The sequence below is a fragment of the Streptomyces thermospinosisporus genome, from assembly GCF_039526425.1.
Taxonomy (GTDB): Bacteria; Actinomycetota; Actinomycetes; order Streptomycetales; family Streptomycetaceae; genus Streptomyces; species Streptomyces thermocarboxydovorans.
Window position 1 is genome coordinate 24,703 of record NZ_BAAAIZ010000042.1, and the last position, 51,325, is coordinate 76,027.

The following is a 51,325-nucleotide window of genomic DNA, read 5'->3' on the forward strand; positions in this document are numbered from 1 at the left end:
GCGGGTGCGCCGTGAGACGCCCAGTACTCCTCGACCGGGTCGAGGATCCGCCAGGACTCTTCCACCTCCTGGTGACGAGGGAACAGGTTGGCGTCCCCCAGGAGGACGTCGAGGATGAGCCGTTCGTAGGCCTCGGGGCTGGTCTCGGTGAACGACTCGCCGTAGGCGAAGTCCATCGTCACGTCCCGGATCTCCATGGAGGTGCCCGGCACCTTGGAGCCGAACCGCACCGTCATGCCCTCGTCCGGCTGGACGCGGATCACCAGGGCGTTCTGCCCGAGTTCCTCGGTGGCCGTGGTGTCGAACGGGGAGTGCGGCGCCCGTTGCAGGACGACCGCGATCTCGGTGACCCGGCGGCCCAGCCGCTTGCCGGTGCGCAGATAGAAGGGGACGCCCGCCCAGCGGCGGTTGTCGATGCCCAGCTTGAGCGCGGCGTAGGTGTCGGTCTTGGAGCCCGGGTCGATGCCGTCCTCCTCCAGATAGCCGCGCACCTTGGTGCCGCCCTGCCAGCCGCCGGCGTACTGGCCGCGCACGGTGCAGCGGCCCAGGTCCTCCGGCAGCCGCACCGCCCGGAGCACCTTCAGCTTCTCGGTGAGCAGCGAGCCGGCGTCGAATGCGGCCGGTTCCTCCATTGCGGTGAGGGCGAGCAGCTGGAGGAGGTGGTTCTGGATGACGTCGCGGGCGGCGCCGATGCCGTCGTAGTAGCCGGCCCGGCCGCCGATGCCGATGTCCTCGGCCATGGTGATCTGGACATGATCGACGAAGGAGCGGTTCCAGATCGGCTCGAACATCTGGTTGGCGAAGCGCAGTGCCAGGATGTTCTGGACGGTCTCCTTGCCCAGGTAGTGGTCGATGCGGAAGACCTGCTCCGGGGCGAACACCTCGTGCACGATCGCGTTGAGCTCCTCGGCCGACTTCAGGTCGTGGCCGAACGGCTTCTCGATGACCGCGCGCCGCCAGGAGCCCTCGGCGCTGTCGGTCAGCCCGTGCTTCTTCAGCTGCTGGACGACCTTCGGGAAGAACCTCGGCGGCACCGAGAGATAGAAGGCGTAGTTGCCTCCGGTGCCCTGCGTGCGGTCCAACTCCTCCATGGAGGAGCGCAGTTGCTTGAACGCCGAGTCGTCGTCGAAGTCGCCCGGGATGAAGCGCATGCCCTCGGAGAGCTGATGCCAGACCTCCTCGCGGAAGGGGGTGCGGGCGTTCTCCTTGACCGCGTCGTGCACCTCGTTGGCGAAGTCCTGGTCCTCCCAGTCCCGGCGGGCGAAGCCCACCAGCGCGAAGCCCGGCGGCAGCAGACCCCGGTTGGCCAGGTCGTAGACCGCGGGCATCAGCTTCCGGCGGGAGAGGTCGCCGGTCACCCCGAAGATGACGAGCCCGGACGGGCCCGCGATCCGGGGCAGCCGGCGGTCCGCCGGGTTCCGCAGCGGATTCGACCATCCGGCCGCCGGGGGTGCGGGCGGCGCGCCGCCGTCCCGGCCCGGCTCCTGGGTCGTCTCGTCGGTCATCGGGTGTCAACTCCCCTGTCGTCCAGCGACTTCGTCACCGCCTGGAGCCTGAAGGCACCGCTTGTCCCTTCCCGGCACGATCAGCTCCTCCCATACAGGGTGTCCCGGTATGCCGGATCCTTCACTTCCGGGTTGATCGCCGGACCCTGGCGGGAGTCACTTGTGGCCCGTATGTCTCATATGTTCAGACTCTAGCGCCCGACCGCACCCAGAACCCGCCGGGACCGCGCGTGACCTGCGGCGATGCTCCGTCCGGGCGGCGCGGACCGCTGGCTCGGACCCGCCGGCGCGGGTGAGGGACCGGGTGTGCAGGCAGCCGGGTGTGCATGACAAAGGGGCTCCACCTCGTGGGTGGAGCCCCCTGCCGTCTCCGCCGGGCCGGACGGACGGCCGGCCGGGTCAGTGACCGAAGGTGAACCAGTTGACGTTGACGAAGTCCGCCGGCTGGCCGCTGGTGAAGGTCAGGTACACGTCGTGGGTACCGGTGACGGGGCTGATGTTCGCCGGGATGGTCCGCCAGGACTGCCAGCCGCCCGTGTTGGCCACCGCGAAGCTGCCGATGGGCGCGTTGCCGCGGCTGTCCAGGCGCACCTCGACCAGCCCGCTGACGCCGCTCCCCGCGCCGCTGGCGACCCGCGCCGAGAACTGCCGGGCCGGGGTCGAGCCGAACTTCATGCCCTTGAACTGCAGCCAGTCGCCGTTGGCCAGCGCGCCCACGTTCTGTCCGCCGCCGGAGTCCGAGGTCGTCTCCGTCATCACACCCGACTGGGCGTCGTAGGACTCGGCCTGGATGGTGCCGTAGGCGTCACGGTTGCCGGTGGGCGGGTCGGTGGTGCCGCCACCGCCGGTGGTCAGCACCTGCACATAGTCGACCAGCATGGAGTGGCCGGGCTGGGTGTTCGCGTCCGGGCCGCCGCCGAAGGCGTCGGGGAAGCCGCCGCCCATCGCCACGTTGAGGATGATGTAGAAGCCGTGGTCCGTGGCGTTCGACCAGGTGGTGGCGTCCACCTGGTTCTCCCGGACGGTGTGGAAGCTGTTGCCGTCGAGGTAGAAGCGGATCTCCTCCACACTCGTCGAGCGGTCCCACTCCATCCGGTAGGTGTGGAAGCCGGCCTGACAGGTCGTGCCCTGACAGGTGGTCGAACCGCCGATGCCGCTGGTCTCGTTGCACGGACCGCCCGGCGAGGTGCCGCAGTGCATCGTGGCGAACACGGTGTTCATGCCCTGCGTGTTCTCCATGATGTCCAGCTCGCCGACGGCCGGCCAGTTCCAGTAGTTGCCGCGGTAGGGGGCGCCCAGCATCCAGAACGCCGGCCAGTAGCCCCTGGCCGCCGCGCCGGTGACGTTCGGCACCTGGATGCGGCCCTCGACGCGCATCTTGCCGCCGGCCGGGGGCTGGAAGTCGGTGCGGTTGGTCTCGATGCGGCCCGAGGTCCAGTTGCCGGCGCCGTCGCGGCGGGGGGTGATGCGGAGGTTGCCGTTGCCGTCGAGGGAGACGTTCTCCGTGCTGGAGGTCATCGTCTCGATCTCGCCGGTGCCCCAGTTGGCGGGACCGCCCGGGTAGCCCTTGCCGGTCGCGTACTGCCAGCGGGAGGTGTCCACGCCGCTGCCGGCGGGGCCGTCGAAGTCGTCGGCGAAGACCTGGTTCCAGCCCGACGGGGGAGGCGGCGCGGAGGCGCTGGCGGACGGGGTGGCGTCGGCCGCGGCGGCCGCCGCCAGGCCGAGCGTGCTGACGACGGCGACAAGCGCCCGTCGCACGGACCGGGGTCTGCTGCGAGAGGTGCGGGGGGTGCCGGAGGTGTCACTCATGTGGGGGATGCCTCTCGGGTGGGATGGCCGAATGAGGGGGGTGCCTCGCGGGTGCACTCGCGGCGCGCGGCCGTCCCGGTCGGCCACGCCGTTCTGAGAGCGCTCTCACGGTGTCGTCAATGTGCTCCGTGGTCTCTCGGTCGTCAAGAGGTGTAACCCGGAAACTCCTTGCGGGTCCGGCGAGTTCACCCCGTGAACGCCGCGAATGGGGCAACCCGCCGGATGGGTGCGCCTGTTTCACCGGGTGGTCACCTGCTCGGTGAGCTTGCCTTTGCGGGGTGAGAATGCGGTCGGACCGGGGCGGTCCAGCGCACCAGCCTTCAGGTCGGCCTCGCCGACCCTCTGCCCGAGCACCTCGCCGACGTCCGCGAAGACCTGCTCGCCGCCAACCGCGACGCGGAACAACTGATCAACGCCCTCTTGCTGCCGGCCCGCAGCGACCGCGGCCTGGAGCGGACCGAGCGCGTCGATCTCACCGCCACCGCCCGGCTCGTGACCGCCGAACTCGCCCCGCAGGCGGCGGCGAACGATGTACACGTCGACCTGACCGCCGACGCCCCCCTGGTCGTCGAGGGTGACCCCGTGCCGCTGCGTCACCTGCTGACGAACCTGATCCGCAACGCCATCCAGTACAACCACCCCGGCGGCCACGTCCGCGTACGACTCGACGCCTCCACGATGACGGTGACCAACACCGGCCCTCACATGCCGGCCGAACGGATACCCGACCTGTTCGAACCCTTCCGCCGCCTCGACGGAGACCGCACCGCCACCACCGGTCATGGCCTGGGGCTGTCCATCGCCGCCTCCATCGCCGCGGCCCACCACGCCACCCTGACGGCACACCCCGGCACCGAGGGCGGACTCTCTCTCACCCTGCACTTCCCCTGAGCGCCGGCAGGCGTTCCAGGGATGTCCGGCGTCCGGCCCACTCGCGCGGGGTGCCCCGGCCCGTACCGCCCGCCGGGGAGGCGGCGGCGCGTTAGGGTGCAGGCCAGTGGCGTGAACAGGGCCGGGAGGGTGCGGACGTGCGGCTGGTGATCCTGGGCGGTGGCGGCTTCCGCGTACCACTCGTGTACGGGGCCCTGCTCGACGACCGTGCCGAGGGCAGGGTCACCGAGGTCGTGCTGCACGACGTGGACGCCGGGCGGCTCTCCGCGGTGCGCCGGGTGCTCGCCGAGCAGGCCGCCGGCCGGCCCGACGCCCCCGGCGTCACTGCCACCACCGATCTCGACGAGGCGCTGCGCGGCGCCGACTTCGTCTTCTCCGCGATCCGCGTCGGCGGCCTGGAGGGCCGGGCGCTGGACGAGCGGATCGCGCTGGCCGAGGGGGTCCTCGGCCAGGAGACGGTCGGCGCGGGCGGCATCGCCTACGGTCTGCGCACCGTCCCGGTCGCCGTCGACATCGCCCGGCGGGTGGCCCGGCTCGCCCCCGACGCCTGGGTCATCAACTTCACCAACCCGGCGGGCCTGGTCACCGAGGCCATGTCCCGCCACCTCGGCGACCGGGTCATCGGCATCTGCGACTCGCCCGTCGGCCTCGGCCGCCGTATCGCCCGCGTGCTGGGCGCCGACCCGCGGCAGGCATGGATCGACTACGCCGGCCTCAACCACCTCGGCTGGGTCCGCGCCCTGCGCGTCGGCGGACGCGACCTGCTGCCGCGCCTGCTCGCCGACCGGGAGCTGCTCGGCTCCTTCGAGGAGGGGCGGCTGTTCGGTGCCGAGTGGCTCCAGTCCCTCGGCGCGATCCCCAACGAATACCTGCACTACTACTACTTCAACCGGGAGACCGTCGCCGCCTACCGGAGCGCCGAGCGCACCAGGGGAGCCTTCCTCCAGGACCAGCAGTCCCGCTTCTACGCCGAGATGGCCGACCCGCACGCCCCGGCCCTGGAGCTGTGGAACCGTACCCGCGCCGAGCGCGAGGCCACCTACATGGCCGAGAACCGGGAGGCGGCGGGCGCCGGCGACCGCGACGAGGACGACCTGTCCGGCGGCTACGAGAAGGTGGCCCTCGCCCTGATGCGGGCGATCGCCCGTGACGAGCGCACCACCCTCATCCTGAACGTCCGCAACCGCGGCACCCTCTCCGTCCTGGACGCCGACGCCGTGGTGGAGGTGCCGTGCCTGGTCGACGCGAGCGGCGCGCACCCGGTCACCGTCGACCAGTTGGCGGACGACGCGGCCGGACTGGTGTGCGCGGTCAAGGCGGTCGAGCGGGAGGTGCTGGCCGCCGCCGAGTCGGGCTCCCGCAGCACGGCCGTGAAGGCCTTCGCACTGCATCCCCTCGTCGACTCGGTGAACGTGGCCCGCCGCCTCGTGGACGCCTACACGGCCGCACATCCGGGGCTGGCCTACCTGAAGTAGGGGAGCCGTACGGCCGACGGCGAGGTGTCGGATCATCGGCCGCCGCACGCATCGGGCCGGCCGGTCGCCCCCCGTGACAGCGGCCGACCGACCCGAGCCCCCCGTTCCCCCGTGTTCCCCCTGGCGCTTCCCCCGGCGCCTCGCACTCTTTAGAGCCCCAGGCAGGCCGCCTGATACACCCCCGGCGAAAAAATCTCGGAGGAAATTTCCGGGCGTCGGTGAGGGCAGCGGGCGAGCCCGCTCCGGCTCCGGTCCTGGCCCCGGCGGCGTCGGTCCTCGACTCCTTGGGCGCGGGGGTGCGGGCACGGCATCGGGGTCGGCGCGGACGGCAGGTGGTCCTCACCGGGAGCGCCGGTGCGGCTGGGCGACAGACCGCCGGGCCACCGGAGCGTCGCGACGCGCCACCTGACGACCCGTGACCGGTGCGCCGGGCAGCCTGGGGCGGCGGTGACGACCGAAACTACAGGCGCTCGGGCCCCATGCGACCGGACTCCGGAGCGACCGGGAGCGCGCGGCCCCGCCCCCGGAATCCTGAGCGTGCTCCGCCCCTCGGAGTCCCGGGCGCGGCCCGCCCCCGCAATCCCGCAGAGGCCAGGTGGCGAGCCGTGACCGGGACGGGGGCGGGCCTGCCGCGCCCCCCGAATCCGCAGAGGCCGGGTGGCGGCCGTGACCGGAGCGCCGGGCGCCGCACCGGCGCCGGCGACGGCTGATCCGTGGCCCCAGCCGGCGTGCGCCGCTTGCCGGCCGGACACCGCGCCACCCCCGCCGTCCCGGCGCCCGGCAGGCGGACGGCGTGTTGCCGCCCCGCGCGGGGCGACCGGCGCCCCCGAGGCCCGGCGAGGCCGGGTGCCCCAGCGGGAACTACGCCGGGAAGCGCGACGACGACTGGGACGGGACAGCGGGCAACGGGCTCCGCGGCGACGGAGTTGTCGGAGAGGGCGCCGGGGACGTGGCGCTTGCCGGTGCTGCCAACTCGGAGCCGGGCAGGGGCTGGTCTGTGCGCTGGTGGGGGAGGGTGACCGGGCGGAGCGGGCGGGGACCGGCGACCACCGTGTAGTCCTGGCCGAGGAACGGCGGCGTGATCTCGCCGGGGTCGTCGCCGAGCGCCAGCTGTACGGCGGCCCATGGTGCGTTCACCCCGCACAGCGCCAGCTGGTGCAGGCCGCCCGCCGGGCGCGTGTTGACGTCCATCAGCACCGGCCGGTCGCCCAGCATCCGGAACTGGATGTTGGACAGGTAGTGCAGACCGAAGCCCTCCGCGATCCGCCGGGCGGGCTCCAGCCACTGCTCGTGCAGGGTGAAGCCCCGGCGCCGGCCGTTCTTGGTGCGGCCGATCGCCAGCCGGATCCGGTTGTCCTGCCCGGTGAGGCAGTCCACCGACACCTCCGGCTGCTCAAGGCGCGGCATCACCAGCCAGTCCACCGGCTCCTCTGCGCGCCGCACCGCCTCCAGCACCAGGTCCAGGGGCACTTGCGGGCTCGGGAAGCCGTTGAGCTGCGCCATCGAGAACGGCGCACGGGTGATCACGCGGAAGCCCACGCCGCCCGCGCCGGAGGCGGGCTTGAAGCAGGCGCGGTGTCCCTGAACCTCCAACGCGTCCACCGCCGCCAGCAGTTCGTCCGCCGACCGCACCCGCCACCACGGCGGCACGGGCACCCCGAGCGCCTGGACGGCCTCGTAGGCGATCACCTTGTCCTGGAAGGCGGCCACCGCCTCCGGCGGCGGCGCGAGCAGAGCCGTGCCGACGGCCTCGAACTCGGCGCGGTGCGCCACGACCGCCGCCTGGTGCAGCCGGGGCACGAACACGTCGATGCCGCGGCGCGCGCACTGCGCGAGGGCGTACTCCACGTACGCCGCCGGCGACAGGCCCTCGGGCTCGAGTTCGGCGGTGTCGGCGGCGGCCAGCACGGGGGAGTCTGGGTCGCCGTGCGTGGCGTGGATCTCGACCGCGCGATCGCTGGGATTGCGCCGCAGCTGATCCATGAAGAACACGTTCTCCGCGTACGTACGGTTGAGCCAGACGCGTACGCGAGAGACCATGCAGGCCGCCTTTCATGGTGTGCGGGCAGGGCGCGAAGGCCCGTGCTCGGGCAGGGGGAAGGAAGGGTCACCGAACCGCCCCGTGCGAGGGGCAGGCGAGACGGTGGTGGTGTTGGCCAGATCATAGGGCCTCGGCACCGGCCGGCGTGCAACGCGTGTGTCACGGCTGACCCCGAACGCTCTTGTTCCCCGCCCACCGGATGTGATCTCGTGGAAGTGTTCGAGGGGGCCAGGATCGAGCGGTTACGGGGGGGCGACGAGTGGCGGCGACGGCCGGCGGGGGCGGCGGACAGTTGTGGGCCGTCAGCGACCTGCACATCAGCTACCCGGAGAACCGCGAACTCGTGGAGCGGATGCGCCCCGAGTCGGAGGACGACTGGCTGATCGTCGCGGGCGATGTCGCGGAGACCGCCGACCAGATCCACTGGGCGCTGAAGACGCTCGCCGGCCGCTTCGCCCGGGTCGTGTGGGCGCCCGGCAACCACGAGCTGTGGACCCACCCCAGCGACACCCTCACCCTGCGCGGCGTCGCCCGCTACGAGCACCTCGTGGACCTCTGCCGCGACCTGGGCGTGCTCACCCCCGAGGACCCCTACCCGGTGTGGGACGGCCCCGGCGGCCCGGTCGCCGTCGCGCCGCTGTTCCTGCTGTACGACTACTCGTTCCTGCCGGCCGGCTGCCGCACCAAGGAGGAGGGCCTGGCCTACGCGCACGGCACCGGGGTGGTCTGCAGCGACGAGTACCTGCTGCACTCCGACCCGTATCCGAGCCGGGAGGCCTGGTGCCGGGCACGGGTCGCCGCGACCGAGCGCCGGCTCGAGGAGATGCCGGACGACCTGCCGCTGGTGCTGGTCAATCACTACCCGCTGCACCGGCACCCCACCGAGGTCCTGTGGTACCCCGAGTTCGCCATGTGGTGCGGCACCACACTCACCCGGGACTGGCACCGCCGGTTCCCGGTGCACACCATGGTCTACGGCCACCTTCACATTCCCCGGTCCACCCGGCAGGACGGCGTGCGCTTCGAGGAGGTCTCGGTGGGCTACCCCCGGGAGTGGCGCAAGCGGCCGCAGCCGCCGGGCCGGTTGCGCCGGATCGCACCGAGAGAGGACGAGCGCCGGTGATCGAGGAGCTGCTGCCGCAGAGGGTGGTGGTCGTGGAGGCCCACGGGGACGAGGGCACCGACGCCCCGCTGTTCCCGGAGGAAGAGGCGCTGATGACCAAGGCGGTCGCCAAGCGCCGCCGGGAGTTCACCGCCGTGCGGGCCTGCGCCCGCCGCGCCATGGAGAAGCTCGGCGTGCCCGCGCAGCCGGTGCTGCCGGGGGAGCGCGGTGCCCCCGGCTGGCCGGACGGACTGACGGGCAGCATGACCCACTGCACCGGCTACTGCGCCGCGGCCCTGCTCCGCGCCGGTGACCTCGCCTCGGTGGGCATCGATGCGGAGGTCCACGGGCCGCTGCCCGACGGGGTGCTGGACGCGATAGCCCTGTCGGCGGAGGCGGAACGCGTCGGCCGGCTCGCCGCCGAGCGGCCGGAGGTGCACTGGGACCGGCTGCTGTTCAGCGCCAAGGAGTCGGTGTACAAGGCGTGGTTTCCGCTCACCGGCAAGTGGCTGGACTTCAGCGAGGCCGACATCCAGCTGCACGCCGACCCCGCAGATCCTTCCGATCCTGAGGGCCCCGGTGGACGCGCCGGGGGCACCTTCCGTGCGGAGCTGCTCGTCCCCGGTCCGCTGGTGGGCGGGCGCCGCATCGGCGGCTTCGAGGGGCGCTGGGCCGCGGAAGGGGGCCTGATCGCCACGGCGATCGCCGTGCCGGGCGACTGAACCCGCCGGCCCCGGCGGATCGCCGTGCCGGGCGAGTGAACCGCCGCCCTCCGTCCCGTGGTTCACTCGCGCAGCACCTGACGCTCACGTCACCGCTCGGGGCACCAGTCCCGCAGCATCCGGAAGAACTCCTCCTCGTTGCCGGTCAGTCCGGCGCGGGCCAGCGCGGCCTCCGCCTCCTCCAGCACGGACGGCGGCACCACGGGGGGCCGGGCGGTGCCGGGCGGACCGCTGTGCGTGTCGAAGGTGGCGCGCACGGTGTGCAGCAGCCGCAGATAGGCCTGGACGGCGGTGCGCTCGCGGTCGGTCAGTACGGCGGTGGGCATCGCTCGGCTCTCCCCGTTTCTCGGTCGAAGGTCCGCGCCCCGGCAGGGGCCACGCACCTCCAGCTTGCCGCCCACCACTGACAATCGGCCGTCGTCGCAGGTCGGATCGCCCGTCCGGCGCAGCGATCTTCTCCGCCCGGTGCCCCGGTCGATCGCCTCCCTCAACTCTTGGGCCGAGATGCCCCATCAGCTCTTGGGACCGAGATACCCCAGGGACACCTCGATGCGGCCCGCCAGATGGTCGCGCTGCACGGGGCCGCGGAGCGACGAACCCGCGAGCCAGGTACGGCACTTGCTGGCCAGGAGCAGCCCGAAGGTCTCGGCCTCCTTCTCCTCGGCCTGGTCGAAACGGGTCCGCGCGGCGACCTTCTGGACGGTCGCGCGCAGGGCGTCCTCGTCGTAGCTGTCGTTCAGTAAGCGGGTCGCCACCTCGGCGCCCGCGACATGGTGGCCGTGGTGCCCGGCCGTCATGTGCCACAGCTCATGACCCAGGATCACCAACTGGTGGTCCGGGGCGGTGCGTTCCTCGATCACCACCAGGTCCTGGTCCGCCATGTCGAGCCACAGCCCGCTCGCCGTGCCGGCCGGGAACGCGGCCGTGCGGAACAGCACCGGCCGGCCCCGGCGTCTGCTCATCGCCTCGCACAGCGCGGCGTACAGGTCGGTGGGCCGCGCCGGGACCGGAAGCGTCAGTTCCCCGACCAACTCGCCGCACAGGCGGCGCATCTCCCTGCCGATGCCCACAGTTCTCCCCTGGTCAGGACTCGGGCCGCTGGACGCTCTCCAGGAGCATGTCCAGCCACTCCGCGACCTTGTCGCGGTGCTGGTCGGTGGGCAACTGCGCGGCCCGCCAGGCGATTCCGCGCACCCCGTGGTTCTGCAGCAGCCGCTCCAGCGGGTCGCTCTGCGCCTCCGCGGCTGCCTTCTTCTCGCGGTCCGCGAGCTTCTGCAGCAGGTCCTGTTCGGTCTGCTGGAGCGCGCCCGCCAGGGCCTCCGGGTCCTCGGCGGTGAGGAAGCCCGCGTGCACCCGGAAGAACCGCTGGATGGCGTCGCAGTGCTCCATCGTGGGCCGCCGGTCGCCGTTGATCAGCGCGCCCGCCTGCTGCCGCGACATGCCCGCGCCGTCGGCGATCTCCTGCTGGGTGTACTTGCGCCCGTTCGGCTTCAGCCGGGTGCGGCGCAGCAGATCCAGGCGCTGCACGAACCGGGCCTGCACATCGGGTTCGCCCGCCGGCCGTCCGCTCAGCAGCGCCTTGACCACGGGCTCCGGAACGCCGGAGGCGACGGACAGCCGGCCGATGTCGAAGACCTCGGAATGCGGCACGCCGAGCCGGTCGGCGAGGGCGGTGACGCGGGCGACGACCGCGGACAGCACGGCCATCGGCGCGGTGCCCGGATCCTCGAAGCCCCCACCCGTCACCGACAGATCTCCTATGTCTCTCACAGGCTTCTCACAAGCGTTCGCCGCGAACGTCACGGAGACTAGCCCCAGTGTCGAACTGACATCCAGGTCTCGCCACAACTGTGGCCAATTTCAGCCGTCAACCGGCAGGGAATGCCACGATAGTTGACATGCTTCGCGTCCGGACAGCAGGATCGGGGCGCCGCGTCAGGGCCGCACAGGCAAGAGGGGTGACCTCCCGATGGCACATCAGGCAGGAGGGCAGCGGCCGGCACCGCGGCCCGCCCCGCAGACTCCCGAGGCACAGGCCTACCTGGAGGACTACGCCACGGTCCTCGAGGCCGTCTCCTTCCCTTCCCTCGTCGTGGACCACCGCTGGGACGTGCTGCTCACCAACAGCGCTTTCCGGACACTCTTCCGGGAGGTCGGGCCGCATCCCACGGCCATGCCCGACGACAACTTCCTGCGCTTCGTCCTCTTCCACCCGGACGCCGCGACCGTGCTCGGCGACCACGAGTCCAGCTGGTGCCTGCCGATGCTGGCCCACTTCGCGCAGACCGCCGAGCGCTACGGCCACGACCACGAACTCCAGTCCATCCGCCGCGACATCGCCCAGGACCCCATCATGGAGGCCGCCTACCGGCACGGCCTGCCGCACTGGCTGCGCGTCGTCGGCGAGCGGGCCGCCGAACACGACGGCGCCGTACGCCCGTTGCGCCACCCGGACCCCCGCTGGGGAACCACCGAATGCCGCATCGTCGCCGAGACCACCGGCACCCTGAAGGAACTCGGCTGCACCCGGCTCACCCTGGTGCTGCGCGAGGCGCGCCGCGCCCCGGCGAGGCCCCGCAGGTCCCGCCGCGCGGTCTCCCACCTGCGCGTCGTCCCCGCGGCGGACTGAGCACGGGAAGACCGAGCACGAGAAGACCGAACGCGGAAAGACCGAGCACGGGAAGACCGAACGCGGTAAGTCGGAACACGGGAACAGGAACAGGGGTATACGGCCGGCTCCGCGCCGCGTCGTTCCCGCCCTCTTCTGCCGTAGTGTGCTGTGTGACATAGTACTGGCGTGAGCGAGTCGCTGACCTGCGATGTCGTGGTAGTGGGCGCCGGGATGACGGGCGCCGCCTGTGCGCTGTACGCGGCTCGCGCGGGGCTCGACGTGATCGTCGTGGACCGGGGCCAGGTCGCCGGCGGCACCACCGGAGCGGGCGAGGGCAACCTTCTCGTCTCCGACAAGACCCCCGGCCCCGAACTCGACCTGGCGCTGCTGTCGCTGCGACTGTGGGGGGAGCTCGCCGAGGAGCTGGGCAAGGAGATCGAGTACGACCCCAAGGGCGGACTCGTCGTCGCCGAGATGCCGGAGGCGCTGGACTCGCTCGAGCGGCTGGCCGCCGGGCAGCGCGCCGCCGGAGTCCGGGCCGAGCCCGTGACCGCCGACCGCCTCACCGACCTCGAACCGCACCTCGCCCCAGGTCTGGCGGGAGGCGTCCACTACCCCCAGGACGCCCAGGTGATGCCCGCCCTCGCCGCCGCCCACCTGCTGCGCACCTCCGGCGCCCGCCTCCTCACCGGGCACGAGGTCACCCGCGTGCTGCGCGCCCGCGACGGCACCGTGTACGGCGTCCGCACGGACCGGGGTGAACTCCACGCCCCCGCCGTCGTCAACGCGGCCGGCACCTGGGGCGGCGAACTGGCCGCCCGCGCCGGTGTCACCCTGCCCGTGCTGCCCCGGCGCGGCTTCGTCCTCGTCACGGAACCCCTGCCGCCCCGCATCCGGCACAAGGTCTACGCCGCCGGCTATGTGGCCGACGTGGCCAGCGACTCCGCCGCACTGCAGACCTCCCCGGTGGTCGAGGGCACGGCCGCCGGGCCCGTCCTGATCGGCGCCAGCCGGGAACGCGTCGGCTTCGACCGCACCCTCTCCCTCCCGGCGGTACGGGCGCTGGCCGCCGGCGCCACCCGGCTGTTCCCCTTCCTCACCGCCGTCCGGGCGATCCGCACCTACGCCGGCTTCCGCCCGTACCTCCCCGACCACCTCCCCGCCATCGGCCCCGACCCGCGCGCCCCCGGACTGCTGCACGCCTGCGGCCACGAGGGAGCGGGCATCGGTCTTGCGACCGGCACGGGCCACCTGATCGCCCGCGCGCTGACCGGGCACGCGCCCGAGCCCGCGCTCGCGCCCTTCCGCCCCGACCGTTTCCCCGACACCCCTCAACAGGAGGCCCGGCGATGAATCCCCTGGATCTGGCGCGGGCCCGTCCCGGCCCTGCGTTCACCGTCGTCCTCGACGGACGGCACGTCCCGGCGCTGCCCGGGCGGACCGTCGCCGCCGTGCTCTGGGAGGCCGGTGTCACCTCCTGGCGATCGACCCGGGGCGGGGGACGGCCGCGTGGTGTCTTCTGCGGCATCGGCGTCTGCTTCGACTGCCTGGTCACCGTCAACGACCGCCCCAACCAGCGTGCCTGCCTCGTCCCGGCCCGTCCCGGCGACGTCATCCGCACCCAGCGGGGGACCGGGCATGCGGACTGACCTCGCGGTGATCGGCGCCGGACCGGCGGGACTCGCCGGGGCCCTGGCGGCCCATGCGCGAGGCGTGCGTGTCACGCTCGTCGACGCGGCACCGGCACCGGGCGGCCAGTTCTACCGGCAGCCCGCCGCGGACCTGCGCGCCGCGCGCCCGCAGGGGCTGCACCATCAGTGGCGCACCTGGACGCGCCTGCGCGCAGCGCTTGCCGCGAGCACCGTCCGTCTGCTGACGGACCACCACGTGTGGTGCGTGGAGCGGACATCGGACGGCTTCGCCGTCCACGCGCTGCTCGGCCCCGAGCAGGAGCGGTCCGTCGAACTGCACGCCACCGCGCTGCTGCTGGCCACCGGCGGCTACGAGACCGTGCTGCCCTTCCCCGGCTGGACCCTGCCCGGTGTGGTCACGGCGGGCGGGGCGCAGGCCATGCTGAAGGCCGGCCTCGTCGTCCCGGGCCGGACGGCGGTCGTCGCCGGCACCGGTCCGCTGCTGCTGCCGGTGGCGACGGCGCTCGCCGCCGCGGGTGTCTCCGTCGCCGCGGTCGTCGAGTCCACCGATCCCCGGCGCCTTGCGCGGTACGGCAGTTCACTCGCCGGCAAGCTCCCGGAGGCCGCCGGGTACGCCGCCCGGCTGCTGCGGCACCGGGTGCCGTTCCTCGCCCGCCACACCGTGCTCCGCGCCCGCGGCGACGACCGCGTAGACGGAGTCACGGTCGCCGCACTCGACGCACAGGGCCGTGTCAGGCCCCGCACCGAGCGGTTCCTGCCCTGCGACACGCTGGCCGTCAGCCACGGCATGCTGCCGCACACCGACCTCGCCACCACCCTGGGCTGCCGCCTCGAGGGCACCGCCGTGGCCGTGGACGACCAGCAGCGCACCGACGTCCCCGGCGTCTGGGCGGCCGGTGAGGCCACCGGGATCGGCGGCACGCCCCTCGCCCTCGCCGAGGGGCATCTGGCGGGCCGCTCCGTCGCCGCCCAGCTGCACGGCACCCCGTACACACCCGCACCGGCCGCCGTCACGGCACGCGCCCGGCTGCGCAGGGCCGCCGACGCCCTCCGCCGCGCCTGCGCACCGCCCGCCCACTGGACCGACCAGGTCACCGACGACACCGTCGTCTGCCGCTGCGAGGAGGTCACCGCGGGCGAGATCCGCGAGGCCGTCGGGCTGGGCGTCGGGGACCTGCGGAGCGTCAAGCTGCTCACCCGGGCCGGGATGGGCTGGTGCCAGGGCCGGATGTGCTCACCCGCCGTCGCCGGGCTCACCGGCTGCGAACTCACCGCCCCCCGGCGTCCGTTCGCCCAGCCCGTGCCGCTGGGCGTCCTCGCCGCGCAGCACCTCCGGGAACCCCCGCGACCGACGGAACCCACGCCGCCCCCTGCCGAGGAAGGATTTTCATGACTGACCACGACCGCCCCTGGCGCGGCGTCCTCGTTGCCACCGCCCTCCCGCTGAACACCGACCTCTCCGTCGACTACGACCGCTACGCCGAACACTGCGCCTGGCTGGTCGGGAACGGCTGTGACGGCGTCGTACCGAACGGCTCGCTCGGCGAGTACCAGGTGCTCACCGACCAGGAGCGCGCCCGCGTCGTCGAGACGGCCGTGTCCGCCGTCGGCGGGGAGCGGGTGATGCCCGGGGTGGCCGCCTACGGGGCCGCCGAGGCCCGGCGGTGGGCGGAGCAGGCCGGTGAGGCCGGCTGCCGGGCCGTGATGCTGCTGCCGCCCAACGCCTACCGCGCCGACGAGCGTTCCGTCCTCGCCCACTACGCCGAGGTCGCCGGGGCCGGGCTGCCGGTGGTGGCGTACAACAACCCCGTCGACACCAAGGTGGATCTCGTGCCCGAGCTGCTGGCCCGGCTGCACGGCGAGGGACACATCCAGGCGGTGAAGGAGTTCTCCGGGGACGTCCGCCGCGCGTACCGCATCGCCGAGCTCGCGCCCGAGCTCGATCTGCTGGCCGGCGCCGACGACGTCCTGCTGGAACTCGCCGTCGCCGGCGCCAAGGGCTGGGTGGCCGGCTACCCCAACGCGCTGCCGCGCGCCTGCACGGACCTCTACCGGGCGGCCACCAGCGGGGACCTGGACATCGCGCTGCCGCTGTACCGGCAGCTGCATCCGCTGCTGCGCTGGGACTCACGCGTGGAGTTCGTCCAGGCGATCAAGCTGTCCATGGACCTGGCCGGCCGGTACGGCGGTCCCTGCCGCCCGCCGCGCATGCCGCTGCTGCCCGAGCAGGAGGCGGTGGTGCGCGCGGCCACCGAGAAGGCCCTCGCGGCCGGACTGGCGTGAAGGGGGCCGCACCGTGCGCAGCAGACTCGTCCTGCACGCCGTCGACTCGCACACCGAGGGCATGCCCACCCGGGTGATCACCGGCGGCATCGGCAGCGTCCCCGGCGCCACCATGAACGAGCGGCGGCTGTACTTCCGTGAACACCGCGACCAGATCAAGCAGTTGCTGATGAACGAGCCGCGCGGCCACTCCGCGATGAGCGGTGCGGTCCTGCAGCCGCCCACCCGGCCCGACTGCGACTGGGGCGTGATCTACATCGAGGTCTCCGGCTATCTGCCGATGTGCGGGCACGGCACCATCGGCGTGGCGACCGTGCTGGTGGAGACCGGCATGGTCGAGGTCACCGAGCCGGTCACCACGATCCGCCTCGACACGCCCGCCGGGGTCGTGGTGGCCGAGGTGGCCGTCGAGGGCGGCGCGGCCAAGACGGTGACCCTGCGCAATGTGCCGTCCTTCGCCGTCGCCCTCGACCGCGAGGCGACCCTCGCCGACGGCCGCACGGTCACCTACGACCTCGCCTACGGCGGCAACTTCTACGCCATCCTGCCGCTGGACGCCTTCGGCCTGCCCTTCGACCGCTCCCGCAAGGAGGAGATCCTCGCCGCCGGACTGAGCCTGATGGAGGCGATCAACGCCGCCGAGGAGCCCGTCCATCCGGAGGACCCGACCATCCGGGGCTGCCATCACGTCCACCTGTACGCGCCCGGCGCCACCGCCCGTCACTCCCGGCACGCCATGGTGATCCACCCCGGCTGGTTCGACCGCTCCCCGTGCGGCACCGGCACCTGCGCCCGCATGGCCCAGCTGCACGCCCGCGGCGAACTCCCGCTGCACACCGAGTTCGTGAACGAGTCGTTCATCGGCACCCGCTTCACCGGCCGGCTGCTCGGCACCACCGAGGTGGCGGGCCGGCCGGCCGTGCTGCCCAGCTTCACCGGGCGTGCCTGGATCACCGGCACCGCCCAGTACCTGCTGGACCCCGACGACCCCTTCCCGGCAGGGTTCGTGCTGTGAACCGAGAACACCCCGCGCTGCCCCGGCTGGGCGGCCGCAGGCCGAGCTACCGGGAGCGCGTCGCCGAGGCCCTGCGCGCCGCGCTGATCGCCGGTGAGCTGCGCCCCGGAGAGATACATTCCGCCCCCGGTCTCGCCGCCCGCTTCGGAGTCTCCGCCACCCCGGTGCGCGAGGCTCTGCTCGACCTGGCCAAGGAGGGACTGGTCGACACGGTGCCCAACAAGGGTTTCCGGGTCACCGCCGTCTCCGAGCGGCAGCTCGACGAGTACACGCACATACGCTCCCTGATCGAGACACCGACGACGGCTTCACTGGCCAGCACCGCCGACCCGGAGGACCTTCAGGCGCTCCGCCCGGTCGCCGAGGAGATCGTCACCGCCGCAGTCGCCGGTGACCTCATCGCCTACATCGAGGCCGACCTCCGCTTCCACCTCGGGCTGCTCCGGCTCGCCGGGAACCAGCATCTGGTCGAGGTCGTCCGCGATCTGAGGCGCCGCTCGCGGCTGTTCGGGCTGACGGCGCTGGCCGAGCAGGGGCGGCTGAAGGCCTCGGCCGAGGAGCATCTGGAGATCCTGGACGCGCTGCTCGCCCGCGACGAGGACGCCGTACGGGCCGTCATGACCCGGCACCTCGGGCACGTCCGGGGACTGTGGGCGGCCCCGTGACACCCGGCGGCGCGCCGAGGTGCGGCTCGTGATGCCCGGCGGCGCGCCGAGGTGCGGCTCGTGATGCCCGGCGGCGCGCCGAGGTGCGGCTCGTGATGCCCGGCGGCGCGCCGAGGTGCGGCTCGTGATGCCCGGCGGCGCGCACCGCCGAGGTAGTTCACCAGCCCCAGGCCGAACGCCCCCTCCAGCAGCCCGCGGTGGATCTCGGCCTGCTGCGCGCCGACCAGCTCCACCTGGGTCACCGGGTGCGCGGCCCGGAACTCCCGAACGGTCGGGATGACCAGCGGGACGGTGGCCGTGTTGACCGTGCCGAGCCGGACCATACGGCTGATGCGGTGCTGCTCGCCCGCCGCGCCGCGCAGCCGGTCGACCGCGTCCAGCACGCTCATGATGTGCGGCAGCAGCTCGCGGCCCTCGTCGCTGATCTTCGCCCCGGACCGTTTGCGCTCCAGCAGGTCCACACCGAGCTCCCGCTCCAGATTCCGCACGGTCTCACTGAGGGCCGGCTGGGACAGGTGCAGTTCCTCCGCGGCCCGCCGCAGCGAGCCCAGGCGCGTGACGGCGGCGATGTATTCCAGCTGTTCGTTACGCACGCCGAGCAGGCTGCCCCCGGACCCGCACCGCGTTCAAGGGAATCCCTATGACAACCTCGTGAATTACGACTCTCAGCATGTGGAATTGCATCCGGGCATTCTTGACCGGCCGGACTCCCCGCTGCTTTGATCGAGGGCATGAAGCGACCGGACCTCACGCAGCGACGCCACGTCGACCTCGCGCGTGTCTCCAGCTCCTGCTGTCGCTCCCGCGTCTGAGCGCACCCGAGGGAAACCCTCGCACCCGCGCCCGCCCCTTCTTCGCGCATTCCGCCGGCGCCCGTCCGCCGCGGTGAATCCTTTTTCCGGCAGCCGCCGGGACCGGCGTTCCCGCACGCCTGAATACCGGCCCCTGAACACGTTTCCCTGTCACCGCACGCGTCCCTTTTCCCGCGTGCGCATTTCCGCCTGGAGTCCCCATGTCCGTCCCGCCCGCATCCGATCCCCTCCGCTTCGCCTACTGGGTGCCGAACGTCAGCGGCGGCCTGGTCACCAGCACCATCGAGCAGCGCACCGACTGGGGCTACGACTACAACCGCGAACTGGCCGTGCTCGCCGAGAACAACGGCTTCGACTACGTCCTCAGCCAGGTCCGCTACATGGCCGGCTACGGCGCCGAGTACCAGCACGAGTCGACCGGCTTCAGCCTCGCCCTGCTGCTCGCCACCCAGCGGCTGAAGGTCATCGCCGCCGTCCACCCCGGCCTGTGGCACCCGGGCGTCCTCGCCAAGTTCGGCGCCACCGCCGACCACCTCTCCGGTGGCCGCTTCGCCGTCAACGTCGTCAGCGGCTGGTTCAAGGGCGAGTTCACCGCCCTCGGCGAGCCCTGGCTGGAGCACGACGAGCGCTACCGCCGCTCGGAGGAGTTCATCCGCGCCCTGCGGGCCATCTGGACCGAGGACCACGCCGAACTCGCCGGTGACTTCTACCGGTTGCGCGACTTCACGCTCAAGCCCAAGCCGCTCGCCACGCCCGGCCGCCCGCACCCGGAGATCTTCCAGGGCGGCAACTCCACCGCCGCCCGCGCCATGGCCGGCCGCGTCTCCGACTGGTACTTCTCCAACGGCAAGGACTTCGACGGCGTCACCGAGCAGCTCCGCGACGTGCACGCCTCCGCCGCCAGGGCCGGCCGCACACCGCCGAAGTTCGGCCTGAACGGCTTCCTCATCGCCCGCGACACCGAGGCCGAGGCCCGCGAGACGCTGCGGGAGATCGTCGCCAAGGCCGACACCCCGGCCGTGCACGGCTTCCGTGACGCCGTCCAGCAGGCCGGACCCTCCACCGCCGACGGCAAGGGCATGTGGCAGGACTCCACCTTCGAGGACCTGGTCCAGTACAACGACGGCTGCCGCACCGGCCTGATCGGCACCCCCGAGCAGATCGCCGAGCGCATCGTCGCCTGCAAGCGGCTCGGCGTCGGCCTCTTCCCCCTCGGCTTCCTGCACTACCTGGAGGAGGTCGAGTACTTCGGCAAGCGGGTCCTGCCCCTGGTCCGCGAACTGGAGGCCCGGGAGACCGAGTCCGAGCCCGTCCACGCCCGGGCCTGACCGGCCGGCATCCGGCTCCCGGCCGTCCACGCCCGCACCCACCGCCCCACCACGCCCGAGCGCGTCCAATACCCGAGCCTGATCCGCTCGAACCCGCGTCCCGACCGCCTCCGCTGTCCGGAACCATCCCGGGTATCCGGCACGATCCCGAAAGGTCCGCCCATGGCCACCGTCCTGTCCGTCTCCGGAAGTCCCTCCGCCACCTCCCGAACCGCCCGGCTGCTGCGCCGCCTGGACGACCGGCTCAGGGCCCAGGGACACGACGTCATCCCCTTCGACGTCCGCACCCTCCCGCCCGAGGCCCTGCTGCACGCCGACTTCGGCCACCCGGCGATCACCGAGGCCACCGCCCTGTTCGAGCGGGCGGACGGCATCGTGATCGGCACCCCCGTCTACAAGGCCGCCTACTCCGGACTGCTGAAGTCCCTGCTGGACCTGCTGCCCCAGTACGCGCTGGCCGGCAAGACCGTCCTGCCGCTGGCCACCGGCGGCACCACCGCCCATGTGCTGGCCATCGACTACGCCCTGCGCCCCGTGCTGAACTCCATGGGCCCCGCCCACATCACGCCCGGCTGGTTCACCCTCGACAAGGACATCACCGTGGCCGACGACGGCACCCTGACCGTCGCACCGGGAGCCGCCGAGGCCCTGGACCAGGTCACCGACCAGTTCTCGCTGGCGCTCGGCGGCCGGGCGACCCTGCTCGCGGCCACCGGATGAGCGCCGCGGCCGTCCTCACCGGCGACGCCGAGGCCCTCGCCGTCGCCGCCGAACTCGCCGCGGACTTCCGCAAGGGCGCCGCCGAGCGCGACGCCCGGCGGCTGCTGCCGCACGCGGAGGTGGAGCGGCTGTCGCAGTCCGGTCTGCTCGCCGTGACGGTGCCCGCCCGGTACGGCGGCGCCGACGTCAGCCACCAGACACTCGCGGAGATCTTCCGGCTGCTGGCCTCGGCCGACGCCAGCCACGCCCAGATCCCGCAGAGCCACTTCGTGTACATCAATGTGCTGCGCCGTCAGGGAACGGCGCAGCAGCAGGAGTTCTTCTTCGGCGAGGTGCTCGCGGGCAAGCGGTTCGGCAACGCCCAGTCCGAGGCGGGCACCGCCCATGTGCAGGACATCCGTACCCGGCTAGCCCGGCGCCCCGACGCCTCGTACGTCCTCGACGGGGTCAAGCACTACTCCACCGGCGCGCTGTTCGCGCACTGGATCCCGGTGCTCGCCCGCGGCGACGCGGCCCTGGCGCCCGTCCTCAGCGACGACTGGACCGGCCGGATCGTCAGCACCCTCACCCCCGGTATCCTCCGTGACCTCGCCCGGCACTTCGGCGGCCACGGCCCCGACCTGCTGCCCTGCGGCGCCGAGCAGGAGATCGAGGCCATCGGCCGGCTCTGCGAGCAGGGCATCAACGGCGCCGCCCAGCGGGCCGGCGCACACTCCGGCGACCGAGCCGCACGCGACCTCGCCCTCGCCACCCTGCTGCGCGCACTGGACCTGCTGGAGCGCCGCCTCGTCTCCGGCAGGCATCTGCTGGGCGGCGAACTCACCCTCGCCGACGTGCAGGTGTGGGTCACCCTGGTGCACCTGGACACGGTGCACCGCCACCACCTGGACGCCGCCGCCGTGCACCGCGTCACCGAGCACCCCCGGCTGTGGGCGTACGCACGCCGTCTCACGGCCCACCCCGCTTTCGGCTCCCGCCTCGCCCTGGACGCCATCGCCCGCAGGCACCACGCCCACTGCCGCGGCGAGGAGGCCGCGGGCGCCGCGGTGCAGATCGTCGACTGGGCCGCGCACACCCGAGCCCACACCCGGCAGGGGGCACCGGAGCCCGCGTGACAGCCGAGCCGACGGAGCATCACCAAGCCGGAAGCAGGGTCTCCGCGGTTTCATGCGACTGCAATCCTGCCTCCACCAACCGCCGCGCACCGCTGCCCAGCGTTCGGTGACATGACGGACACCCACACCGCCGGCCCCTTCGACGAGCAGTTCCGGTTCCCCGCGGATCTTCTGGAGGCGCGCCCCGGCGCCACCGGCCGCGTCGCCGTCATCGGCGGCGGCATCTCCGGCCTGGCCTGCGCCTACGAACTGGTCCGCAGGGGACTGGAGGTGACGGTGTACGAGCGCTCGGGCCGTCCCGGCGGCCGCATCCGCACACACCGCTTCTGGGACGGCACCCACGGCGAACTCGGCGCGATGCGGCTGCCCTCCAACCACCACACCACGCTGCACTACGTCCGCCACTTCCGGCTGCCCACCCGCACCTTCGTCAACGCCAACCCGGACGCCTACCTGACCTGCGCGGCCGGCGGGTACGCGCCCGCGACGCCCGCCTGCTGTCCCGGCGGTACGGGCTCACCGGCCCCGAGGCCCGGGACCCGCGCCAGTTGCTCAAGGACATGCTGCACGACATCTGGTACGGGCTGCGGCCCGAGCACACCGGCCGCCGCGGCCGTCCTGATCGCCCTCTCACCGTTCTTCACCGCGCTGTTCGCGCGGCTGGCCGGTGAGCGCGCCGCGCTGTCCGCGGCACGAGCCGCGGCGGCCGGGACGGTGGCCTTCGCCGGAGTCGTCCTGGTCGTACTGGGCCGCGAGAGCGGCACCTCCGTCCCCGAGGCCACCCAGTGGCAGGGCCACCTCATGGCTCTGCTCGCCGCCGCGCTGTGGGGCTGGTACCCGGTCGTCACACGGCCGCTGCTGCGGCACCACAGCCCGCTGCGGGTCACGGCCTGGACCTCCGCGGCCGGCACGGCGGTGCTGCTTCCGCTCGCCGCCGTCTCGGGCTTCACCGTGCACGGGACGGTGAGCCGGCCCCTGAGCTGGGCCTCGCTGGCCTACTCCGTGCTGCTGGTGACGGTGGCCGGGCCGGTCCTGTGGTACCGGGCGGTGGGGCAGGCGGGCTCGGCGGCGGTGATGCTGTGGATGGTCGCCGTCCCGGTCGCCGCGGCCCTCTTCGCCGCCCTGACCGGTGAACAGGCCCTCACCTGGCCCCTGACGGCGGGCTCCGCACTGGTCCTGGTGGCGCTGGCACACGCCCAGGGGCTGTCCCTCGGGGCCCTCCGCGCCGCCCGCCGACCCAGCCTCCTCCGCTTCCACCGCAACGCGATCAGCCACACCGACCCTTCCGGCCGCACGGACTCGGCCGGCCGCACCGTTCCCGTCCATCACACAGGAGAGGAACGCACATGAGCCTCACCCTGGCCCAGGCACAGCAGATCGTGCAGGCGGGCATCGACTTCGCCCGCGACGAGAAGCCGGAGCCGCTCACCTTCGCTGTCCTCGATCCGGGCGGCACTCTGGTGACCCTGGCGCGCGAGGACGGCGCCGGCCTGCTGCGGCCGGACATCGCCGTCGCCAAGGCGTGGGGCGTCCTCGGCCTCGGGATCGACAACCGCGAGATCGGCAGGCGGGCCGCCGCCGCACCGGAGTTCTTCACGTCGGTCGCGGCCCTCGCCGGAGGCAGGATCCTGTCGGTGCCGGGCGGCGTGTTCGTCCGGGACGAGCAGGGCCGGCTGCTGGGCGCGGTCGGCGCGACCGGCGACACCTCGCCCAACGACGAGCGCGCGGCGGTCGCCGGCATCCGCGCGGTGGGCCTCGTCCCGGAGACGGGCGCGGACGAGCCGGCGGATTAGCCATCTGCCTGGGGGGTCTCGCGCCCTGGGCTCCGGGGCGGCAGCTTGCCGCTGGGCCCTTTCGACGGCTGTCCAGCCGCCGCCCAACTCCCGTATGGCCGCCGCACGTTCGCACTGCGGCGGCCGCGCACGGAGTCACGAACCGGCGGCCCGCCGATGTTCATCGCGGCGCAATCGCGCCCTTCCCCGGCGTCCGGTTCGCCTGGAACACTCCTTGCGCGCGCACCACACCAGTCCCGGCCGGCCCGAGCTTCCCCCACGGCGAGAGGTCACCCACCCATGCCCGAAGTCAACCGGCGGCGTTTCCTCCGGCTCGCGGGCGCCGCAACGGCGTTCAGTGTGCTGTCGGCCAGCATCGAGCGGGCCGCCGCCCTGCCCGCGGCGTACCGGACCGGTTCCGTCGAGGACGTCGAGCACATCGTCGTCCTGATGCAGGAGAACCGTTCCTTCGACCACTACTTCGGGCGGCTCAGGGGCGTCCGCGGCTTCGGCGACCCGCATCCGGTGGCCTTGCCGAGCGGCAAGCCGGTGTGGCACCAGTCCGACGGCACCAAGGAGGTGCTGCCGTTCCACCCGGGCGCCGACGACCTCGGCATGCGGTTCCTCGAAGGACTCCCGCACGGCTGGCCCGACGGCCAGGCCGCCTACCGCGACGGGCGATACGACGGCTGGCTGCCCGCCAAGGGCACCACCACCATGGCGTACCTGGACCGCGCGGACATCCCGTTCCACTACGCCCTCGCCGACGCCTTCACCGTCTGCGACGCCTACCACTGCTCCTTCATCGGCTCCACCGACCCCAACCGCTACTACATGTGGTCCGGCCACACCGGCAACGACGGCAAGGGCGGCGGCCCGGTCCTCGGCAACGACGAACTCGGCTACGACTGGACCACCTACCCCGAGCGGCTGGAGCAGGCCGGGATCTCCTGGCGGATCTACCAGGACATCGGCGACGGCCTGGATGCCGCCGGACGCTGGGGCTGGATCGACGACGCCTACCGGGGCACCTACGGCGACAACTCCCTGCTGTACTTCCACCAGTACCGCGAGGCGAAGCCCGGCGACCCGCTGTACGACAAGGCCCGCACCGGCACCGACGTGAAGAACGGCGACGGCCTGTTCGACCAGCTGCGGGCCGACGTCCGGGCGGGCCGGCTGCCGCAGGTCTCCTGGATCGTCGCCCCCGAGGCCTTCTCCGAGCACTCCAACTGGCCCTCCAACTACGGCGCCTGGTACATCGCCCAGGTGCTCGACGCGCTCACCTCGGACCCGGAGGTCTGGGCGAGGACCACGCTGTTCATCACCTACGACGAGAACGACGGGTTCTTCGACCACGTGGTGCCGCCGGTGCCCCCGAAGTCCGCGGCGCAGGGCCGCTCGACGGCCGACGTCTCCCTGGACGTCTTCCCCGGCAGCGCCTCGCACCGCGAGGGCTTCTACGGTCTCGGACCGCGCGTGCCGATGCTGGTCGTCTCACCGTGGAGCAAGGGCGGCTATGTCTGCTCCGAGACCTTCGACCACACCTCGATCATCCGGTTCATGGAGTGGCGCTTCGGCGTCGAGGAGCCCAACATCTCGCCCTGGCGCCGCGCCGTCTGCGGCGATCTGACCGCGGCCTTCGACTTCGCCCGCCCGGACAGCCGGCCCGCCGGACTGCCGGACACCGGCGCCTACGAGCCGCCGGACCGCGAGCGCCACCCCGACTACCGCCCGGCACCCCCGGCGGACCCGCGCATGCCCCGGCAGGAGCGCGGCCTGCGCCGGACCCGCCCGCTGAAGTACGCCCCGGCGGTGGACGGCTCCGCAGACACCACGGCCGGCACCTTCACGCTCACCTTCTCCTCCGGCGCCCGGGCCGGGGCGGCCTTCCTGGTCACCTCCGGCAACCGCGCCGACGGCCCCTGGACCTACACCACCGAGGCCGGCAAGACCCTCTCGGACACCTGGAACCCGGCCCACTCGGCCGGCTCCTACGACCTGACCGTGCACGGCCCGAACGGCTTCCTGCGCGTCTTCAAGGGCACGGACACCGCTGCGGGCTGCGAGGTCACCGCCCGCCACACCGGCGACGACATCCGCCTCACCTTCACCAACCGGGCCCCGCACACCGCCCGCCTGCGCCTGACAGACGCCTACCGCGACCGCACCACCACGGTCACCGTCCGCCCCGGCGGCACCGTCCACCGCACCGTCGGCCTGCGCGCGAGCCACCGCTGGTACGACCTGACGGTCACCTCCCCGGCCGACACCGCCTTCCTCCGCCGCTTCGCGGGGCACGTGGAGAACGGCCGGCCGGGGGTGAGCGACCCGGCGGTCATCACGGACTGAGGACTCCGCTCCTCCTGCCGGTCTTGCCGCCTGAACGGGCCGCCGACTGCCGACCTTCATCGATACGCTCGCGTACCGATACGCTGCTGTACCGATACGCTTCCGTACCGGTACAGTGGCGTACCGGTGGGCAGACGGCTCACGGAGTCCGGGCGAAGGCCGGGCGGACAGAGCGAGGAGCTGAAGGATGACGTCGCAGGCCGCGGAGCGACCGGAGACGGTCGGCACCTCGCGCCGCTCCAAGATCACGCCCGAGCGTGAGCAGGAGTTCTTCGACGCCGTGCTGAACCAGATCCGTGAGTGCGGCTACGACGCCGTCACCATGGAGAAGGTCGCCGCCAGCACCCGGTGCAGCAAGTCCACGCTCTACCGCCAGTGGCGCACGAAACCGCGGTTCGTGGCCGCCGCGCTGCGCTCCCGGCGGCAGACGCGCTTCACCGGGATCGACACCGGCACCCTCGCCGGTGATCTGCGCGAGGCGGCGCGGCGCGCGGGGGAGTGGGCGGTGAAGGACACCACCCTGCTGCAGGCCCTCGGGCACGCGGTCACCCGGGACCGGGAACTGGCGCAGGCGCTGCGCGAGGCGCTGGTCGAGCCGGAGATCGCCGCGCTCGACGAGATCCTCCGCCGCGGCGTCGAGCGCGGCGAGGTGGCCTGGGACAACCCGGCCCTCGACTATGTGCCGGCCCAGATCTTCGGCGTCCTGCGGGCCCGGCCCGTGCTGGAGGGCGAGGACGCCGACCCGGACTACCTGGTCAGGTTCGTGGAGGCCGCCGTACTGCCGGCCCTGAGCCTGCCCTGAGAACGGGGCCGCCGGCGATGGGATGACCGGACGGCGGCCCGACCGCGCCGCACCGTGGGGACGGGGGCGGCGCGCACCCCCCCGGCCGGATGGGGTGCCCCTGGAGCGGAGGGGCACCCCACCCGGCCGCCGCTTGTCCGGGGCCGGTACGACCGCCGGGCCCCTGGCGCCCGGACGCCCTGCCCCGGCCGTCAGACGTCCTGGCCCCGGCCGCTGCCCGAGGCAGCCTCGATGCCCTCGGTGATCTCGTCCAGCAGGGACTGCGTCTGGTCGGTGTCCACACCGAGCCGGACGACGACGATCCGCCCGGGCTGCGCGGGGGAGGGGAAGGCGACGGACTGGACGAACCCGTCGGATCCCTTGCTGGTCACCGCCCGCCAGCGCACCAGGTAGCCCTTCTGCCCGGCCACCGTCACCGCCTTCGAGGCCAGCACGTCGTGGGAGGTGATCCTCCCGTACGAGGAGCCGCCGTAGGACTCCTCGGCGTTGTCGGCGATGTCCGCCTTGGCGACCTCCTCCGGGGTGGTGCCGCGGGTGCCGAGCAGCAGGGCCGGGGACGAGTAGGCGCCGCCCTTGGTGCAGGTCTTGGAGGAGTCGCCGGGGCACTTGTAGGTCTCCTCCGACGACACATGGGCGCCCACCTGCATCTCCTGGCCGGCCCAGCCCTTCGGGACCGGCAGGCTGATCCCGCTCAGCGTGTCGGTCACCGACCCGCTCCGCACCAGCGGCGGATCGGACCCCTCCGGTCCGGGTTCGGCCCCGTCCGAGCCGCCGGAGCGGCCCGGTCCTCCGTCCGAGCCGCCGCCGGACCCGTGGTCCCCGCCATCCTTGCCGGAGCCGCCGTCCCGGTCGCCCCGCCCGCCCTCACGGTCCGACCGCTCCTGGGAGGCCGAGGAGCCGTTTCCACCGCCGTTGTCGTCGGCCAGCACGTAGACACCCACCCCGATGCTCGCCAGCACCGCGACCGCCGCCAGCACGGCCGCCCCGGTGCGGACCGCGCGCCCCCGCCGGGACGGCGGCCGGGCGGGCGGGGGCGGCCCCCAGGCGTCGGCGGCCTGTCCCGCCGGGCGCACCTGATCCGTCCAGGCGCCGCCGTCCCACCAGCGCTCGGTGGCGGGCCCGTCATTCTTCTGCCCGGGATCGGGGTACCACCCGGGAGGAGTCAGCTGCGTCATGCCCCCACCGTAAGCGGCGTCGGTGAGAGCCGGATGAGAGGACCGGAAGAACCGTTCCTCCCCTGTATGACGTTCCGTCAGATAACGCATTCTTGACAGTGGTTGACCCGTCCGCTCCAGGTGAGGGCGCCGGTGCGTCGACCTTCGCACCCCGAGTCACCCGTCACGGCAACTCCTGCTCCGACCCGTCACCGTTCGGGCACGCAGAGGGATACGCTCGACTTCTGTACGTCGTTCGGGCGACTTGGGGAGGTAGCGGGATGACGGAGGTACGGCCCAAGGCCGGAGCCTCGGCCCTGTGGGAGCGCGACGCGGAGATCGCCGCCATCGCACAGGCCGTCGACACCCTGTGTGCCGACCGCACCTCGTCCGGCAGCCTGCTGGTGCTCCGCGGCGAGGCCGGACTCGGCAAGACCGCGCTGCTCGCCGAGACCCGCCGCATCGCCGAACAGCGGGGCTGCACCGTCTGGTCCGCACGCGGCGGCGAGACCCTGCGCTCCGTCCCCTTCAACGTCGTACGCCAACTCCTGCAGCCCGCGCTGATATCGATGCTGCGGGAGGAGGCCCGCGAGTACCTCGGCGACTGGTACGACATCGCCGGACCCGCCCTAGGCATCGCGGAACCGGGCGAGCGGCACGCCGACCCGCAGGGCGTGTGCGAGGGCCTGGTCGCCGCGGTGCGCCGGCTGGCCCGCCGGGACTGGCCGCTGGTGCTGCTCATCGACGACGCCCACTGGGCCGACCAGGAGACCCTGTACTGGCTGGCCGCCTTCGCCGAGCGGCTCGACGACCTGCCCGTCCTGGTCGTGGTGGCCCGCAGACCCGGTGACATCTCCGGGGTGAGCGCCCGTCACCTGGACGCCGTGGCCGCCGCGTCCGACCACCCCGTCACCACCCTCAGCGCCCTCACGCCCGGGGCCACCGCCGGGCTCACCCGCGCCACCCTCGGCGAGCACGCCGACGCCGCGTTCTGCCGCGAGGTGTGGGCCGTCACCGGCGGCAACCCCTACGAGACCGTCGAACTCCTCGCCAAGGTCCAGGACAGCGCGCTCGAACCGGTCGAGGCGCACGCCGGTGAACTGCGCGTGCTCAACCAGTCCGCCCGCGGTGGCGGCCTCGTGGCCCGCCTGGAGCAACTCGGCATCGACGCCACCCGGTTCGCCTGGGCCGCCGCCATCCTCGGCACCGGCGTCACCGTCGACCTGGTGGCCCGCCTCGCCACCCTGGAGCACGACGCCGCCGTCCGCTGCGCCGAACTCCTGCGCAGCGCCCGCATCCTGACCGCACCCGACCCGGCGAGCAACGGCGGGTCACCGGCCGACCTGGAGTTCGTGCACCCGCTGATCGCCACCGCCGTGTACAACTCCATCCCCGACGCCCTGCGCCGTGCCATGCACGGCATAGCGGCCCGCATCGTCACCGACTCGGGGCGCGGCGCCGCCGCGGCCGCCCGGCATCTGATCGAGGTCCACCCGGACGACGACCAAGAACTCGTCGAGCAGCTGCGCGAGGCCGCCCGAGAGCATCTCGCCGTCGGCGCCCCGGACGCCGCCCGCCGCTGCCTGGAACGCGCCCTGGAGGAACCGCCCCGCCCCGAGGTCCACGCCCAGGTCCTCTACGAGCTGGGCTGCGCCACCTTCCTCACCGCGCCCGCCCGGACCATCGGGCATCTGCGCGCCGCGCTCGGCATGCCCGGCCTCGACGGTGACCTGCGGGTGGACGCCGTGATCCGCCTCTCCCAGGCGCTGCTGCACAACGACCAGATGGAGGAGGCGGTCCGCACGGTGGAGGCGGAGGCCGCCCGGCTGCGGCCGGGACCGGCCCGGATGCGGCTGCAGGCCGTGCAGTTCATGTGGGAGGGCATCCACGCCGGTGCCACCCTCGCCCCGGACCGCTCCGAACGCCTCGCCGAACTCGCCGCCACCTGCACCGGACGCGACAACTCCGAGCGTGCGCTGCTCATCCTGCGCGGCTTCGACGCCATGATGCGCGGCGAGAACGCCGAGCAGATCGTCGAACTGTGCGACCGCGCTCTGGTCGACGGCCGCCTCGCCCCCGGACTCGGCTGGACCGACTCCGAGTGGGGTGTGGAACTGCTGCTGATGCTGGCCGGTGTCTACGCCTACACCGACTGCCTGGACCGCGCCGAGACCCTCTACAACGAGGCCCTGCACGCCTATGAGTCGGCCGGCTGGAGCGGCGGCCATCTGGCCCTCGCCCACGCCTATGTCGGGCTCGGTCACCGCAGGCGCGGCCGGCTCGAGGCGGCGGAGGCCTCCCTGCGCGAGTCGCTGCGCCTCGCCGAGAAGGTCGGGCGCGGGCTGCCGCTGTACTGGACCGCCACCTGCAACCTGGTCGACACGCTGCTCGCCCGCGGCCATGTCGACGAGGCCTGGGCGATCGCCGGGCAGTACGGCTTCGCCCCGCCGTATCCGTCCACCATCGTGCTGCCCGACCCGCGTTCGGTGCGCGGCCGCCTGCTGCTGGCCGTGGGCCGCACCGAGGACGGCATAAACGAGCTGGAGGCCGCCGAGAAGGCCGCCGCGACCCGCGGCCACCACAACCCGGTGCATGTCTTCTGCGCCGCCGACCTCGCCCGCGCGCTGGCGGCCGAGGACCCCGAGCGGGCCGCCCGGCTCGCCGTCGATGTGCGCCGGCGGGCCGAACGCTTCGGCACCGACACGGCGCTGGGGGAGGCACTGCGGCTGGCCGCGGCCCTGGAGACCGGCCAGCGCGCGGTCCGGCTCGCCGGGCAGGCCCTCGCCCACCTGGAGTCCTCGCCCTGTCAGTACGAACACGCCGCGGCCCGCATCGAGTACGGCATCCTCGCCCGCTCCGCGTCCGACCTGGAACAGGGCCTGGCCGTCGCCCGCTCCTGCGGTGCCGACGGCCTCGCCGAACGCGCCCGGACGGAGCTGGAGGCCGGGGCGGGCCTGCGCTGAGCGGAGGCCGGGGCGGGTCTGGGGCCGGGGTCCGCCCGGATCAGGGCGTCTTCGCGTAGACCACCCACACCTGACCGCGGGCGAAGTTCATCCGCTCGCCCTCCTCGGTGGTGAAGGTGGTGCCGTCCCCGGCGGCCGGCCGTTTCCATCGCGCCTCGTACGCCTTGCCGCCGCGCAGCACCAGGGCCTTCCCCGCGCCCACCGTCTCGGTGTACGGGGTGTTGTTGCCGAGGAAGTCCTGGAACTTGGACGCCCGGACGGTCACGTACTGCACGACCACGGTCGCCGGTGCCAACTGCTCGCCGCCGGTCGTGAGCGCCGGGCTTCCGTCCTGCGACACCAGCCAGCGGCTGTCCGTCGCCGACCAGGTGAAGGTGAAGCGGGCCGCCGGATAGCGCACCGTGCGGGAGTCCTCGGGCGTGCCGCCGGCCGGGGGCCGGCCGAAGCGGAATCCGGTGGTGAGTGCCTCGGCACCCGCCGGCCGGTCCATCAGGCGCCCGGGACGCAGGTAGAGGTTGTGCGGCGCGGGACGGCCGGCGCCCCGGGCGTAGACGCCGGAGAACGACTCGGGCGTGACCGGGGTCAGGGGCGCCGCCTCGATCAGCGGCTTCAGCTTGCTCTGCGCGCCGGAGAAGGCCAGCACCGGCCGGTCGAACTGGCGCAGCAGCTCCAGATCGGCCTCCCGGGCGCTGCGCACCGGTCCGACCCGGTCCGGCAGCCGGGTGGCGTACACCGCCATCAGCCGGCTCAGTCCGCCCTCGACCTGCTCCGCGTACACCACGTCGGCGTCCTCGACCCCGGTGTGCGGGCGGGCCCCGCGGGAGTTGTCGATCTTCACGGCGAGCACCGAGGGGCCGATCCTCCCGTCCGGGCCCGGCTCCCGCCCGGACGCCCCGGGTGACCGCCGGGACGGGCCGCGCCCGTCGTCGGGATCGCCCGCCACCGTGCAGCCCGCCGCGAGTCCGGCTGCCAGGCAGAGCGCCAGCAACGATCTCACTGCGGTGCCACCTCGAGTGCGCGCCCTTCGTCCCGTGCCCACCGTCGCCACCACGCCCTGTCGTCGACTGTCTCGATTGTGCGCTTGTCTGATCGTCGGTTGCTATACCCGATCAGAAGTGATCCCGCGCGGCGGTTCCGCCGATCGGCCCCGCGGCCCACGATTCGCCTCATGTGCCCTCGGGTACCCGGTGCCCCACCGCAGGAGCCGGACAGCGGCCGGCACGGAAGGGAGCGCTCGGCGATGAAGGCAGTGACCTGGCAGGGCAAGCGGGACGTCCGGGTGGAGAACGTCCCCGATCCCAAGATCGAGGAACCGACGGACGCGATCATCCGCATCACCTCGACCGGGCTGTGCGGATCCGATCTGCACCTGTACGAGGTGCTCACCCCGTTCATGACACCCGGCGACATCCTGGGCCACGAGCCGCTGGGCATCGTCGAGGAGGTCGGCGCCGGAGTGCCGGACCTCCAGGCCGGCGACCGGGTCGTGGTGCCGTTCCAGATCGCCTGCGGCAACTGCTGGATGTGCCTGACCGGGCTGCAGACCCAGTGCGAGACCACCCAGGTGCACTCCGAGGGCATGGGCGCGCCCATCTTCGGCTACACCCGGCTCTACGGCGCCGTCCCCGGCGCACAGGCCGAGTACCTGCGGGTGCCGCAGGCCCAGTACGGCCCGATCAAGGTCCCCGAGGGCCCGCCGGACGACCGCTTCGTCTACCTCTCCGACGTGCTGCCCACCGCCTGGCAGGCCGTCGCCTACGCCGACATTCCCGAGGGCGGCAGCGTCGCCGTGCTCGGCCTCGGCCCCATCGGGGACATGGCCTGCCGGGTCGCCCGGCTCAGGGGCGCGGAGCAGGTCTTCGGCGTGGACCTGGTCCCGGAGCGGCTGGCCCGGGTGCGCGAGCGGGGCGTGGAGACCTTCGACCTGCGGTCCTTCCACGACGAGAAGGAACTCGTCGAGGCGATCAAGGACAGCACCGACGGGCGCGGCCCCGACGCCGTGATCGACGCCGTCGGCACCGAGGCGCACGGCAGTCACATGGCCCGGCTGGTGCAGAACGCCGCCGCCGTGATGCCCCGCAAACTGAGCGGCCCCATGGCGGAACGCCTCAGCGTCGACCGCCTCACCGCCCTGCACACCGCGATCGAGATGGTGCGCCGCGGCGGCACCCTCTCCATCTCCGGCGTCTACGGCGGCATGGCCGACCCGATGCCCCTGCTGACGATGTTCGACAAGCAGCTCCAGGTGCGCATGGGCCAGGCCAATGTGCGCCGCTGGAGCGACGAGATCATCCCGCACCTCACCGACGACGACCCGCTCGGCGTGGAGGACTTCGCCACCCACCGCATGCCGCTCAGCGAGGCACCGCAGGCCTACGAGATGTTCCAGCAGAAGCGGGACGGCGCGGTCAAGATCCTCATGCAGCCCTGACAGCCGGTGACACGGGGATCCTCGCGCGGCGCCCCGGCCCGGAGTGCCTCAGGGCCCGCCGAGGATCTCCGCCAGGTCGTACCGGACCGGCTCCTCCAGCTGCGCGTAGGTGCAGCTCTCCGGGGTGCGGTCCGGGCGCCAGCGGCGGAAGCGGGCGGTGTGCCGGAAGCGCTGCCCGTTCTCCATGTGGTCGTACGCCACCTCGGCGACCCGCTCCGGCCGCAGCGGCACCCACGACAGGTCCTTCTTGCCCGTCCAGCGGCTCGGCGCCCCCGGCAGCCGCGCCGACTCGTGCGCCGCCTCCTCCGCCCACGCCGCCCACGGATGCCCCTGGACGTCGTCCATCCGCAGCGGCTCCAGCTCCTCCACCAGCTCCGCGCGCCGCTTCATGGTGAACGCCGCCGACACCCCCACGTGCTGGAGGGTGCCCTTGTCGTCGTACAGCCCGAGCAGCAGCGAGCCCACCACGGGGCCGCTCTTGTGCAGCCGGTACCCGGCGACCACCACATCGGCGGTGCGCTCGTGCTTGATCTTGTACATGGCGCGCTCGTCCTGGAGGTAGCGCAGGGTCAGCGGTTTGGCGATCACCCCGTCCAGCCCGGCCCCCTCGTACTGCTCGAACCACCCCTGGGCGACCTCGACGTCCGTCGTCGCCGGCGCGACGTGCACCGGCGGCGTCACCCCGGCCAGCGCCCCGACCAGCCGCTCCCGCCGCTCGGTCAGCGGAACCCGGAGCAGCGACTCGTCACCGAGCGCCAGCAGGTCGAAGGCGACGAACGAGGCCGGTGTCCGCTCGGCCAGCATCCGCACCCGTGAGTCGGCCGGGTGGATCCGCTCGGTCAGCGCGTCGAAGTCCAGACGCCCCTCCCGCGCGATGACGATCTCCCCGTCCAGCACGCACCGCTCGGGCACCCGCTCCCGCAACGCCTTCACCAGCTCGGGAAAGTACCTGGTCAGCGGCTTCCCCGTCCGGCTGCCCAGCTCCACCTCCGCCCCGTCACGGAACACGATCGCCCGGAATCCGTCCCACTTGGCCTCGTACTGCATCCCCGCCGGGATTTTCGCCACCGACTTGGCGAGCATCGGCTTCACGGGAGGCATCACGGGCAGATCCATGCTCCGACTCTAAGGAGCACGGGCGGGAGCCGCCCGCCGGGCGGGATCGCTCACCCCCGGACGGCCGAGGGCCTCACGCCGAGTCCCGCCGTACCAGCGTCGTCGGCAGTATCACGCCGGACGGGGCGTGGTCGAGGCCGCGGAGGAGGAGGCGGGCCATCAGGCGGCCCATCTCCTCGATGTCCTGACGCACCGTCGTCAGCGCGGGCTCCGTCTGCTCGGCGATCGGCGGCATGTCGTCGAAACCGACGACCGCCACGTCGTCCGGCACCCGGCGTCCGTGCTCGCGCAGCGCCCGCAGCGCACCGGCCGCCGTGAGGTCGTTGGCGGCGAACACCCCGTCCAGGTCGGGGCAGCGGGCCAGCAGGGCGCGCATCGCCCGCTCGCCGGTCCGGGCGGTGAAGTCGCCCTCCTCGACGAGGCGCGGGTCGGCGTCCACCATCACGTCGCGGTAGCCGTCCAGGCGGTCGGCCGCCGAGGTCTGGTCCAGGGGGCCGGTGATGTGCGCGATCCGGGTGCGGCCCAGACCCAGGAGGTGGCGTACGGCGTCCCGGGCGCCGCCCCGGTTGTCGCTGTCGACGTACACCACGCCGTCCCGGCCGCCCGACCAGCCGGGGCGGCCGCCGAAGACGGTGGGAATGCCGGCCCGCTGGATCAGCTCCGGCAGCGGGTCGTCGAGGTGGAGGGAGAAGACCAGGGCGCCGTCCACATGGCCGCCGGCCAGATAGCGGCCGACCCGGGCGTGGTCGCCGCGGCCCTCGGTGAGCAGCAGCACCAACTGGTTGTCGTGGGCCGTGAGTTCCTTGCTGATGCCGCGCAGCTGGCGGGCGAAGAACGGGTCGGCGAAGACGCGGCTCTCGGGCTCGGCCACGATGACCGCGACCGCGTCATGCCGCTTGGTCACCAGACTGCGTGCCGCCTGATTGGGCACGTAGCCGAGTTCCTCGACGGCCTGCTGCACCCGTTCCACCAGGGCCTGTCTGACCCCGTCCCCGCCGTTGACCACGCGGGAGACGGTGGCCCGGGACACCCCGGCGCGCGCGGCCACGGCCTCCAGCGTGGGTCGCGGCGCTGTGTCGGTCACGTCGGGGCTCCTCACCTGCGGTTGCGGGACAGGATAGTCCCGTGACCGCGGTCAGGAGAGAGCGTTCTCGATCACGAATCGTGGTCATGTCCCCCGGACCCGGCGGGCGGGCGATGGTGCGCATGCGGGTCGTACCCCGGAATGGTGCCGTCCGGCTTCTTCACCTTGAACAGGCCCACCATGCCCATGTCCGAGTGGCTCTGCACATGGCAGTGGTACATCCAGGCCCCCGCCCCGACACCCTCCCCGGCGATCACCTGGAAGCCGAAGGAGTCCGCCGGGCCCGTGATCTTGTTGTCGATGACCGGGCTCGGGTCGTCCGGACCGGTGAGCATCCCGGTGCGGTTGTCGGCCCAGCGATGACCGTGCATGTGGAAGGTGTGGTAGTACTCGCCGTGCGTGATCACGACGAACTCGACGCGGTCGCCCACCGTCGCCTCGAAGTCGGGACCGGTGTGCGGGGGTTTGTTGTTGATCGTCATGTCGTTGAAGACGATCGTGTGGGTCGCGTCCGGCAGCACATCGCCCTTGCGGCGCACGATCACCGGGCCGTACAGCCCGTTGCGGATGCCGCCGGTGCCGTGCACCGTGCCGACCACATGGTCGTGGTAGTGCCAGTAACCCGCGCTGCCCGCACGCCAGGTGCCGTCGGCGCGCCGGCCGGGCGCATGGGTGCGCCAGGTGTAGGTGCGGGTGCCGCCCGGCTCGACAGCGCTCTTGTTCTGCCTGGTGCCGTCGCTGGTGATCTCGTAGTCCAGGCCGTGCACATGGAGGCTCACCGGCACGTCCATGGTGTTCTCGAACTCGATGTGCAGGGTGTCGCCCTCGTTGAGCTCGATCAGCGGGCCGGGGACCGACGCCTTGCCCTTCTCCAGGCCGTAGCCCATCCGTCCGCCGGGCAGCTTCTCGGCGTACATCTTGATGCGCTTCACCTCGCCGCCGGCGGGCGCGGTCCTCGCCGGCCGGGCGGCGGCGTGCGCAGCGGGTGCCATAGTCAGCGGAGACAACGATGTCGCCACGGCTGCGCCGCCCAGCAGCATCCTCCGGTTGAAGCCGCGTCTGTCCATGCCGAACTCCCGTGTGGCTGTCATGAACCTGTAGAACCGTAGCGACCGCACCGCAGTTTATCCACGCCCTGGACAAAGTTCGTGGTATTGCGGCTATAGGTATTGGCGCGTGGCGAAAAGAGGTCTACCTTCCTTGACGCTGTTGCCGCGACCGATGAGGGGTGGGTGGCCACATGCGGTTCACATCGCATCAAGAACCCGAGTCATTAGGAGGGTTGAGCACCAGAAGCCCAAGAAAGGCCTGGAGAGCGAGACGGTCCGGCCCCCGGCGCAGCGCCTGGGTGGCAGCCGTCACCTCCGGGCTCGTCGCCGCCGGACTGCTGTCCGGCCCCGCCGCCGGCGCCCGCCCGGCGCCGGAGGTGACAACGATGTCCATCAAGTCGCCCCCGGGCGGCTCCGACGTACGGGTGCTGCTGTTCTACGGCTCGGCCGCCGGCGGCGAGGAGTCCCCGCTGGTCGATGCCGGGATCGAGGCGATCGAGAAGATCGGCCTCTCCGGCCCGCAGAACCAGCGGTTCAAGGTGACCGCCACCGGCGATGCCTCCGTGTTCACCGACGCCAAACGGCTCGGCCGCTTCAACACCGTGGTCTTCCTGACCGGCGGCGGTGACGTCCTCGACCCGGAGCAGGAGGCCGGACTTGAGGCGTACATGGAGGCCGGCGGGGGCTTCCTCGGCATCCATGACGCGGCCCGCGCCGAGCCCTACTCGGACTGGTTCACCGGACTGATCGGCGCCCGCCCGGCCGCCTCAAGCCCGGCCGGCGTCCAGCGGGCGACGGTCGAGGTCGGCGACCGCCGGCATCCGGCGACCAAGAGCCTGCCGATGGAGTGGAAGCGCCCCGACCAGTGGCTCAACTGGGTGAAGAACCCCTCCGGCGAGGTGCACACCGTCGCCCGGGTCCGCGAGTCCACCTACAAGCCCGGCGCCGGCGCCAACGGCTGGGACCACCCGGTGAGCTGGTGCCGCGACTACGACGGCGGCCGGTCCTTCTACACCGGCATGGGCGGCACGGTGTCGTCCTACGACGAGACCGACTTCCGCGACCACCTGCGCGGCGCCCTGCTGTGGACCACCCGCCTGGTCCGGGCCGACTGCAAGGCGACCATCACCGGCAACTACAAGGCGGAGCGGCTGACCCAGCCCAACAAGCCCGGGCAGAACGACCAGATCGGCGAGCCGCACGGCCTGGTCACCGCCCCCGACGGCCGCGTCTTCTACATCGGCCGCGGCGGCGCCGACGCCTCCCAGCCCGTGATCACCGACTGGAACAACCCCGGCATCGGCAAGGGCAAGGGCCAGATCCACGTCTACGACCCGAAGACCAAGAAGGTCACCCTGGCCGGCGAGCTGACCGTTTTCGGCAACAAGGGCGGCGGCGACGAGCTCGTCAAGGTCGAGGAGGGCCTGCTCGGCATCGAGCTGGACCCGAAGTTCTCCCAGAACGGCTGGGTCTACCTGCACTACACGCCCCACTCGGAGATCAACCGTGAGACCCACATGGCCGAACGCCGGGTCTCCCGCTTCACCTTCGACGAGGCCACCGGCAAGCTCGACCTGAGCAGCGAGAAGGTGCTGCTGAAGTGGCCGGTGCAGATCCACAGCTGCTGCCACGCCGGCGGCGGCATGGCCTGGGACTCCAAGGGCAACCTCTACATCGCCACCGGCGACAACAACTCCAGCCGGTTCAGCGACGGCTACTCGGGCAACAACCCCGAGCCCGACTTCAAGGGCGTGTCCTTCGCCGACGCCCGCCGCACCGCGGGCAACACCAACAACCTCAACGGCAAGATCCTGCGCATCCACCCGGAGCCGGACGGGACGTACACCATCCCCGAGGGCAACCTCTTCACCGGGAAGGAACCCGACGAGGGCGGCGGCAAGACCCGCGGCGAGATCTATGTGATGGGCGTGCGCAACCCGGCGCGCATCTTCATCGACAAGTCGACCGACATCCTTTACGCGGGCTGGGTCGGCCCCGACGCCGGACAGCCCTCGCCCGTGTGGGGCCCTGCCAAGTACGACACCTTCGCCGCCATCACCAAGGCCTCCAACCGGGGCTGGCCGTACTGCATGGGCAACAAGCAGCCCTACCGGGACCGCAACCTGCCCGACCCGTCCAAGCCGCTCGGCTGGTACGACTGCGACCACCCGAAGAACGAGTCGCCCAACAACGACGGCCTGGTCAACCTGCCGCCGGTGACCGCCAACAACATCTGGTACTCACCGCAGGGCGGCGGCCCGGACTTCCCGCGCGACGAGAACGGCATCCCCTCCTACAAGGCGGAGGAGGCCACCTACCGGCTGCCCTGGCTCAAGGGCGGCGGCCAGGCCGCCATGAACGGCCCGGTCTACCGCTACGACGAGAGCAGCGACAGCTCCGTCAAATGGCCGGCCTACTGGGACGGCAAGTGGTTCGTCGGTGACTTCTACGACGCCGACCAGCCGCGCAACGCCGTGCTGATGAACCCGAAGACGCTCGGCGACGGCGGCCTGCCCGTGCACTCGGAGTCCCTGAAGAAGATCGTTCCGGTCGGCAACGACGGCATCAAGAACCTGATGGACTGGAAGTTCGGTCCGGACGGAGCGCTCTACGTCCTCGACTACGGCCGCGGCTTCTTCACCTCCGACGACAAGTCCGCGCTGTGGCGGGTCACCTACACCGGCGGCGGGCCGACCCCGGCCGCCGACCAGCTCGCGAGGGGGACACAGTGATACGACGGCGAAGAATGTGGGCCGCGCTGCTGGCCGGCCTGATGATGCTGCTCGGCCTGCAGGCCATGCCCGCCGCCGGGCAGCCCAAGGACGGGGCCGGCCGCGCAGCGGCCCAGGTCCTGACCTGGACCGCCGGCAACGACATCGACAAGTATCTGTCCGCACCGGCCACCGCGGTGGCCGGACCGGCGACGATCGTCTTCGAGAACAGTGAGGCCACCGGCAACACCACCGGCATGCCGCACACGCTGACCTTCGTCACCAGCGACCCCGAGTACAACAGCGACGTCCAGCTCAACATCCTCGCCAACCCGAACGACGCCAACGGCGGCCGGCACACCGCCGAGGTCACCCTCACGCCCGGCCGCTACCTGTACCACTGCACCATCCCCGGCCACGGGCAGATGCAGGGCGTCCTGGTGGTGACCGAGGGCGGCGGCGAGGACACCACCGCCCCCGAGGCCACCGCGAAGGTGGAGGGCGCGCGGAACGCCGACGGCGCCTACGTCGGTTCGGCGAGCGTCGCCCTCGAGGCCACCGACGAGGGCTCGGGCGTCGACCGCATCGAGTACGCGGTGGGCGACGACGGCGCCTGGCAGCCGTACACCGCGCCCGTCGTCTTCGACCAGGTCGGCACGCACACGGTGCGCTACCGGGCCCTGGACAAGGCGGGCAATGTGTCCGAGGAGAAGAGCGTCCAGTTCACGGTGGTCGCACCGGACTCCGAGGACACCACCCCGCCGGAGACCTCCGCGACGGTCGACGGCGAGCAGAACGAGGACGGCGCCTACATCGACATGGCGACCGTCACCGTCACCGCCTCCGACACCGGATCCGGGGTCAACACCATCGAGTACGCCCTCGGCGACGGCGCCTGGCAGACCTACACCGGCCCGGTGATGGTGCACCAGGCCGGCACCCACACCGTGCGCTACCGCGCCACCGACAAGGCGGGCAACGTCTCGGAGGAGAAGAGCGTGGAGTTCACGGTGGTCGCCGCACCGCCGAAGGACACCACCCCGCCGGTCACCGGCGTGAGCGTCGAGGGCAACCGCAACTCCGACGGCGCCTACATCGGCAACGCCAAGGTGACCGTCAGCGCCACCGACGAGGGCGGATCCGGGGTCGCCGCCATCGAGTACTCCCTCGACGGCGGACCGTACCTCGCCTACACCCAGCCGGTGATCGTCGACCGGACGGGCCGGCACACTGTGACCTACCGGGCGAGCGACAAGGCCGGCAACACCTCCGAGGCGCTGTCCGTGAGCTTCACGGTCGTGGCCGGCGGCGGGGTGCCCGCGCCCGACTGCCCCGAGTACGACGAGCGGCTGACGGTGATCGTCGGCACGGTCGACTCCGGGGTGCCCAACCGGGTCACCGACAACCGGTGCCGGATCGGCGAGCTGATCGAGGACGAGAAGGAGTGGACCTCCCAGGCCCTCTTCCTCAAGCACGTGCGGACCGTGATGGACCGGCTGCTGAAGGAAGGCGTGGTCGACCGGCGTGAATACCGGGCGATCAACAAGGCCGCCCGCCAGTCGGGCATCGGCAAGCCCGGCCAGACCGAGGGCTACCGCACCATCCTCGACGGCACCGAGGAGTCCTTCGCCAAGTGGGAGCAGGTGGGCGGCGGTTCGTTCAGCCTGAACCCGGACGGCTCGATCACCTCCGGCACCACCAGGTCCGGCCTCGGCATGCTGTGGTTCCCCGAGCGCAAGTACGGCGACTTCTCGCTGAAGCTCCAGTGGCGGGACGACGCGCCCGGCACCGGCAACGCCAACTCCGGTGTCTTCGTACGGTTCCCGCAGATCCACGACCACCCCGAGGAGCCGCGCCCGGAGTGGGCCGCCATCAAGTTCGGTCACGAGGTGCAGATCCTGGACCGGCCCGACGGCGACATGTACAAGACGGGCTCGATCTACGGCTTCGACCGGGTGGGTCTGGCCGGCGCGGGGATGACCCAGAAGGGCACCTGGAACGACTACGAGATCCGGGTGGTGGACCAGCACTACGAGGTCTACCGCAACGGCGTGCTGATCAACGAGTTCGACAACACCGGCGGCCAGGAATTCTACCCGCCCCGCGCGGACGACCCGGGCACCGACGGGCGGCGCTACGCCTCCGGCTACATCGGACTGCAGGTGCACGGCACGACGGACGTGATCTCGTACCGGGATGTGAGGATCAAGGACCTGTAGGCCGGAACCAGTAGGTCTACGGGCAAGGCCTGAAGGTCAGGTCTGCTTCAGGTCTGCTTCAGGTCTGCTTCTTCGCCCGGCTCGGCTGTACCCGCTTGGGTTCCCCCGGCATCTTCGGATACTCGGGCGGGTACGGCAGATCACCGAGCCCGTGGTCGTGCTCGTCCTTGCGGGCCAGCTCCAGCAGCGGCTCCAGGGAGAACGCGTGATCGTCCATGTCCGCGTGCACATCGCCGAGTTCGGCGAAGCGCGCGGGCATGGTCGCGAGATCGAAGTCCCGCGGATGCGCGACCCCGACCTCCTCCCAGCGCAGCGGCGCCGAGACGGGGGCGTGCGGGCGGGGGCGCACCGAGTAGGCGGAGGCGATGGTGCGGTCGCGGGCCGTCTGGTTGTAGTCGATGAAGATGCGCTCGCCGCGCTCCTCCTTCCACCACTTGATGGTCACCCGCTCCGGCATCCGCCGCTCCATCTCCCGGCCCACGGCGATGGCGGCCCGGCGGACCTGGGTGAAGGTCCAGCGCGGCTCGATCGGCACGAAGACATGAATGCCCCGGCCGCCCGATGTCTTGGGCCAGCCGCGCAGCCCGTAGGACTCGAGCAGGTCCCGCAGTTCGTGGGCGGCGCGGGCGGCGTCGTCGTAGTCGGTGCCCGGCTGCGGGTCGAGGTCGATGCGCAGCTCGTCGGGGTGGTCCACGTCGTCGCGGCGCACCGGCCACGGATGGAAGACCAGCGTGCCGTACTGGGCGGCCCAGACGACGGCCGCCTCCTCGGTGGGGCACATCTCGTCGGCGCTGCGGCCGCTGGGGAAGGTGATGTGCGCGGTGGGGATCCAGCCGGGCATGTTCTTCGGCGCCCGCTTCTGGAAGAACGACTCGCCCGTCACCCCGTCGGGGTAGCGCTCCAGGGTGGTGGGCCGGCTGCGCAGGGCGCGCAGAATGCCGGGGCCCACGGCCTGGTAGTAGCGGGCCAGGTCCAGCTTGGTGAAACCGCGCTCCGGGAAGAACACCTTGTCCGGGCTGGACAGCCGCACCGTCCGCCCGGCCACCTCGAGTTCCACCGCGTCACCCATGCGAGCCACGGTAGGCCCACCCCGCGAACCTCGCATACCGGACGAACCGCGCGAGACGGCCGATTGTCAGTGCCGGGTGCGAGACTCGGCACGAGGGTCGGGAGACGACGGCCCCCGGCCGGACTTCAAGGAGGAGGCGCCATGCTGACCACCAGCTTCGTCGACGGCGGTCCGGACTGGATCGAGGTCGGCGGGCCCGACGCCGAGGGCGCCGTGGCCTTCTACGGCGGACTTCTCGGCTGGGAGTTCCGCTCCGCCGGACCCCAGGCCGGGGGATACGGCTTCTTCGAGCTGGACGGCGACATCGTCGCGGCCTGCAATCCGGCCCAGGAGACGGCCGCCTGGACCCTCTACTTCCAGAGCTCCGAGGCCGAGGCCACGGCCAGGACCGCCGAGCAGGCCGGGGGCACGGTGATCCAGCCGCCGACCCGTGTCATGGAGCAGGGCACCTCCGTGGTCCTCGCCGACCAGGCGGGAGTGCCGTTCGGCATCTGGGAGCCCGGCCGGCGCAAGGGTCTCGACCGGGTCATGACGGCCGGCTCGCTGTGCTGGGCCGAGCTGTACACGCCGGACATCGCCCGCGCGGCCGCCTTCTTCAACTCGGTGCTCGGCTGGGAGACCGCCGCCGTCACCTTCCCGGGCGGCGTCTACACCTCCCTCGGCACGGCAGGCACCGGCGAGGACGGCACCTTCGGCGGGCTGGTGCCGGTGGCCGACGACCCGGTGGAGTCGCAGTCGGGCGGCCGGCCCTACTGGCTGCCCTACTTCGGCGCCGACGACCCGGACGCGGCCGTGGCCAGAGCGGTCGAGCTCGGCGGCAAGGTACGCATGCCGGCCAAGTCGATCCCCGGCGTGGGCCGCCTCGCCCGACTCGAGGACCCGCACGGCGCGCGCTTCGCGGTGCTGAGGGGAGAACCCCGGCAGAGCTGAGCCCGCGCCGGGCGTGCCGCCGTGCTTTTCGGGGCCGAGGGCGCCACAGTCGTGCCGGATGCCCGAGGGGACAGGGCCAGGCGCAGCGTGCCGCTCCGGCCTGCGTTGATCCGGCGTTGAGGGAATGTTTTTCGCCGCCCGGCACGCTTCCGGCCATGCACTCGCACCTGGACCTCGAAAGCGGCGCCTCTCCCGACCTGGCCTGGCAGGAAGAGGCGCTGTGCGCGCAGACCGGAGGTGACTTCTTCTTCCCCGAGCCCGGCAGCTCCGTGCGGGAGGCCAAGCGGATCTGCGCGCTGTGCCCCATCCGCGCCACCTGCCTCGAGTACGCCCTGACCCACGACATGCGCTTCGGCGTCTGGGGCGGGCTGTCCGAGAAGGAGCGGATGGAGCTGCGGCGGACGGGGCGCTGAGGGTGCCCCACGGCGTCGGTCGGCCCGGGCGAGCCGGGTGAGGGCCGGTGCTCAGCCGGCGGCGCGGGCCGCCATGCGGGCCTTGCGGGCCGCGAGCTTCTCGTCGAACTTCCTGGCCTCCTCGTCCAGGCCGTTCATGTACAGACCCAGCTCCTCCTGGGCCTTGAGGCCCTCGGGGCCCAGACCGTCGATCTCCATGATCTTCAGGAAGCGGAGCACCGGCTGCAGCACGTCGTCGTGGTGGATGCGCAGGTTGTAGACCTCGCCGATCGCCATCTGCGCGGCGGCCCGCTCGAAGCCGGGCATGCCGTGGCCGGGCATGCGGAAGTTCACCACGACGTCCCGCACCGCCTGCATCGTCAGATCCGGGGCGAGTTCGAAGGCCGCCTTGAGCAGGTTCCGGTAGAAGACCATGTGCAGGTTCTCGTCGGTGGCGATCCGGGCCAGCATGCGGTCGCAGACCGGGTCACCCGACTGGTGGCCGGTGTTGCGGTGCGAGATGCGGGTGGCCAGCTCCTGGAAGGCGACATAGGCGACCGAGTGCAGCATCGAGTGCCGGTTGTCCGACTCGAAGCCCTCGCTCATGTGCGCCATGCGGAACTGCTCTAGCTTGTCCGGGTCCACCGCGCGGGAGGCGAGCAGATAGTCCCGCATCACGATGCCGTGCCGGCCCTCCTCCGCCGTCCAGCGGTGGACCCAGGTGCCCCAGGCGCCGTCCCGGCCGAAGAGGGAGGCGATCTCGTGGTGGTAGCTGGGGAGGTTGTCCTCGGTCAGCAGGTTCACCACCAGGGCGATCCGGCCGATCTCGGTGACCTTGGACTGCTCCTTGTCCCAGGCCTCGCCGTCCTCGAAGAAGGCGGGGAAGTTGCGGCCGTCGCTCCACGGCACGTACTCGTGCGGCATCCAGTCCTTGGCGACCTTCAGATGCCGGTTGAGTTCCTTCTCGACCACTTCTTCCAGGGCGTACAGCAGCCGCGCGTCGGTCCAGACAGTGGAAGGGCTGCCGAGGTGGGGAGAAGCGATCGTCACGGGAACTCCAGGGGGACGTGTGACAGGTACTGGTCCCGGCGAGCGATGCCGGGAACCTACGGAATCGTAGGCTACGAATCCGTAGGTTACGTAGCCGTAGGTTAAGGGCATCGTAAAGGCCGCTGATCAGCACCGTGGCCGCGGGAGTTGCCCGGGACGGCGCGGCCCCCGCAACCCGCAGGTCCGGGGGCCGAACGAGGGACTACGAGGGCCTCGATCCGCTCGTCAGGAGTACAGTCCGCGCAGCCGCACCGAGAGACATGTCACACAGCCCTCGAGCTTCTCGAACTCGCCGATGTCCACCAGAACCGGCTGGTAACCCAGGTCGGCGAAGAGCTCGGCCGTCTTCGGCGCGCTCGCCGCCATCAGCAGCTTGTCCCCGCCGAGCAGCACCACATGGGAGCCGGACTCCTCCGGCACCGGAAGGAAGCGGTCGAACAGCGACGGGGCGTCCATGTTCGGGATGTGCCCGATGACGGTGCCGTCCGGCAGCGCGGTGACCGCCGACTTCAGATGCAGCACCTTGCTCACCGGCACGGCGACCACCCGCGCACCCAGCGGCTCGAACGCCGCCCGCAGCTGCTGCACCCCGGCCGCGTTGGTCCGCCCGCCCCGGCCGACGTACACGGTGTCGCCGATCTTCAGCACGTCGCCGCCGTCCAGGGTGCCCGGCTCCCAGATCCAGTTCACCGAGCAGCCCAGGCCCGCCACGGCCTCCTCGACCCCGGCGGTCTCCGGGCGGCGCGACTCGGCGCCCGGCCGGGCGATCAGCGCGACGTTGCGGAACATCACCACCGTGTCCTCGACGAACACCGAGTCCGGGCAGTCGTCGGCCGGGTCGACCTCCACGGTCTCCCAGCCGTGCTTCCGCAAGGCCTCCACATACGCCTCCCACTGCTCCATCGCGCGGTCGACATCGACCTTCTCGCGCTCGATGTGGGTCACCAGCCCCTCGGCCAGGCGCGGGCTGGGACGGCGGACGAGGGCCTTCTTGCTGGGCACGGGCGTGACTCCGAATCGGATGAAACGTGACGTGGGCGTCGGCCGACCATCATGCAAGCCGGGACCGGACGGGGACACCCCCCACCGCCGGTGAGTTTAACCACCGGTAACCGGGCGGCCGGGGGCGCGCCGCGCCGCCCGGCGCAGATGCACACCCGTCCACGAGCCCTCCGCCTCCAGCAGCTGCGCCGGGGTTCCTTCGAAGACCACCCGGCCGCCGTCCCGGCCGCCGTCGGGGCCCAGGTCGATCACCCAGTCGGCGCGCGCGGTCACCTGCAGGTCGTGCTCGACCACGATCACGGTGTTCCCCGCGTCCACCAGGCGGTCCAGCAGGGCGAGGAGACCGTCGACGTCGGCCATGTGCAGCCCGGTCGTCGGCTCGTCCAGCACATAGGTCGCACCCGTGCGGTGCAGCCGGGTCGCCGGCTTGATCCGCTGCCGTTCGCCGCCGGAGAGCGTGGACAGCGGCTGGCCGAGCGTGAGGTAGGGGAGGCCGACGTCCCTCAGCGCCCGCAGCCGGCGCAGCAAGGCCCCGGGTGATGGTGAGGTACGCGGTGTGGTCGGCGGATGCGCTCATGCCGCCGACGCTAGGCGGAATACCCGACAGCCTCTGTCGTCGTTTCCTTGAGTTCTCCCTCCTCCGTGATCAGCCAGCGGGTGATGCCGATGGACTCCAGGAACGGCAGATCGTGACTGGCCACGATCAGCGCGCCCTCGTAACTCTCGAGCGCCGTGGTGAGCTGGCGGACGCTCGCCATGTCGAGGTTGTTGGTGGGCTCGTCCAGCATCAGCAGCTGCGGCGCGGGCTCGGCCAGCATCAGCGCGGCCAGCGCTGCCCGGAAGCGTTCGCCGCCGGACAGCGTCGCCGCCTTCTGGTCGGCGCGGGCGCCCCGGAACAGGAAGCGGGCCAGCCGCGCCCTGATCCGGTTGTTGGTGGCCTGAGGCGCGAACCGCGCCACGTTCTCGGCCACCGACAGCTCCCCGTCGAGGACGTCCAGCCGCTGCGGCAGGAACCGCAGCGGGACGTGCGCCGTCACCTCGCCCGCCACCGGCGCCAGTTCCCCGGCGATGGTGCGCAGCAGGGTCGTCTTCCCGGAGCCGTTGCGCCCGATCAGCGCCACCCGCTCCGGGCCCCGCAGATCCAGGCCCCCTTTCAGCCGTGGCCCGTGGGCGAGTTCCAGGTCCCGCAGCATCAGCACGTCGCGGCCCTGCGGCACGGCGGTGTACGGCAGGTCGACGCGGATCTCGTCGTCGTCCCGCACGGCCTCCACCGCGTCGTCGAGCCGCTCCTTGGCCTCGGCCAGCTTCTCCTCGTGCAGGAGGCGGTGCTTGCCGGCCGCGACCTGGGCCTGCCGCTTGCGCTCGCCCATGACGACCTTGGGCTCGCGCTTGTTGTCCCACATCTTCTGGCCGTAGCGCTTGCGGCGGGCCAGCTTGATCTGGGCGTCGGCCAGTTCTCGCTTCTGCCGGCGCAGATCGGCCTCGGCGACCCGCACCATGCGCTGGGCCGCCTCCTGCTCCACGGCCAGGGCCGCCTCGTAGGCCGAGTAGTTGCCGCCGTACCAGTGGACCTCCCCGGAGCGCAGATCGGCGATCTGGTCGACGTGTTCCAGCAGTTCACGGTCGTGGCTGACCACGACCATCACGCCCGCCCAGCCCTCGACGGCCGCATACAGCCGCCGGCGGGCGTACAGGTCGAGGTTGTTGGTGGGTTCGTCGAGCAGCAGGACGTCCGGCCGGCGCAGCAGCAGCGCGGCCAGCCGCAGCAGCACCGACTCGCCGCCCGAGACCTCGCCGACGGTGCGGTCCAGTTCCAGCGTGCCGAGGCCGAGTTCACCGAGCGTGGCCAGGGCGCGTTCCTCCACGTCCCAGTCGTCGCCGATGGTCTCGAAGTGCTCCTCGGACGCGTCGCCCGCCTCGATGGCGTGCAGCGCGGCCCGCCGGGCGGCGATGCCGAGCGCCTCGTCGACGCGGAGCGCGGTGTCGAGCGTGACATTCTGCGGGAGATACCCCACCTCCCCGGCGACCCGGACGGTGCCGTCGGCCGGTGCCAGTTCACCGGCGATCAGTTTCAGCAGGGTCGACTTGCCGGACCCGTTGACGCCGACCAGGCCGGTGCGGCCGGCGCCGAAGGTCACGTCGAGGTTCTCGAAGACGGGGGTGCCGTCGGGCCAGGCGTAGGACAGGGACGTACAGACGATGGTGGAAGACATGCGGGCCTCCGCGGTTGCTCGAAGCGGGCGGGAACAATCGCGTTCCGAGACACCGCGAGGGGGCGACGGGGCGCGGGGGCCGCACACCGGCACGGCTGCCGGGGCACACGCCGGCGGGAAGGTCGGGGCATGGAAAAGCCCTGTTCCGCGGGGACGGCTCGACGCCGAGGTCGCACACGACGGACACACTTCAGGCGTGTCACGCGGTGTCTCAGGACCTCAGTGGAGCAACGTCCTTCTCCAATCGACGGCAACAGGACTGCCATACACTGTAAGGGAGTACGGTCCGGGCGTCAACACCCTTTTCGCAAGCGGTCCTACGCCGGGCCGGGGCAGGGGTTCCGGGCCACGGGGAGCCACCGGGCCGGCGCGGCGTAGGACCGCAGCGCCCGGCGGATCACTCCGCGAACGCCCCGCCCTTGCCGAACACCCGCTCCGCGAAGCGCTCGCCGACGCGGCGGTGGGCGGCCGCGTCCGGGTGCAGGTCGTCCGGCAGCGGCAGCTCGGCGTGGTCCGCCTCGCCGTAGAGCTCGCGGCCGTCCAGGTAGTGCAGATGGGGGTCGTCGGCGCTCCGCTCCCGCACGATGCGGGCCAGCTCGTCGCGGACGACGGTGAGGGTGAGCTTCCCGGCGGCGACCTCGGCGGGATCACCGGCGGCGTGGAAACCCAGCTTCCCCTCGCTGAGCCTGCTGAAGTCGAACGCGCTGGGGCCCGGGGTGTTCTCGTGCATCGGGCACAGCAGCGGCGAGACCACCAGCAGGGGAAGGTCGGGGTGACCCTCGCGGATGGTGTCCAGGAAGCCGTGCACCGCGGCCGTGAAGACCCGCAGCCGCATCGCGTCCTGGTTGACGAGGTTGATGCCGATCTTGAGGCTGACGAGGTCGGCGGGCGTGTCCCGCATCGCCCGCGCGGTGAAGGGGTCGAGCAGCGCGCTCGCGCCCAGCCCCAGATTGATCAGGTCCACCCCGCTCAGCCGTGCCGCAAGCGCCGGCCAGGTCGTGGTGGGGCTCCCGGCGTCGGAGCCCTGGCTGATCGAGCTGCCGTGGTGCAGCCACACCCGGCGGTTCCCGGCCGGCACCGGCTCCACCGGAGCGTCGGTGCGCAGCGCCACCAGCTGCGTCATCTCGTTGTGCGGCAGCCAGATCTCCACCCGCTTGTCGCGCTCGGGGAGTCCCGTGAACCGCACCGTGCCGACCGGCCCCGTGCGCATCTCCGTGGCCCCGGTGGCCAGGTCCGTCACCACCTGATGGCCGCCGCCGACCGAGGAGCGCCCGGCGGGCTCACCGTCGACCAGCAGCTCGTACAGACCGTCAGGGCGGGGCGGGGCCCCCTGGTAGACGGCCTTGGTGCGCAGCGCGTCCAGCTCCACGGCCGTCGCCCGGGTACGGAACACCAGCCGCACCCCGGACGGCTGGGCCTCCGCCATGACCACCTGCCCGTCCGCCTGCGCCCGCGCCCGCGCGGGCAGCCGGTGCGGCTGCACACCCTGCCCGGTCCGCTCCAGCTCCAGTGCGCCGCGCAGCAGCTCGTCCGTGACGGGCGTGGTGATCCAGTCCATGATCACAGGCTGTCCAACCGTGCGGGGCATCCGCAAACGGTTTCCGGCCACGCCCGGCGAGGGCCGCCCCGGCGCGAGCCTCAGCAGGCGTCGCGCATCAGCTCCGCAAGGTCGTGGTCCAGGTCGAGCTGCAGGTGCTCCAGGCCGGCCGGCACCAGTTCGTCGGTGGCCTCCAGGAAGCGGCGCACGTCGCCCGAGCGCACATGCACCACGGCGGTGCCCTCGGGGGCGTGGAACTCCAGCACCGTGCGGTCGTAGCCGTACGGCCGCACCCGCACGTCGCCCTGGCCCTGGGGGCCCTCCAGACCCGCGGCGAGCAGCTCGCGGGAGAAGGTCCAGCTGACCTCCACACCCTCCAGGGTGGCGGGTCCGGGGAAGGTCATCCGGACGGCGAACGGATCGTTCCGGTCGTAGTGCAGCGTGGCGGGAATGCTCTGCATCCGCGGTGCGGCGGCTACGAGCCGGGCCTCGACGGGCTGCTCGATGACGGTGGGCAACGCCTTGCTCCCTCGGGACGGCTGGACGGGCTTTCTGACGGACTCTCGGGCGGACGGGGACCGGGGACGGCTACTTGAAGAGACGACGGAATGAGCCGATCCGTGCACACAAGGGCCGAGTGACCTGTGTCACCGCCTTCATGCCCACCGATGGCTCCGCTCTTCACGTACGACCTACGGCACTTGGGGAGGGTTGTGGCGCGTGTGACGATCGTTAACTCGCCCTCTGGACGGCGCCCGGGCGGTGGGCTGGCTTCGCCCGCCATGAGGCGCTTGGGGAGCACGCGACGCAGCGGACGACAGGGCCGGCCGGGACGGGCGGGGATCCAGCGCCTCAGGGTGACGGCGGCCGGCGTGTGCGCCGCGGCGCTGGCGGCGCTGACCGCCGTACCTGCGCAGGCGAACGGAGCGTTGGCGGACGGAGCGCTGGCGAACGGAGCGGCGACCGACGGGCCCGCATCGCACGGACGCGGGCACAAGACACCGCACTGGGCGCCCAAGGACAGCGGCGCACCGGACGTGCGGTTCCGGGGACTGGCCGCCGTCAACCGGAAGACCGCCTGGCTGGCCGGCACCCGGGGGACCGTGCTGCGCACCACCGACGGCGGGCGCAGCTGGCGCGACGTCTCACCGCCCGGGGCGGGCGAGCTGCAGTTCCGGGACATCGAGGCCTTCGACGCCCGGCGGGCCGTCGCGCTGACGATCGGCGAGGGCGGGGCGTCCCGCATCTACCGCACCGACGACGGCGGCGCCACCTGGACCGAGTCCTTCCGCAACACCGACGCCCGCGCCTTCTACGACTGCCTCACCTTCTTCGACCGCCGGCACGGACTGGCCATGAGCGACCCGGTGGACGGCCGGTTCCGCATCCTGTCGACCCGCGACGGCGGCCGGTCCTGGACGGTGCTGCCCGACGACGGCATGCCGCCCGCCCCGGAGGGCGAGGCCGGCTTCGCGGCCGGCGGCCAGTGCCTGGTCTCGGCCGGGCCGAACGACGTCTGGCTGGCCACCGGCGGAGCCGAGCGCGCCCGGGTGCTGCACTCCGCCGACCGCGGCCGCACCTGGACGGCCACCGACGCCCCGGTCCCGGCCGGCGACCCGGCCCGCGGTGTCTTCGCGCTCGCCTTCCGCGACCGCACCCACGGTCTCACCGTCGGCGGCGACTTCCGCCCGGACCAGCCCTCACCGGACGCCGCAGCGCACACCGCGGACGGC

Annotated in this window: 44 protein-coding genes and 2 pseudogenes; 26 read left to right on the forward strand and 20 right to left on the reverse strand. The window is 72.4% G+C overall.

Annotation, left to right across the window (positions count from 1 at the left end; all coding sequences use genetic code 11):
- The 3 genes from zwf to ABD207_RS16265 all read right to left on the reverse strand — a co-directional run.
- The coding region (zwf, locus tag ABD207_RS16255) for a glucose-6-phosphate dehydrogenase (RefSeq protein WP_344013658.1) at positions 1-1,505 on the reverse strand (1,505 nt) is incomplete at its 3' end.
- A gap of 399 nt (positions 1,506-1,904) precedes the next feature.
- On the reverse strand, positions 1,905-3,314 hold the full coding sequence (locus ABD207_RS16260) for a glycoside hydrolase family 16 protein (protein ID WP_344013659.1): 1,410 nt from the start codon (positions 3,312-3,314) through the stop codon (positions 1,905-1,907).
- Between the two features lie 237 nt (positions 3,315-3,551).
- On the reverse strand, positions 3,552-3,719 hold the full coding sequence (locus tag ABD207_RS16265) for a hypothetical protein (RefSeq protein ID WP_344013662.1): 168 nt from the start codon (positions 3,717-3,719) through the stop codon (positions 3,552-3,554).
- Between the two features lie 15 nt (positions 3,720-3,734).
- On the opposite strand from ABD207_RS16265, the gene ABD207_RS16270 reads away from it, so the two are divergent.
- The gene (locus ABD207_RS16270) at positions 3,735-4,205 is read left to right on the forward strand and encodes a sensor histidine kinase (RefSeq protein ID WP_344013664.1); all 471 of its coding nucleotides are present in this window, start codon (positions 3,735-3,737) and stop codon (positions 4,203-4,205) included.
- A gap of 137 nt (positions 4,206-4,342) precedes the next feature.
- The gene (locus tag ABD207_RS16275; protein ID WP_344013666.1) at positions 4,343-5,680 is read left to right on the forward strand and encodes a 6-phospho-beta-glucosidase; all 1,338 of its coding nucleotides are present in this window, start codon (positions 4,343-4,345) and stop codon (positions 5,678-5,680) included.
- 861 nt (positions 5,681-6,541) lie between these two features.
- Here ABD207_RS16275 and ABD207_RS16280 read toward each other — a convergent pair.
- Positions 6,542-7,720, reverse strand: a complete 1,179-nt coding sequence (locus ABD207_RS16280) for an ATP-grasp domain-containing protein (protein ID WP_344013668.1) — start codon at positions 7,718-7,720, stop codon at positions 6,542-6,544.
- A gap of 260 nt (positions 7,721-7,980) precedes the next feature.
- On the opposite strand from ABD207_RS16280, the gene ABD207_RS16285 reads away from it, so the two are divergent.
- Positions 7,981-8,844: a metallophosphoesterase family protein gene (locus tag ABD207_RS16285; RefSeq protein ID WP_344013669.1), complete on the forward strand. Its 864-nt coding sequence runs from the start codon at positions 7,981-7,983 to the stop codon at positions 8,842-8,844.
- The gene (locus ABD207_RS16290; protein WP_344013670.1) at positions 8,841-9,545 is read left to right on the forward strand and encodes a 4'-phosphopantetheinyl transferase family protein; all 705 of its coding nucleotides are present in this window, start codon (positions 8,841-8,843) and stop codon (positions 9,543-9,545) included. The genes ABD207_RS16285 and ABD207_RS16290 overlap by 4 nt, the downstream gene beginning before the upstream one ends.
- An 89-nt stretch (positions 9,546-9,634) precedes the next feature.
- On the opposite strand, the gene ABD207_RS16295 is transcribed toward ABD207_RS16290, so the two are convergent.
- The 3 genes from ABD207_RS16295 to ABD207_RS16305 form a co-directional block, all read right to left on the reverse strand.
- Positions 9,635-9,871: a hypothetical protein gene (locus tag ABD207_RS16295; protein WP_344013673.1), complete on the reverse strand. Its 237-nt coding sequence runs from the start codon at positions 9,869-9,871 to the stop codon at positions 9,635-9,637.
- A 186-nt stretch (positions 9,872-10,057) separates the two neighbouring features.
- Positions 10,058-10,597, reverse strand: coding sequence for a toxin-antitoxin system, toxin component (locus ABD207_RS16300; protein WP_344013757.1), 540 nt, complete (start codon positions 10,595-10,597; stop codon positions 10,058-10,060).
- A 31-nt stretch (positions 10,598-10,628) separates the two neighbouring features.
- Positions 10,629-11,252, reverse strand: coding sequence for a helix-turn-helix domain-containing protein (locus ABD207_RS16305; RefSeq protein ID WP_344013759.1), 624 nt, complete (start codon positions 11,250-11,252; stop codon positions 10,629-10,631).
- Between the two features lie 262 nt (positions 11,253-11,514).
- Between ABD207_RS16305 and ABD207_RS16310 the strand changes: the two genes are divergently transcribed.
- From ABD207_RS16310 to ABD207_RS16340, 7 genes are all read left to right on the forward strand, one after another.
- The gene (locus tag ABD207_RS16310) at positions 11,515-12,174 is read left to right on the forward strand and encodes an MmyB family transcriptional regulator (RefSeq protein ID WP_344013675.1); all 660 of its coding nucleotides are present in this window, start codon (positions 11,515-11,517) and stop codon (positions 12,172-12,174) included.
- A 168-nt stretch (positions 12,175-12,342) separates the two neighbouring features.
- On the forward strand, positions 12,343-13,509 hold the full coding sequence (locus ABD207_RS16315; RefSeq protein ID WP_344013676.1) for an NAD(P)/FAD-dependent oxidoreductase: 1,167 nt from the start codon (positions 12,343-12,345) through the stop codon (positions 13,507-13,509).
- Positions 13,506-13,805, forward strand: a complete 300-nt coding sequence (locus tag ABD207_RS16320) for a (2Fe-2S)-binding protein (RefSeq protein WP_344013678.1) — start codon at positions 13,506-13,508, stop codon at positions 13,803-13,805. Before ABD207_RS16315 ends, ABD207_RS16320 begins: the two co-directional genes overlap by 4 nt.
- On the forward strand, positions 13,795-15,201 hold the full coding sequence (locus ABD207_RS16325; RefSeq protein WP_344013680.1) for an FAD-dependent oxidoreductase: 1,407 nt from the start codon (positions 13,795-13,797) through the stop codon (positions 15,199-15,201). The genes ABD207_RS16320 and ABD207_RS16325 overlap by 11 nt, the downstream gene beginning before the upstream one ends.
- On the forward strand, positions 15,198-16,091 hold the full coding sequence (locus tag ABD207_RS16330) for a dihydrodipicolinate synthase family protein (RefSeq protein WP_344013682.1): 894 nt from the start codon (positions 15,198-15,200) through the stop codon (positions 16,089-16,091). The genes ABD207_RS16325 and ABD207_RS16330 overlap by 4 nt, the downstream gene beginning before the upstream one ends.
- Positions 16,092-16,104: 13 nt before the next feature.
- Positions 16,105-17,106, forward strand: a complete 1,002-nt coding sequence (locus tag ABD207_RS16335) for a proline racemase family protein (protein WP_344013684.1) — start codon at positions 16,105-16,107, stop codon at positions 17,104-17,106.
- Positions 17,103-17,771, forward strand: coding sequence for a GntR family transcriptional regulator (locus ABD207_RS16340; protein WP_344013685.1), 669 nt, complete (start codon positions 17,103-17,105; stop codon positions 17,769-17,771). The genes ABD207_RS16335 and ABD207_RS16340 overlap by 4 nt, the downstream gene beginning before the upstream one ends.
- 143 nt (positions 17,772-17,914) lie before the next feature.
- Here the strand turns inward: ABD207_RS16340 and ABD207_RS16345 are convergent.
- Positions 17,915-18,364, reverse strand: a pseudogene (locus ABD207_RS16345) (LysR family transcriptional regulator); the annotation flags it as partial.
- A 138-nt stretch (positions 18,365-18,502) separates the two neighbouring features.
- Here ABD207_RS16345 and ABD207_RS32135 point away from each other — a divergent pair.
- The 8 genes from ABD207_RS32135 to ABD207_RS16380 all read left to right on the forward strand — a co-directional run bounded on the left by ABD207_RS32135 (position 18,503) and on the right by ABD207_RS16380 (position 26,672).
- On the forward strand, positions 18,503-18,583 hold the full coding sequence (locus tag ABD207_RS32135) for a putative leader peptide (RefSeq protein ID WP_382487002.1): 81 nt from the start codon (positions 18,503-18,505) through the stop codon (positions 18,581-18,583).
- Between the two features lie 200 nt (positions 18,584-18,783).
- Positions 18,784-19,911, forward strand: coding sequence for a dimethylsulfone monooxygenase SfnG (sfnG, locus tag ABD207_RS16350; protein WP_344013687.1), 1,128 nt, complete (start codon positions 18,784-18,786; stop codon positions 19,909-19,911).
- A 162-nt stretch (positions 19,912-20,073) separates the two neighbouring features.
- On the forward strand, positions 20,074-20,631 hold the full coding sequence (gene ssuE / locus ABD207_RS16355; RefSeq protein ID WP_344013688.1) for an NADPH-dependent FMN reductase: 558 nt from the start codon (positions 20,074-20,076) through the stop codon (positions 20,629-20,631).
- The gene (locus tag ABD207_RS16360; RefSeq protein ID WP_344013689.1) at positions 20,628-21,746 is read left to right on the forward strand and encodes a glutathione S-transferase C-terminal domain-containing protein; all 1,119 of its coding nucleotides are present in this window, start codon (positions 20,628-20,630) and stop codon (positions 21,744-21,746) included. Before ssuE ends, ABD207_RS16360 begins: the two co-directional genes overlap by 4 nt.
- Before the next feature lie 111 nt (positions 21,747-21,857).
- Positions 21,858-23,096, forward strand: a complete 1,239-nt coding sequence (locus ABD207_RS16365) for an FAD-dependent oxidoreductase (RefSeq protein WP_344013691.1) — start codon at positions 21,858-21,860, stop codon at positions 23,094-23,096.
- The gene (locus ABD207_RS16370) at positions 23,093-23,539 is read left to right on the forward strand and encodes a GlcG/HbpS family heme-binding protein (protein ID WP_344013693.1); all 447 of its coding nucleotides are present in this window, start codon (positions 23,093-23,095) and stop codon (positions 23,537-23,539) included. The genes ABD207_RS16365 and ABD207_RS16370 overlap by 4 nt, the downstream gene beginning before the upstream one ends.
- A 279-nt stretch (positions 23,540-23,818) precedes the next feature.
- Positions 23,819-25,870, forward strand: a complete 2,052-nt coding sequence (locus ABD207_RS16375) for a phosphocholine-specific phospholipase C (protein ID WP_344013695.1) — start codon at positions 23,819-23,821, stop codon at positions 25,868-25,870.
- 187 nt (positions 25,871-26,057) lie between these two features.
- On the forward strand, positions 26,058-26,672 hold the full coding sequence (locus ABD207_RS16380; protein WP_344013697.1) for a TetR/AcrR family transcriptional regulator: 615 nt from the start codon (positions 26,058-26,060) through the stop codon (positions 26,670-26,672).
- Between the two features lie 191 nt (positions 26,673-26,863).
- On the opposite strand, the gene ABD207_RS16385 is transcribed toward ABD207_RS16380, so the two are convergent.
- Positions 26,864-27,847, reverse strand: a complete 984-nt coding sequence (locus tag ABD207_RS16385; RefSeq protein ID WP_344013698.1) for a DUF2510 domain-containing protein — start codon at positions 27,845-27,847, stop codon at positions 26,864-26,866.
- 260 nt (positions 27,848-28,107) lie between these two features.
- Between ABD207_RS16385 and ABD207_RS16390 the strand changes: the two genes are divergently transcribed.
- Entirely contained in the window at positions 28,108-30,789 is a 2,682-nt protein-coding gene (locus ABD207_RS16390; protein ID WP_344013700.1) for an ATP-binding protein, read from the forward strand.
- Between the two features lie 40 nt (positions 30,790-30,829).
- Here the strand turns inward: ABD207_RS16390 and ABD207_RS16395 are convergent, their stop codons facing one another.
- Positions 30,830-31,786 carry a DUF3048 domain-containing protein gene (locus ABD207_RS16395; RefSeq protein ID WP_344013702.1) on the reverse strand — a complete coding sequence of 319 codons (957 nt, stop codon included), beginning with the start codon at positions 31,784-31,786 and terminating at the stop codon, positions 30,830-30,832.
- A gap of 243 nt (positions 31,787-32,029) precedes the next feature.
- On the opposite strand from ABD207_RS16395, the gene ABD207_RS16400 reads away from it, so the two are divergent.
- Positions 32,030-33,220 carry a zinc-dependent alcohol dehydrogenase gene (locus ABD207_RS16400; RefSeq protein WP_344013703.1) on the forward strand — a complete coding sequence of 397 codons (1,191 nt, stop codon included), beginning with the start codon at positions 32,030-32,032 and terminating at the stop codon, positions 33,218-33,220.
- 48 nt (positions 33,221-33,268) lie between these two features.
- Here ABD207_RS16400 and ABD207_RS16405 read toward each other — a convergent pair whose 3' ends face one another.
- The 3 genes from ABD207_RS16405 to ABD207_RS16415 form a co-directional block, all read right to left on the reverse strand.
- Entirely contained in the window at positions 33,269-34,336 is a 1,068-nt protein-coding gene (locus ABD207_RS16405) for an ATP-dependent DNA ligase (RefSeq protein WP_344013704.1), read from the reverse strand.
- Between the two features lie 73 nt (positions 34,337-34,409).
- Positions 34,410-35,420 (reverse strand): LacI family DNA-binding transcriptional regulator, encoded by a 1,011-nt coding sequence (locus ABD207_RS16410; RefSeq protein ID WP_344013705.1) that lies wholly within the window; start codon positions 35,418-35,420, stop codon positions 34,410-34,412.
- Positions 35,421-35,491: 71 nt separating this feature from the next.
- A complete protein-coding gene (locus ABD207_RS16415) occupies positions 35,492-36,487 on the reverse strand; it encodes a multicopper oxidase domain-containing protein (RefSeq protein WP_344013761.1) in 996 nt (331 codons plus the stop codon).
- A gap of 173 nt (positions 36,488-36,660) precedes the next feature.
- On the opposite strand from ABD207_RS16415, the gene ABD207_RS16420 reads away from it, so the two are divergent.
- Positions 36,661-39,201 (forward strand): ThuA domain-containing protein, encoded by a 2,541-nt coding sequence (locus ABD207_RS16420; protein WP_344013707.1) that lies wholly within the window; start codon positions 36,661-36,663, stop codon positions 39,199-39,201.
- 14 nt (positions 39,202-39,215) lie between these two features.
- Positions 39,216-41,399 carry an OmpL47-type beta-barrel domain-containing protein gene (locus tag ABD207_RS16425; protein WP_344013710.1) on the forward strand — a complete coding sequence of 728 codons (2,184 nt, stop codon included), beginning with the start codon at positions 39,216-39,218 and terminating at the stop codon, positions 41,397-41,399.
- Positions 41,400-41,457: 58 nt separating this feature from the next.
- Here the strand turns inward: ABD207_RS16425 and ligD are convergent, their stop codons facing one another.
- Positions 41,458-42,468 carry a non-homologous end-joining DNA ligase gene (gene ligD, locus ABD207_RS16430; protein ID WP_344013711.1) on the reverse strand — a complete coding sequence of 337 codons (1,011 nt, stop codon included), beginning with the start codon at positions 42,466-42,468 and terminating at the stop codon, positions 41,458-41,460.
- A gap of 141 nt (positions 42,469-42,609) precedes the next feature.
- Between ligD and ABD207_RS16435 the strand changes: the two genes are divergently transcribed.
- Entirely contained in the window at positions 42,610-43,398 is a 789-nt protein-coding gene (locus ABD207_RS16435) for a VOC family protein (RefSeq protein ID WP_344013713.1), read from the forward strand.
- A gap of 155 nt (positions 43,399-43,553) precedes the next feature.
- Positions 43,554-43,811, forward strand: coding sequence for a WhiB family transcriptional regulator (locus ABD207_RS16440; RefSeq protein ID WP_344013714.1), 258 nt, complete (start codon positions 43,554-43,556; stop codon positions 43,809-43,811).
- 51 nt (positions 43,812-43,862) lie between these two features.
- Here ABD207_RS16440 and ABD207_RS16445 read toward each other — a convergent pair whose 3' ends face one another.
- From ABD207_RS16445 to ssgD, 6 genes and pseudogenes are all read right to left on the reverse strand, one after another.
- Entirely contained in the window at positions 43,863-44,840 is a 978-nt protein-coding gene (locus ABD207_RS16445) for an acyl-ACP desaturase (protein WP_344013715.1), read from the reverse strand.
- Positions 44,841-45,065: 225 nt separating this feature from the next.
- Positions 45,066-45,842, reverse strand: a complete 777-nt coding sequence (gene ddaH / locus ABD207_RS16450) for a dimethylargininase (RefSeq protein WP_344013717.1) — start codon at positions 45,840-45,842, stop codon at positions 45,066-45,068.
- A gap of 96 nt (positions 45,843-45,938) precedes the next feature.
- A pseudogene (locus tag ABD207_RS16455) lies at positions 45,939-46,364 on the reverse strand (excinuclease ABC subunit UvrA); the annotation flags it as partial.
- A 65-nt stretch (positions 46,365-46,429) separates the two neighbouring features.
- Complete coding sequence (locus ABD207_RS16460; protein ID WP_344013719.1) at positions 46,430-48,055, reverse strand: ABC-F family ATP-binding cassette domain-containing protein; 1,626 nt, start codon at positions 48,053-48,055, stop codon at positions 46,430-46,432.
- Between the two features lie 397 nt (positions 48,056-48,452).
- Positions 48,453-49,613 carry a GDSL-type esterase/lipase family protein gene (locus tag ABD207_RS16465; RefSeq protein ID WP_344013721.1) on the reverse strand — a complete coding sequence of 387 codons (1,161 nt, stop codon included), beginning with the start codon at positions 49,611-49,613 and terminating at the stop codon, positions 48,453-48,455.
- Between the two features lie 80 nt (positions 49,614-49,693).
- A complete protein-coding gene (gene ssgD, locus ABD207_RS16470; protein ID WP_344013723.1) occupies positions 49,694-50,110 on the reverse strand; it encodes a spore wall synthesis regulator SsgD in 417 nt (138 codons plus the stop codon).
- A gap of 339 nt (positions 50,111-50,449) precedes the next feature.
- Here ssgD and ABD207_RS16475 point away from each other — a divergent pair.
- Positions 50,450-51,325 (forward strand): WD40/YVTN/BNR-like repeat-containing protein (locus ABD207_RS16475; protein ID WP_344013725.1); only part of this gene is annotated, 876 nt, incomplete at its 3' end.

Bases quoted from the DNA above. Each gene is read 5' to 3' on its own strand.
- ABD207_RS16260 (WP_344013659.1), bottom strand. From the start codon at position 3,314: ATGAGTGACACCTCCGGCACCCCCCGCACCTCTCGCAGCAGACCCCGG.
- ABD207_RS16330 (WP_344013682.1), top strand. From the start codon at position 15,198: ATGACTGACCACGACCGCCCCTGGCGCGGCGTCCTCGTTGCCACCGCC.
- ABD207_RS16295 (WP_344013673.1), bottom strand. From the start codon at position 9,871: ATGCCCACCGCCGTACTGACCGACCGCGAGCGCACCGCCGTCCAGGCC.
- ABD207_RS16405 (WP_344013704.1), bottom strand. From the start codon at position 34,336: ATGGATCTGCCCGTGATGCCTCCCGTGAAGCCGATGCTCGCCAAGTCG.
- ABD207_RS16415 (WP_344013761.1), bottom strand. From the start codon at position 36,487: ATGGACAGACGCGGCTTCAACCGGAGGATGCTGCTGGGCGGCGCAGCC.
- ABD207_RS16425 (WP_344013710.1), top strand. From the start codon at position 39,216: ATGTGGGCCGCGCTGCTGGCCGGCCTGATGATGCTGCTCGGCCTGCAG.
- ABD207_RS16320 (WP_344013678.1), top strand. From the start codon at position 13,506: ATGAATCCCCTGGATCTGGCGCGGGCCCGTCCCGGCCCTGCGTTCACC.
- ABD207_RS16435 (WP_344013713.1), top strand. From the start codon at position 42,610: ATGCTGACCACCAGCTTCGTCGACGGCGGTCCGGACTGGATCGAGGTC.
- ABD207_RS16400 (WP_344013703.1), top strand. From the start codon at position 32,030: ATGAAGGCAGTGACCTGGCAGGGCAAGCGGGACGTCCGGGTGGAGAAC.
- ABD207_RS16390 (WP_344013700.1), top strand. From the start codon at position 28,108: ATGACGGAGGTACGGCCCAAGGCCGGAGCCTCGGCCCTGTGGGAGCGC.
- ssuE (WP_344013688.1), top strand. From the start codon at position 20,074: ATGGCCACCGTCCTGTCCGTCTCCGGAAGTCCCTCCGCCACCTCCCGA.
- ABD207_RS32135 (WP_382487002.1), top strand. From the start codon at position 18,503: ATGAAGCGACCGGACCTCACGCAGCGACGCCACGTCGACCTCGCGCGT.
- sfnG (WP_344013687.1), top strand. From the start codon at position 18,784: ATGTCCGTCCCGCCCGCATCCGATCCCCTCCGCTTCGCCTACTGGGTG.
- ABD207_RS16420 (WP_344013707.1), top strand. From the start codon at position 36,661: ATGCGGTTCACATCGCATCAAGAACCCGAGTCATTAGGAGGGTTGAGC.
- ABD207_RS16360 (WP_344013689.1), top strand. From the start codon at position 20,628: ATGAGCGCCGCGGCCGTCCTCACCGGCGACGCCGAGGCCCTCGCCGTC.
- ABD207_RS16385 (WP_344013698.1), bottom strand. From the start codon at position 27,847: ATGACGCAGCTGACTCCTCCCGGGTGGTACCCCGATCCCGGGCAGAAG.
- ligD (WP_344013711.1), bottom strand. From the start codon at position 42,468: ATGGGTGACGCGGTGGAACTCGAGGTGGCCGGGCGGACGGTGCGGCTG.
- ABD207_RS16300 (WP_344013757.1), bottom strand. From the start codon at position 10,597: ATGCGCCGCCTGTGCGGCGAGTTGGTCGGGGAACTGACGCTTCCGGTC.
- ABD207_RS16460 (WP_344013719.1), bottom strand. From the start codon at position 48,055: ATGTCTTCCACCATCGTCTGTACGTCCCTGTCCTACGCCTGGCCCGAC.
- ABD207_RS16305 (WP_344013759.1), bottom strand. From the start codon at position 11,252: ATGGCCGTGCTGTCCGCGGTCGTCGCCCGCGTCACCGCCCTCGCCGAC.
- ABD207_RS16440 (WP_344013714.1), top strand. From the start codon at position 43,554: ATGCACTCGCACCTGGACCTCGAAAGCGGCGCCTCTCCCGACCTGGCC.
- ABD207_RS16380 (WP_344013697.1), top strand. From the start codon at position 26,058: ATGACGTCGCAGGCCGCGGAGCGACCGGAGACGGTCGGCACCTCGCGC.
- ABD207_RS16370 (WP_344013693.1), top strand. From the start codon at position 23,093: ATGAGCCTCACCCTGGCCCAGGCACAGCAGATCGTGCAGGCGGGCATC.
- ABD207_RS16365 (WP_344013691.1), top strand. From the start codon at position 21,858: ATGACGGACACCCACACCGCCGGCCCCTTCGACGAGCAGTTCCGGTTC.
- ABD207_RS16375 (WP_344013695.1), top strand. From the start codon at position 23,819: ATGCCCGAAGTCAACCGGCGGCGTTTCCTCCGGCTCGCGGGCGCCGCA.
- ABD207_RS16310 (WP_344013675.1), top strand. From the start codon at position 11,515: ATGGCACATCAGGCAGGAGGGCAGCGGCCGGCACCGCGGCCCGCCCCG.
- ABD207_RS16325 (WP_344013680.1), top strand. From the start codon at position 13,795: ATGCGGACTGACCTCGCGGTGATCGGCGCCGGACCGGCGGGACTCGCC.
- ABD207_RS16465 (WP_344013721.1), bottom strand. From the start codon at position 49,613: ATGGACTGGATCACCACGCCCGTCACGGACGAGCTGCTGCGCGGCGCA.
- ABD207_RS16280 (WP_344013668.1), bottom strand. From the start codon at position 7,720: ATGGTCTCTCGCGTACGCGTCTGGCTCAACCGTACGTACGCGGAGAAC.